Annotated in this window: 45 protein-coding genes and 3 tRNA genes (1 of these 48 only partly in view); 26 read left to right on the top strand and 22 right to left on the bottom strand. The window is 71.2% G+C overall.

What is annotated here, in order from left to right:
* Nucleotides 1–289 precede the first annotated feature (289 nt).
* The 4 genes from ABZ656_RS01735 (at nucleotide 290) to ABZ656_RS01720 (ending at nucleotide 3729) form a co-directional block, all read left to right on the top strand.
* On the top strand, nucleotides 290–865 hold the full coding sequence (locus ABZ656_RS01735) for a hypothetical protein (protein WP_360263466.1): 576 nt from the start codon (nucleotides 290–292) through the stop codon (nucleotides 863–865).
* A gap of 9 nt (nucleotides 866–874) precedes the next feature.
* Nucleotides 875–2164 carry a sensor histidine kinase gene (locus ABZ656_RS01730; protein ID WP_101405289.1) on the top strand — a complete coding sequence of 430 codons (1290 nt, stop codon included), beginning with the start codon at nucleotides 875–877 and terminating at the stop codon, nucleotides 2162–2164.
* Nucleotides 2165–2282: 118 nt separating this feature from the next.
* On the top strand, nucleotides 2283–2936 hold the full coding sequence (locus ABZ656_RS01725; RefSeq protein WP_101405290.1) for a response regulator transcription factor: 654 nt from the start codon (nucleotides 2283–2285) through the stop codon (nucleotides 2934–2936).
* Between the two features lie 10 nt (nucleotides 2937–2946).
* Nucleotides 2947–3729, top strand: coding sequence for a TSUP family transporter (locus ABZ656_RS01720; protein WP_360263462.1), 783 nt, complete (start codon nucleotides 2947–2949; stop codon nucleotides 3727–3729).
* Between the two features lie 16 nt (nucleotides 3730–3745).
* Here ABZ656_RS01720 and ABZ656_RS01715 read toward each other — a convergent pair whose 3' ends face one another.
* The 3 genes from ABZ656_RS01715 to ABZ656_RS01705 form a co-directional block, all read right to left on the bottom strand.
* A complete protein-coding gene (locus tag ABZ656_RS01715) occupies nucleotides 3746–4363 on the bottom strand; it encodes a class F sortase (RefSeq protein ID WP_360263459.1) in 618 nt (205 codons plus the stop codon).
* A gap of 168 nt (nucleotides 4364–4531) precedes the next feature.
* Complete coding sequence (locus ABZ656_RS01710; protein ID WP_360263456.1) at nucleotides 4532–5053, bottom strand: hypothetical protein; 522 nt, start codon at nucleotides 5051–5053, stop codon at nucleotides 4532–4534.
* Nucleotides 5054–5439: 386 nt separating this feature from the next.
* Nucleotides 5440–7110, bottom strand: coding sequence for a M4 family metallopeptidase (locus ABZ656_RS01705; RefSeq protein ID WP_360263453.1), 1671 nt, complete (start codon nucleotides 7108–7110; stop codon nucleotides 5440–5442).
* Between the two features lie 157 nt (nucleotides 7111–7267).
* On the opposite strand from ABZ656_RS01705, the gene cutA reads away from it, so the two are divergent.
* Together cutA and ABZ656_RS01695 are read left to right on the top strand one after the other, a co-directional pair.
* Nucleotides 7268–7684 (top strand): divalent-cation tolerance protein CutA, encoded by a 417-nt coding sequence (cutA, locus tag ABZ656_RS01700; RefSeq protein ID WP_101408155.1) that lies wholly within the window; start codon nucleotides 7268–7270, stop codon nucleotides 7682–7684.
* Nucleotides 7681–8091, top strand: a complete 411-nt coding sequence (locus ABZ656_RS01695) for a gamma-glutamylcyclotransferase family protein (RefSeq protein ID WP_101405295.1) — start codon at nucleotides 7681–7683, stop codon at nucleotides 8089–8091. Before cutA ends, ABZ656_RS01695 begins: the two co-directional genes overlap by 4 nt.
* A gap of 118 nt (nucleotides 8092–8209) precedes the next feature.
* On the opposite strand, the gene ABZ656_RS01690 is transcribed toward ABZ656_RS01695, so the two are convergent.
* From ABZ656_RS01690 to ABZ656_RS01675, 4 genes are all read right to left on the bottom strand, one after another.
* Nucleotides 8210–8410, bottom strand: coding sequence for a hypothetical protein (locus ABZ656_RS01690; RefSeq protein WP_360263450.1), 201 nt, complete (start codon nucleotides 8408–8410; stop codon nucleotides 8210–8212).
* A gap of 42 nt (nucleotides 8411–8452) precedes the next feature.
* Complete coding sequence (locus ABZ656_RS01685; RefSeq protein ID WP_360263447.1) at nucleotides 8453–10549, bottom strand: glycoside hydrolase family 36 protein; 2097 nt, start codon at nucleotides 10547–10549, stop codon at nucleotides 8453–8455.
* Nucleotides 10550–10799: 250 nt separating this feature from the next.
* Nucleotides 10800–12335, bottom strand: a complete 1536-nt coding sequence (locus ABZ656_RS01680; protein WP_360263492.1) for a membrane-associated oxidoreductase — start codon at nucleotides 12333–12335, stop codon at nucleotides 10800–10802.
* A gap of 8 nt (nucleotides 12336–12343) precedes the next feature.
* Nucleotides 12344–13051: an ElyC/SanA/YdcF family protein gene (locus tag ABZ656_RS01675; protein ID WP_101405298.1), complete on the bottom strand. Its 708-nt coding sequence runs from the start codon at nucleotides 13049–13051 to the stop codon at nucleotides 12344–12346.
* A 354-nt stretch (nucleotides 13052–13405) separates the two neighbouring features.
* Here ABZ656_RS01675 and ABZ656_RS01670 point away from each other — a divergent pair, with 354 nt between their 5' ends.
* The 5 genes from ABZ656_RS01670 (at nucleotide 13406) to ABZ656_RS01650 (ending at nucleotide 20508) form a co-directional block, all read left to right on the top strand.
* Nucleotides 13406–14230, top strand: coding sequence for a CbiX/SirB N-terminal domain-containing protein (locus tag ABZ656_RS01670; protein ID WP_360263444.1), 825 nt, complete (start codon nucleotides 13406–13408; stop codon nucleotides 14228–14230).
* 62 nt (nucleotides 14231–14292) lie between these two features.
* The gene (locus ABZ656_RS01665; protein WP_101405300.1) at nucleotides 14293–15606 is read left to right on the top strand and encodes a deoxyguanosinetriphosphate triphosphohydrolase; all 1314 of its coding nucleotides are present in this window, start codon (nucleotides 14293–14295) and stop codon (nucleotides 15604–15606) included.
* Between the two features lie 91 nt (nucleotides 15607–15697).
* On the top strand, nucleotides 15698–16963 hold the full coding sequence (locus ABZ656_RS01660) for an FAD-dependent oxidoreductase (RefSeq protein ID WP_101405301.1): 1266 nt from the start codon (nucleotides 15698–15700) through the stop codon (nucleotides 16961–16963).
* Between the two features lie 144 nt (nucleotides 16964–17107).
* Entirely contained in the window at nucleotides 17108–19012 is a 1905-nt protein-coding gene (dnaG, locus tag ABZ656_RS01655; protein ID WP_101405302.1) for a DNA primase, read from the top strand.
* Nucleotides 19013–19191: 179 nt separating this feature from the next.
* Complete coding sequence (locus ABZ656_RS01650) at nucleotides 19192–20508, top strand: RNA polymerase sigma factor (protein WP_101405303.1); 1317 nt, start codon at nucleotides 19192–19194, stop codon at nucleotides 20506–20508.
* 282 nt (nucleotides 20509–20790) lie between these two features.
* On the opposite strand, the gene ABZ656_RS01645 is transcribed toward ABZ656_RS01650, so the two are convergent.
* The 4 genes from ABZ656_RS01645 to ABZ656_RS01630 form a co-directional block, all read right to left on the bottom strand.
* Nucleotides 20791–22719: an ABC transporter ATP-binding protein gene (locus ABZ656_RS01645; protein ID WP_101405304.1), complete on the bottom strand. Its 1929-nt coding sequence runs from the start codon at nucleotides 22717–22719 to the stop codon at nucleotides 20791–20793.
* Nucleotides 22719–24452 (bottom strand): ABC transporter ATP-binding protein, encoded by a 1734-nt coding sequence (locus ABZ656_RS01640; RefSeq protein ID WP_101408157.1) that lies wholly within the window; start codon nucleotides 24450–24452, stop codon nucleotides 22719–22721. Before ABZ656_RS01640 ends, ABZ656_RS01645 begins: the two co-directional genes overlap by 1 nt.
* 226 nt (nucleotides 24453–24678) lie before the next feature.
* Nucleotides 24679–26133: an FGGY family carbohydrate kinase gene (locus ABZ656_RS01635; RefSeq protein WP_360263437.1), complete on the bottom strand. Its 1455-nt coding sequence runs from the start codon at nucleotides 26131–26133 to the stop codon at nucleotides 24679–24681.
* A 209-nt stretch (nucleotides 26134–26342) separates the two neighbouring features.
* A complete protein-coding gene (locus ABZ656_RS01630; RefSeq protein WP_054233549.1) occupies nucleotides 26343–26648 on the bottom strand; it encodes a hypothetical protein in 306 nt (101 codons plus the stop codon).
* Nucleotides 26649–26793: 145 nt separating this feature from the next.
* Between ABZ656_RS01630 and ABZ656_RS01625 the strand changes: the two genes are divergently transcribed.
* The 3 genes from ABZ656_RS01625 (at nucleotide 26794) to ABZ656_RS01615 (ending at nucleotide 27183) form a co-directional block, all read left to right on the top strand.
* Nucleotides 26794–26866 (top strand) — tRNA-Asn (locus ABZ656_RS01625).
* A gap of 5 nt (nucleotides 26867–26871) precedes the next feature.
* Nucleotides 26872–26944: transfer RNA gene (locus ABZ656_RS01620), tRNA-Asn, on the top strand.
* A gap of 165 nt (nucleotides 26945–27109) precedes the next feature.
* Nucleotides 27110–27183 (top strand) — tRNA-Ile (locus ABZ656_RS01615).
* A gap of 360 nt (nucleotides 27184–27543) precedes the next feature.
* Here the strand turns inward: ABZ656_RS01615 and ABZ656_RS01610 are convergent.
* The 3 genes from ABZ656_RS01610 to ABZ656_RS01600 form a co-directional block, all read right to left on the bottom strand.
* The gene (locus tag ABZ656_RS01610) at nucleotides 27544–28989 is read right to left on the bottom strand and encodes a PHB depolymerase family esterase (RefSeq protein ID WP_101405306.1); all 1446 of its coding nucleotides are present in this window, start codon (nucleotides 28987–28989) and stop codon (nucleotides 27544–27546) included.
* Between the two features lie 172 nt (nucleotides 28990–29161).
* Nucleotides 29162–30523, bottom strand: a complete 1362-nt coding sequence (locus tag ABZ656_RS01605; protein ID WP_360263432.1) for a tannase/feruloyl esterase family alpha/beta hydrolase — start codon at nucleotides 30521–30523, stop codon at nucleotides 29162–29164.
* A gap of 35 nt (nucleotides 30524–30558) precedes the next feature.
* Nucleotides 30559–32166, bottom strand: coding sequence for a long-chain fatty acid--CoA ligase (locus tag ABZ656_RS01600; protein ID WP_360263429.1), 1608 nt, complete (start codon nucleotides 32164–32166; stop codon nucleotides 30559–30561).
* Nucleotides 32167–32407: 241 nt separating this feature from the next.
* On the opposite strand from ABZ656_RS01600, the gene ABZ656_RS01595 reads away from it, so the two are divergent.
* From ABZ656_RS01595 to ABZ656_RS01570, 6 genes are all read left to right on the top strand, one after another.
* Entirely contained in the window at nucleotides 32408–33166 is a 759-nt protein-coding gene (locus ABZ656_RS01595) for an ABC transporter ATP-binding protein (protein ID WP_360263426.1), read from the top strand.
* Nucleotides 33159–33851, top strand: a complete 693-nt coding sequence (locus ABZ656_RS01590) for an ABC transporter ATP-binding protein (RefSeq protein WP_180362534.1) — start codon at nucleotides 33159–33161, stop codon at nucleotides 33849–33851. Before ABZ656_RS01595 ends, ABZ656_RS01590 begins: the two co-directional genes overlap by 8 nt.
* A gap of 48 nt (nucleotides 33852–33899) precedes the next feature.
* Nucleotides 33900–35147, top strand: a complete 1248-nt coding sequence (locus ABZ656_RS01585) for an ABC transporter substrate-binding protein (RefSeq protein WP_101405309.1) — start codon at nucleotides 33900–33902, stop codon at nucleotides 35145–35147.
* 60 nt (nucleotides 35148–35207) lie between these two features.
* A complete protein-coding gene (locus ABZ656_RS01580; RefSeq protein ID WP_101405310.1) occupies nucleotides 35208–36074 on the top strand; it encodes a branched-chain amino acid ABC transporter permease in 867 nt (288 codons plus the stop codon).
* Nucleotides 36071–37102, top strand: coding sequence for a branched-chain amino acid ABC transporter permease (locus ABZ656_RS01575; RefSeq protein ID WP_101405311.1), 1032 nt, complete (start codon nucleotides 36071–36073; stop codon nucleotides 37100–37102). Before ABZ656_RS01580 ends, ABZ656_RS01575 begins: the two co-directional genes overlap by 4 nt.
* Before the next feature lie 72 nt (nucleotides 37103–37174).
* Nucleotides 37175–39133: a GAF domain-containing protein gene (locus ABZ656_RS01570; RefSeq protein ID WP_101405312.1), complete on the top strand. Its 1959-nt coding sequence runs from the start codon at nucleotides 37175–37177 to the stop codon at nucleotides 39131–39133.
* Between the two features lie 228 nt (nucleotides 39134–39361).
* On the opposite strand, the gene ABZ656_RS01565 is transcribed toward ABZ656_RS01570, so the two are convergent.
* Nucleotides 39362–40441 (bottom strand): cellulase family glycosylhydrolase, encoded by a 1080-nt coding sequence (locus tag ABZ656_RS01565; RefSeq protein ID WP_101405313.1) that lies wholly within the window; start codon nucleotides 40439–40441, stop codon nucleotides 39362–39364.
* A gap of 590 nt (nucleotides 40442–41031) precedes the next feature.
* Nucleotides 41032–41880, bottom strand: coding sequence for a DUF1932 domain-containing protein (locus tag ABZ656_RS01560; protein WP_360263418.1), 849 nt, complete (start codon nucleotides 41878–41880; stop codon nucleotides 41032–41034).
* Between the two features lie 426 nt (nucleotides 41881–42306).
* On the opposite strand from ABZ656_RS01560, the gene ABZ656_RS01555 reads away from it, so the two are divergent.
* Both ABZ656_RS01555 and ABZ656_RS01550 read left to right on the top strand, forming a co-directional pair.
* A complete protein-coding gene (locus tag ABZ656_RS01555) occupies nucleotides 42307–43224 on the top strand; it encodes a class I SAM-dependent methyltransferase (protein ID WP_360263415.1) in 918 nt (305 codons plus the stop codon).
* Between the two features lie 90 nt (nucleotides 43225–43314).
* On the top strand, nucleotides 43315–44070 hold the full coding sequence (locus ABZ656_RS01550) for an SDR family oxidoreductase (RefSeq protein WP_360263412.1): 756 nt from the start codon (nucleotides 43315–43317) through the stop codon (nucleotides 44068–44070).
* Between the two features lie 15 nt (nucleotides 44071–44085).
* Here ABZ656_RS01550 and ABZ656_RS01545 read toward each other — a convergent pair whose 3' ends face one another.
* The 3 genes from ABZ656_RS01545 to ABZ656_RS01535 all read right to left on the bottom strand — a co-directional run bounded on the left by ABZ656_RS01545 (nucleotide 44086) and on the right by ABZ656_RS01535 (nucleotide 47574).
* Nucleotides 44086–44835, bottom strand: coding sequence for an SDR family oxidoreductase (locus ABZ656_RS01545; RefSeq protein ID WP_101408159.1), 750 nt, complete (start codon nucleotides 44833–44835; stop codon nucleotides 44086–44088).
* Between the two features lie 118 nt (nucleotides 44836–44953).
* Entirely contained in the window at nucleotides 44954–46510 is a 1557-nt protein-coding gene (locus ABZ656_RS01540) for a GAF domain-containing protein (RefSeq protein ID WP_360263408.1), read from the bottom strand.
* Nucleotides 46511–46536: 26 nt separating this feature from the next.
* Nucleotides 46537–47574 (bottom strand): rod shape-determining protein, encoded by a 1038-nt coding sequence (locus ABZ656_RS01535; protein WP_101405318.1) that lies wholly within the window; start codon nucleotides 47572–47574, stop codon nucleotides 46537–46539.
* 315 nt (nucleotides 47575–47889) lie between these two features.
* Here ABZ656_RS01535 and ABZ656_RS01530 point away from each other — a divergent pair, with 315 nt between their 5' ends.
* Nucleotides 47890–51513: a S8 family serine peptidase gene (locus ABZ656_RS01530; protein WP_360263404.1), complete on the top strand. Its 3624-nt coding sequence runs from the start codon at nucleotides 47890–47892 to the stop codon at nucleotides 51511–51513.
* A gap of 246 nt (nucleotides 51514–51759) precedes the next feature.
* Here ABZ656_RS01530 and ABZ656_RS01525 read toward each other — a convergent pair whose 3' ends face one another.
* Together ABZ656_RS01525 and ABZ656_RS01520 are read right to left on the bottom strand one after the other, a co-directional pair.
* Nucleotides 51760–53226, bottom strand: a complete 1467-nt coding sequence (locus ABZ656_RS01525; RefSeq protein WP_360263401.1) for a carboxyl transferase domain-containing protein — start codon at nucleotides 53224–53226, stop codon at nucleotides 51760–51762.
* On the bottom strand, nucleotides 53219–54754 hold the full coding sequence (locus ABZ656_RS01520; RefSeq protein WP_360263398.1) for an acyl-CoA synthetase: 1536 nt from the start codon (nucleotides 54752–54754) through the stop codon (nucleotides 53219–53221). Before ABZ656_RS01520 ends, ABZ656_RS01525 begins: the two co-directional genes overlap by 8 nt.
* Nucleotides 54755–55208: 454 nt before the next feature.
* Between ABZ656_RS01520 and ABZ656_RS01515 the strand changes: the two genes are divergently transcribed.
* Genes ABZ656_RS01515 through ABZ656_RS01505 form a run of 3 tightly spaced genes read left to right on the top strand, consistent with a single transcriptional unit; the run spans nucleotide 55209 to nucleotide 57661 of the window.
* Entirely contained in the window at nucleotides 55209–55823 is a 615-nt protein-coding gene (locus ABZ656_RS01515; RefSeq protein ID WP_360263395.1) for a transcriptional regulator, read from the top strand.
* Nucleotides 55820–56428 (top strand): toxin-antitoxin system, toxin component family protein, encoded by a 609-nt coding sequence (locus tag ABZ656_RS01510; RefSeq protein WP_360263392.1) that lies wholly within the window; start codon nucleotides 55820–55822, stop codon nucleotides 56426–56428. The genes ABZ656_RS01515 and ABZ656_RS01510 overlap by 4 nt, the downstream gene beginning before the upstream one ends.
* 6 nt (nucleotides 56429–56434) lie before the next feature.
* Nucleotides 56435–57661 (top strand): MAB_1171c family putative transporter, encoded by a 1227-nt coding sequence (locus ABZ656_RS01505; RefSeq protein ID WP_101405323.1) that lies wholly within the window; start codon nucleotides 56435–56437, stop codon nucleotides 57659–57661.
* On the opposite strand, the gene ABZ656_RS01500 is transcribed toward ABZ656_RS01505, so the two are convergent.
* Nucleotides 57653–57671, bottom strand: partial view of a MerR family transcriptional regulator gene (locus ABZ656_RS01500; RefSeq protein ID WP_360263388.1) — the final stretch only. Its footprint extends 1076 nt past the window's final position; 19 of the gene's 1095 nt are visible here — the last part of the coding sequence; the start codon falls outside the window, past its right edge — the gene reads right to left on this strand; the stop codon is at nucleotides 57653–57655. The genes ABZ656_RS01505 and ABZ656_RS01500 overlap by 9 nt on opposite strands.

Genomic DNA, 57671 nt, shown 5'->3' with positions numbered 1-57671 from the left:
GGGCCGAGGGCGAGGGCCGGCCGGGTCAGGGAGCGGGCGCATTCGAGGTCATGCACCGCAGCCTGCGACGCCGGTGTTACCCGGTCGCATCACGGCTGTTTCCCGGGAGGAACGCTGCCCTCAGCGGGAGCGGCACCCGGTTGTGAGGGTTTGGTGGGGTCAACCGAACCCCCGGTCCTCGTGCGGGCACGATCGATCGCGGCGCCCCGGCACGGAAGCCTTGAGGCATCGGGATCCACCCGCTCACGAACAGCGGGCTCCACGGGCTCACGAACAGGGGGACAGAAACATGGCCATCTCCGAGAAGCTCCGGCAGAAATCCCGGCAGAAGCCCCGGCAGCAGCCGCGGCAGAAGCCCCGGCAGAAGCAGAGGTCGCAGCCTCCGCCGCCCCGTGACGACTCCGCCGTACGGGCCTGGCTGCTCGTCCGCGAAGCGTTCACCGCGGGCACCTGGCGCCGGGTCGCGTACGCGCTGCTGGCGTTCCCCGTGGGAGTGCTCTGCGTCCCGCTGGCTCTGCTGGGCGCTCCGACGGGGCGGTGGCAGCGGGGGCTCGTCCGCCGTTTCCTGGGCCGGGAGCTGTCCGGGTCCTCGCGGGGACTGGCCCACGCCACGGCCGCCGTACCCCTCAATCTCCTGGTGCTGGCCGTCACCGTCTACGGCTGGTCCCTGGTGCCGATGAACCTGGGCTGGCCGTTGCGCGCAGCAGGCTCCGACTACGCCGACGCGTGGGGAGGGCCGACCTTCGAGGGAGCGTGGGCGTTCCACGCGATCGTCGGGGGGTTCGGCTTCCTGCTGCTCATGCCATGGCTCGGCCGGGCCCTGGCTGCCGCCCAGCTCCGCCTCGCCGCGGCGCTCCTCTCCTAGATTGACGCCATGCGCCGCCTCCGCAACCGCCTCCGTGCCCTCGCGGCCTTCCCCTTCGGACGGAAGGTCCTCGCGGCGTTCCTCTACGGGGTGATCGCCTTCCCCCTCGCCCTGGTCGGGTTCGTCCTCACCTTCGTGGGGCTGTTGGTCGGTGGCGTGCTGTCCGTGACCACGCTGGGACTGTGGCTGATCGCCGTCACCGTACGCGGGGCGCTGGCGCTCGGCAGGCTCCAACGTGCCCTCGCCCAGGGACTGTTGGGGCTGGAGATCGAGGAGCCGGAGCGCCGCGAGGGTGCCGGGATCCTGGGCTGGCGGCGGGCGCTGCTCGGTGAACGGAACGGGTGGCGCGCCGTCGCCTGCGCGCTGACCACCCCCTTCACCGCCGTCTTCGGGTACGCCGCCGTCGTCATCGGCTACGTCTACGGCGTCCTGCTCACCCTGCACCCCCTCCTCAAGCGGTGGAACTACGACACCCGGCGGGCGAGCGACGGCACGACGCACCGGGTGTCGCTGGAGTTCTTCGGATTCCAGGTCGACTCCTGGCCACGTTGGCTGATCCCGCTGGCCCTCGGGCTGCTCCTCCTCACCACCGCGTCCTGGCTGCTGCGTCAGGCCCTCGCCCCGCACCGGGCGCTGCTCACCGCGCTGCTCGGCCCCGACCCCGCCGACCGCCGCATCCGCACCCTGGAGGAGACCCGCGCCCAGGCCGTGGACGACGCCGCGGCGACCCTGCGCCGGATCGAACGCGACCTGCACGACGGAACGCAGGCCCGGCTCGTCGGCCTCGCGATGCACCTCACGATGATCAGGGAACTGATCGGCGCGGGGGCTTCCCCGGAGCGGCTCCTCGCCGTCGTCGACACCGCACGGGGCAACGCGACCCAGGCCATCGCCGACCTGCGCCATCTGGTGAAGGGCATCCACCCTCCCGTACTGGACCAGGGCCTGGACACCGCCCTGGCCACCCTCGCCGCCGACAGCGCACTGCCCGTCGAGGTCGCCGCCGACATCACGGACCGCCCGAGCCCGGCCGTCGAGTCGATCGCGTACTTCTGCGCCGCCGAACTCCTCGCCAACGCCACCAAACACAGCGGGGCGAGCGGCGCCGCGGTGACCGTGAGCGCCCGGGACGGACTGCTGCGGCTGAGCGTGCGCGACGACGGACGCGGGGGAGCGGTGATCGGCGCGGGCTCGGGCCTGACCGGGCTGCTGGCCCGCGCCCGGACCGTCGACGGCACACTCACCTGCGACAGCCCGCCGGGAGGCCCTACGGTGGTCACGGTCGAACTTCCCTGCTGACCGGGCTTTCCGCCTGGTCGAACTTCCCTGCTGACCGGGCTTTCCGCCTGGCCGAACTTCCCTGCTGACCGGGCTTTCCGCCTGGTCGAACTTCCCTACTGACGATCACGGGGATCACATGCGCGTAGTCATCGCCGAGGACTCCGCCCTCCTGCGTGACGGGCTGGTCCAACTGCTGCGGCTGCGGGACGTGGAGGTCGCGGCGGCCGTCGGGGACGCCGAGACGCTGATCGCCGCCGTGGCCGAGCACCGTCCGGACGTCGCCGTCGTCGACATCAGGCTGCCGCCCACGCAGACCGACGAGGGCGTACGGGCGGCCGTACGGCTGCGCAAGGAACACCCAGGCACCGGGGTGCTGATCCTCTCGCAGTACGTGGAGACGACGTACGCCCGGCAACTGCTCGCCGACCCGGCCGGGATCGGCTATCTGCTGAAGGAACGGGTCGTCGACATCGGCGAGTTCGTGGACGCCATGGAACGGGTCGCCGGGGGCGGCACCGCCCTCGACCCCGAGGTCGTCGCTCAGCTCTTCGGCGCGAGCCGGCGTGCCACCGCCCTCGACAGGCTCACACCGCGCGAGCGCGAGGTGCTCGCCCTGATGGCCGAGGGCCGGACCAACCAGGCGATCGCCGGCGCCTTCACCGTCTCGGAACGCGCGGTGGAGAAGCACATCGCCAACATCTTCACGAAGCTCGACCTGCCGCCGTCGGGCACCGGGCACCGAAGGGTGCTGGCGGTCCTGCGCTACCTGGACTCGGTGACCGTCACATAGGGTCGCGATCATGCCCGACATATCGCTGACCGTCGTCGTTGTGCTCTGCCTCGCCTCCCTCGCGGCGGGCTGGATCGACGCCGTGGTGGGCGGTGGCGGGCTGCTCCTGCTCCCCGCGATGCTGCTCGGACTGCCGGCCGGCACACCGGCGGCGTACGCACTCGGGACGAACAAGGCGGTCGCGATCGTCGGGACGACCGGCGCGGCGGTGACGTACGCGCGCAAGGCGCCGGTGGATGTGCGGCTGGCCGTGCGGATCGGGCTCGCGGCGCTGGCCGGCTCCACGGCCGGTGCCTTCGTGGCCGCCGGGATGAGTACGGACGTGCTGAAGCCGGTGGTCATGGTGGTGCTGCTCGGCGTCGGGACCTTCGTCATGCTGCGGCCCGCCTTCGGTACGTCGCCCTCGACCGAGCCCGTCTCCGCGCGGCGCGTGCTGGCCGCGATCGGGCTCGCGGGCCTCGGGATCGGCTTCTACGACGGGCTCATCGGGCCCGGCACGGGTACGTTCCTCGTCCTGGCGCTGACCGCGCTGCTCCACTTCGACCTGGTGACCGCCTCAGCCACCGCGAAGATCGTCAACTGCTGCACCAACGCGGGCGCCCTCGCGACCTTCGCCTGGAAGGGCACGGTGTACTGGCAACTGGCAGCGCTGATGGCCGTGTTCAACCTGGTGGGCGGCACGGTGGGGGCGCACACCGCGCTCAAGAGGGGCAGCGGGTTCGTCCGGGTGGTGCTGCTGACGGTGGTGTTCGCGCTGGTGGCGAATCTGGCGTACCAGCAGTGGATCGCGTAGGCGCCGCGGCTGCCGGTCAGCGGCTGCCGGTGAGGTGGGCGAAGACGACCACGTTCCCCTGGTACCCGGCGGCCTTCGAGTAGTCGCCGCCGCAGGTGATGACGCGCAGTTCGGGGCGGGACGCGGCGCCGTACACCTTCTCGTCCGGGAAGTCGCGCGCGGCGTACACCTCGACGGCGTCGACGGCGAAGAGCGCGGTGCCGCCGTCGCGGCGTGCCACCTCGATGGCGCTGCCCTTCTTGAGTGCGCCGAGGTTGTAGAAGACGGCGGGGCCGTTGGCGTTGTCGACGTGGCCCGCGACGATGGCGGTGCCCCGCTCGCCGGGGGTGGTGCCGGCCTGGTACCAGCCCGCGAGGTTCTTCTGCCCGGAGGGCGGGACGTCCAGGCTGCCCTGCGGGGTGAGGCCGAGGCCCATCAGCGGGGCGTTCACGCCGATGGAGGGGATGCGGATGCGCTCGGGCGGGGAGTGGCGGAGCGCGGGGGCGCCCTGCGGGAGGGCGTCGCCGGTGCCGGCCTGGGCGGCCGAGGGCTGGGGCGGTGGGTGGACCTGCGTGCCGTTGTACAGCAGCCAGGTCCCTGAGCAGAGGGCGACCACGGTGACGGAAGCTATGACGGTGTTGCTGACCCGGCGCATGTGAGCCTCCTCTCGGGGCCAGGGGTTGTGCGGTTGTGGTCGTGACGGTGGTCGTGGTCGGGGTCGTGGTCGAGGTGGGTCCCCTTCCCCCTCCGGGCCGCGAGGGGCGTCGGGCCACGGAGGGGGAGGGGACGGCGGTACCGGCGGACGGACAGCGGAGGGTGTCCGTCAGATCCCGTCGCCTCTCGCCCGGCGATGCAGGAGCCAGGTACCGCCCGCGGCGGCGACGGCCAGGGCCGCCACTCCCGCCGCGGTCTGCACGGGGTCGGTGCCGAGTGCGCCGCCGACCCCCGTGTTCACATGCCCACGCGGCAGATGGATCTGTTCGCGTGTGGCGGTCAGGTTCACGATCAGGTCGCCGGTGACCTGTCGGCCGTGGGAGCACTTCGCGACGATCTCGTACGTCCCCGGCTGGGCGCTCGGCGGCACCTTGAACTGGCCGATCGCGTCCTGTTCGTGGGCGCTGGCGGCGAGCATGAAGATGCCCGCGCCGACCGCGCTGGCGTCACCCGTGGCGGTGCCGTCCGCGCCGCACGCCGCCGTGTTGACGGTGACGTCGGTACCCGGGATGACGGTGGAGGGAAACACCTCCAGGCTCTCCGTGGACCCGCCGTACGCGGGCGCGGTGGCGAGGCCCACCGCGGCGACGGCGAGCGCGGTACCGGTCAGCAGACGGGCTGTGCGTCGCATGGCTGTGCTCCTCCGAGGGGGCGCGGCCGGCGGCACCCCCAAGTGCCGCTGTGTCGGTCGTGTCCCTGCCCTTCCGAGGTAAGTGGCAGTCGGCCCGGTCCGCTTCCTGACAGAGCGTCACAAATGCCGGAAAAGGGCGCGGGAGGGGAGTGCCCGAGGGCCCGGATCGATGGCGTTCCCGCAGGTCATCGGTGTACGGCTGGTGTGTCGCGGCAAAGAACCCGAAGAGCGCAGGGCAGGGGCGCGAACGGGTGACGGGGGCGGGTGGGAGATACCTTGACCTCAAGGATGGTTGAGCCTGTCCCCGACCGCTCCCGCTGCCCCGGCGCGAGCGTGTGCCGCACGCGCCGGGGCTGCCGGTCGAGGCCCTGCCGGGCGCCCGATGTTCAGCTCACGGACACCGCGGACCAGGCCGCCGCCACCGCGTTGTACTCCGTGCTCCCGGCCCCGTACAGGTCCTTCGCGGCGTTCAGCGTCGCCGTCCGCGCGCCCGCGTAGTTCGTCGAGGACGTCATGTAGACCGTCAGCGCGCGGTACCAGATCGCACCGAGCTTGTCCCGGCCGATGCCGGTGACCGTCGAGTTGTTGCAGGTGGGGGAGTTGTAGCTGACCCCGTTGATGGTCTTCGCGCCGCTGCCCTCGGCGAGCAGGTACGCGAAGTGGTTCGCGACACCGGACGAGTAGTGGACGTCGAGATTGCCGACCGAGGAGCTCCAGCAGTTCGCCGAGTTGCCGTCCTTGGAGGGCTGGTCCATGAACCGCAGGGCCGGCTTGCCGAAGCCGGAGCGGACGATCTTCTCGCCGATCAGATAGTCCCCGGGGTCGGTGGAGTTGTGCGCGTAGAACTCCACCAGCGTGCCGAAGATGTCGGAGGTCGCCTCGTTCAGACCGCCGGACTCTCCCGAGTACGTCAGCGCCGCCGTCTTCGACGTGACACCGTGGGACATCTCGTGACCGGCCACGTCGAGCGCGACCAGCGGCCCGAGCGTGGTCCCGTCACCGTCCCCGTATGTCATGCAGAAGCAACTGTCGTCCCAGAAAGCGTTGTTGTAGTTGCTGCCGTAGTGGACGCGGTTGAACGAGCCCTTGCCGTCGCCCGCGATGCCGGTACGGCCGTGGACGTATTTGTAGTAGTCCCAGGTCTCGTTCGTGCCGTACTGGGCGTCGACCGCGGCCGAGGACCGGTCCGAAGCCGCCCCGGTACCCCAGTGGTTGTCGGCGTCCGTGAAGAGGGTCGCCGGGGCGCGGCTGACGCAGATCCCGAAGATGCACAGGTCCGTCTTGTTCGCCGCGTCGCCCGTGTACGTGTTCCCGCGCGTCGGGTCCTTGAGCTGGTACGTCGCTCCGGACAGGGTCGTCTCGAGCGCGACCGTGCCGCTGTAGAGGGACTGGCCGTCACCCGTCGCCGTCTCGATGCTGTCCCACGCGTCGATCTGCCGCCCGGTGCGGGCGTCGGTCAGCACCGTGCGGGCGACCGGGTTGCCCAGCGAGTCCTGGCCCACCACGTTGGTGCGCCAGGCCAGCCGGGGCGCGCCGTGCAGGGCGTCCACGACGAGCTGGGGCTTGGCCGTCACCTTCTTCAGCGTCTCGCCGAGGTGCGCGGCGCGCAGCGCGGCGGTGGCCAGGTCGGCGGCCTCGGGGGCGGCGAGCGCGGGCCTGGTGGTGGGAACGGAGAGGTCGCGGGAGGTGGCCCGGTTCGCGCCGCGGTAGGAGCCGTCGGGGGCGAGGTGCACCACGAAGTCACCGCCCAGGACCGGCAGTTGCCGGTAGGTACGGTCGTAGCGCACATGCTGGCCGCCGTTCGCGTCGACGACCACGTCACGGACGCTGGTGCCCTCGGCGGAGGTCAGGCCCAGCCGGGCGGCCTCCTTCACCAGGGCCGCGGCGGCGTTGTCGATCGCGGTGGCGCGGCTGGGCCGGCCGGCGGCGCCCGCGGTGGGGGTAAGCGCGGCCGCCAGCAGGGCGGTGGCGGCCGCGGCCACACCGGCCGCGGCCAGGCGGGGGCCTCGGGTGTGCGGTCGGGTACCTCGGGTCTGCCGTATCCGGATCCGACTCATCGGTCTCCTCGGGGAGGGGCGCTCAGACGCGTGGGGGCGCTGATGTCGAATCAGAGTTAAAGGTCCATGACATGTCATGTCCATAGCGCGTGCGTGATGTGCGCGAGGTGCGGCGAGAATCGTTTCTGCACCCTCACGAAAGGAGACGATCATGGAGATGACCGCCGGGGCGGGCACCGGAACGGCCGCTGGGACGGCTGCCTGGCTGACCGTGCTGACCACGACCGACGCCTCCGAGAAGGCGGAGGCGCTCGCACGCGGCGCGGTCGAGGCGCGGGCCGCGGCATGCGCGCAGATCGCCGGGCCGGTGACGTCCGTCTACCGGTGGAAGGGCGCGGTGGAGACGGCGGGCGAGTGGCAGGTGCTGTTCAAGACGACGGGTGCGCGGTACGACGCGCTGGAGGCGTATCTCCTCGCGGCGCACGACTACGACACCCCCGAGATCATCGCGACGCCCGTCGTCCGGGGGAGCGCGGACTATCTGCGGTGGGTCGAGGGGGAGGCTGCGGCGGAGGAGAGCATGGAGGCGGAGAGCGTGACGGAGGAGACCGTGGCGGAAGAGACCGCCGAGTGACCGTCCCCTTCTTCGTCTACGGCACCCTGCGCCCCGGCGGGCACAACCACGACCTGTTCCTCCGCGGACGTACGGAGTCGGAGGAGCCCGGACGGATGCGGGGAGCCGTGCTGTACGAAGGGCCCGGATATCCCTACGCCGTAGAGGAGCCCGGGGGTGTCGTGCGCGGGGAGTTGGTCACCGCGCTCCCGGAGGCGTACGGGCAGTTGCTCGGCGCGCTCGACCGGCTGGAGGAGTACGTGCCGGGCGACCCCCGCAACCTGTACGAGCGGGTGGCGCGGGAGGTGACCCGCGCGGACGGCACGGCCGTACGGGCCTGGGTGTACGTGGCCGCCCCCGCCGTCGCCGCGCGGCTGCGGGCCGGCGGCACGCTCATCGAGGGCGGGGACTGGCACGTCCGCCCTTGAGGGCACGGGCGCACCGGTTCTTGAGGGCACCGGCGCACCTGTTCTTGAGGAGCCCACTCGTGCGGGTGGCGAGTCCGCGTGACTCCGCGCGCCCCCACGGTCGCGCCCCGGGTCGCCCCTAGGGTCCCGCCATGACCGACAGCGACATCACCCGGCGCCGTCTCCTCGCGCTGGGCGGCGCGGGTGCGGGGGCCGCTCTGGGGCTCGGGATCAACTCGTGCTCGTCGAGTCCCTCGAACCCCCCGTCCCCGACGAACCCCCCGTCCCAGGCCGACACCGACTCCTCGCCCCGGACGAACGCCTCTCGGTCCCGCCGCACGCGTCCCAGGTGACAGGAGGAGCGCCCTCGCCCAGGTGACCGCTATACGTCGAGCCGCGTCAGCAGCACCGCCGGAGCCTCCGGCAACATCACCCGCAGCGCAGACCCGTCCCACACCACCGGCCCCGCAGACCCGTGCAGTACGTCGACCCGCGCCTCCCGGCCCGCCAAGTGCGCCACGGGCAGGGCTACTTCGGGAACGTCGCCCGCCCTGCGCCACACCAGCACATACGTGGTGTCGAGGAACGGCACCCGCATCCCCAGCGACACCCACGCGTCCCGCCACCCCGGCAGCCCCAGCGGCCAGAACGGCACCGACTGGCACAGATCGCCCCGGACGGCCTTGTACGTCACCAACGCTTCCTGTACGAGGCCCAGTTGGTGCGATGTCATGCGGTCCAGACGCCCGGAGAGGTGAACCCGCCCCAACAGCGCCGAACCGAGGGTGAAGGCGATCTCCTCGTCCGTGAACTCCGGCTGCGGGTACGTCCACACGGCCCCCTGCTCGGGCGGCACCGCGGTCGGCGCGGCGGCCGCGATGGGCGGGTAGCGCAGCGGGTCCTGCTGGTCGGAGGTGGACTGGAGCTGGGCCACGGCCAGCGACGCGCCGTCCATGCGCAGGCCGCCCGAACCGCAGTTCTCGACGACCAGAGCCGGGTGGCGGTCCAGGACGGCCGACAGCCAGGACAGCCAGGCGCGCGTGTGGTCGAGGAGCCCGGGCGCGGAGGTGGTGATGTCGTAGGCGAGCGTGAGATAGCCCACGCCCCACTCGCCGACGAGCCGGTCGACCGTCCGGTCGAGGTGCGCGCGGGCGGCCGGATGCGTCAGGTCCAGCTGGTGACGGCCCTGTTCGGTGACGCGCACACCGCCTTCGTGGCGCAGGAAGGCCTCGCCCGGCAGCTCGGTGGCGAGCGGGCTGCGGACGCCGATCACCTCCGGTTCCAGCCACAGCCCCGGCACCATCCCGCGCTCCCGGATCCGGTCGAGCACGGCGTGCAGGCCGCCAGGACCGGGGAAGCGCCGCGCCGACGGCAGCCAGGCGCCGACACTGTCCCACCAGCCCCCGCCGCCGTCCCCGCCCGTGCCCCCGTCCCCGCCCTCGTCGTCGTACCACCCTGCGTCGACGCAGAAGTACTCCGCGCCCGCCACGGCCGCCGCGTCGATCAGCGGCAGCAGCCTCTCGGTGGTCGGGTCGCCCATGAGGGTGTTCATGTAGTCGTTGAAGACGACGGGGAGCCGGTCGTGGTCGGGGTGTGGGCGACGGATCCGGCGGCGGTAGTCGGTCAGCGCGCTGAGCGCTCCCTCGAAGCCGTCGCCGAGCGCGAGGGCCGCGCACTCGGAGACGAACTCCGCTCCGGGGGACAGGACGTGACGCCATTGGTGGTCGTCCGCGGTCGGACCGCTCAGGGAGAGGTACGTGTGGTGGTCCGCCTCACCCGCCTCCCACAGCCAGCTCGCGGCGGACTCGATCTGCCAGAGCCAGCAGCGCCCGTCGGTGCGGTCGGTGAGCGCGCCCATCGCCAGATGCCCGTCGGTGGGCCGGCTCCCGCGCCCGGCGAGCCGCAACCCGGCCCGCCCGTCGTGCCCGTGGAACGCCCGGCCGACGTCGGGCAAGGACTCCCGCAACTCCTCGGCGTACCAACGGCATTCGGCGAGCCAGTCGTTGCGCGCCCGGTGCACGTCGAGTACGTCGGGTGAAGGCAGCGCGCCCAGCAGCAGACTGCTCACGGAGCGCACGGTGACGGGCGTGTCGCCGTCGTTGCGGAGTCGGACGCGGGCACGCAGCACGGGCACCGCGTCCGGTGAGGAGTACTCGACGAAGACGGCCAGACCGCCCCGCCTGTCCTGGAGTCGGACGGTGAGGTGGTACCAGCCGTCGCCGTACGTCGCATGGTGGGCGCGGTGGGTCAGACGCTGCCCGAGCGCCGTACCGGTGAAGTGCGGCCCGGACCAGCCGGTGCCCTGTCCGAGGAGGGTCACGTCGACGAGCGGCAGCGCGGTCCCGGCGGCCTCGGCAGCGTTCTTGGGCTCCGGTTCACCGGGCACGGTCAGCCGGACCAGGCGGGGTGTGCGGCCGTCCAGATCGAAATCGGCGGTGAGTGCGGAATGGCCCCAGCGGTAGCTGAACTCCTGCGTCACGCGGCCATGCTAGTGCCGCAACGGGCAACGTTCGCCCCGTCGCGACGCCCGGCACGCACTCTCGCCGCACCGGCCGAAAGCCCAAGTACGTCCAGTACGAGGACTTCCGGCCGGCACGCCGGGAGCACGCACCGGACGCCGCTCCTTGACGGGCAAACGTTGCCTGCCGCGGCACTAGTGCCGGAGGCACCTGCCAACAGGCGTGTTCCCAGGAGCCGTCAACCGTTTCGAGTCATGGCGCGCCTGCTGGCTACTGGCGGTTCAGGGAGCGGGTGACGCCCGCCGCGATCGTCGTGGCCAGGATCCAGCCGACGGCGATCAGCAGATACGAGAGCCACTGGTACCAGCCGCGCGGCGCGAAGGCCGTCTCCTGACCGAAGTCGACGAGGGGCAGCAGAAGGTCGAGGGTGTAGAAGACCGGGTTGAAGCCAGGTGCCTCGGCGGGCTTCAGGGCGGGCGGATGGTGCAGCGTGAAGGCGACGGCACCGGTGCACAGCAGCAACAGCAGCCAGCCCGCCGCGCGCATCGGCCGGTAACCATAGCCGACGGCCACGTCCTGCAGCCGGCCCCAGAACCTGGCGTAGCGGGGGAGGGTACGGCGGTGCCGGCGGAGTTTGGCCAGCTGGACCGTGCGCGCGGCGGCGTCGTCGCCCGCCGTGCGGTACGCGGCGGCCAACTGCTCGTAGGCGTAGGGAAGATAGCCGCCCTCCTCGCGTTCCAGCAGCGGCAGCCGCTGCTCGGCGGGCAGATGCGGGGCGAGGGTGCGGTAGCCGAGGCCGTCGATCCGGACACGGTCGGGCCACACCCCCGGAGGTACGTGCAGAAGGTCCAGCTGGGAGCGGCGCAGGTTCACGGTGCCCACGATCGGCGCGGCCTCGCGCAGCCACAGCTCGCCGATGACACAGCTGCTGGCGCGCAGGGCCGGACCCCCGGGGTTGGACAGCCGGGCATAGGCCAGATTGAGCTGGTGGGGAATCCTCGCCCCGCTCAGGTTGACCCGGCCCCGCGCGCGCAGCCGCACGGCCCGCAGGTCGGTGCCGACCGACAGGGTCTCGGCGTGCAGGGCGGTCTCGCCCGCCGGTACGTGCAGGTCGGCGTCGTCGAGGTTCACCTGGCCGCCGACCGTGGCCCCGTTCAGCCGTACCTGGCCGTGCGCGACGAGTCCGACGGCCCACAGGTCGGTGCCGATGGCCGCGTGGTTGAGCTGGAGAACCGGTTCCTCGGCCCCTTCCGGGTCCGGGGCGTCCGGGGTGTCCGGTGCCGCCGGGCGGCCGAGTCGCGCCCCGTTGACGAACACGGCGCCGGAGATCTTCGCGCCCTGGAGCCGCACCGGGCCCCTGACCCGGCAGCAGCTGAGCCGCAGCATTCCGTCGACGCGCAGGTTCCCCGCGGTGAGCCCGGGGAGCACCGAGTCGCTCAGTACGAGGGCGCGCAGCCGGGCCCCGTACAGCTTCGGAGCCTGCTCGAAGTGGCACAACCGCAGCTGCACGGCCTGTGCGACCGTCCCGTACACGAGGTCGAGCTGTCCGGTGACGCGCGCGCCGGTGAGCTTCAGGCCGGCTATCTCGCCGTCGTGCGTCGGTCCGTCGATCAGCAGTGCCCGCAGCACCTCGGCGCGCACGGTCCGCTCGGGGCCCCAGGAAGCGCCGGCCGCGGGGTCGTCGGCGGGGTTCCCGCCGGAGTCGGCGGAAGAGGAAGTGGGTTCCTCGCGGAAGTCGACGCCTTCGCCGAGCGGAAAGGCCTCCCAGACACGGCGTTCCGCGGGCGTCAGACCGGCGGGATCGATGACCGTCCTCACTTCCGCGCCGCAGCGAGGGCCCGCGCCACCCCCGGCTCCTTCGGCCCCAGGAACTGCGGATCGGGCTTGAACACCGCGTCCAGCAGGGCCTTGCCCGCCGCGAACACCTCGCGGGTGCCCCCGTAGTACCAGGTGACGTCGTGGGTGGCGTCGACCCCGATGCCGTACGACCGCACGCCCGCCGCCCGGCACAGCGCGACGGCCCGTCGGATGTGGAAGGTCTGGCTGATCAGCACGGCCTCGTGGACGCCGAAGATCTTCCGGGCCCGCACGCAGGAGTCCCAGGTGTCGAACCCGGCGTAGTCGCTGACGATCCGCCGGTCCGGCACCCCACGCTTCGTCAGATAGGCCCGCATCGCGTCCGGTTCGTCGTAGTCCTTGCGGCTGTTGTCCCCGGTGACGAGCACGGCCTCGATCCGCCCGGCCCGGTACAGTTTCGCCGCCGCGTCCAGCCGGTGCGCGAGGTACGGGGACGGCTCGCCGTTCCACAGCCCGGCCCCGAACACCACCGCGACCTCGGTGCGCGGTGCGTCGGCCGTCGTGCGCAGCCCGTCGGCCGTGCTCACGTACAGCCAGGTCACCGGAAGCAGCGCCAGCACGCACGACAGCATGACCGTCTGCACGGCCCGCCGCTGCCCGGCGCGGGTGCGGGGCAGGCGGGGCAGCCGCGGTCTGAGGATCCTCGGGTGCGGCAGGCGCGGCATGGTTGTTCGTCCCCCCGGTGGCATCCGATCGCGTCGGTATTCGACAGATGGGGACGCAGCGTAAGCCCGTTCGGTTCGCCCGGTACCGTGACCGGTCTCACTCGGCGCCACGCAACCGCAGGTGGGAGGCGCTCACACCGCCGACGCACCGGGCCGTGAACCCCTGGAAAACACCTGACACGCCCGTGCAACCGCGCGGCAACCTCGTACCGTCACCATCGGTTCATGACGGCGTCGAAACCCTCTCACGACGAGTCCAGGACCCTCTCCCACTCTCGGCTCCGCCCGAGCGGGGGGACCCCCACCGGCGGGCGGCCGCTCGGTGGCGCCCACCTCGACAGTACGGCGCAACTCATGAACGCGATCACCAGCCAGCTCGGCAGTCAGCTCAGCCTCGTCTCGCTGAACGGGACCCGCCGTCCCGCGCCGCCGCCGCTCGTCCTCGTCGCGCACGGCAGCCGCGACCCGCGCGCGCTGAGCACCGTACGCACCCTGATCGAGCGCGTCCGCGAGCTGCGCCCGCACCTGTCCGTGCACCTCGGTCACATCGAGCTCAACGAACCGCTGCTGGCCGACACGCTCGCCTCCCTCGATGCCGAGGACGGCGCCGACGGTGCCGTCCTCGTGCCGCTGCTGCTCAGCCGCGGCTACCACGTCAAGCGGGACATTCCCGAGGCCGCGGCCGCCGTCCCGGGACTGCGGGCCCGTATCGCCGCCCCGCTCGGCCCGCACCCCCTGCTCGTCGAGACGCTGTACGCGCGGCTCGTCGAGGCCGGCTGGCGGACCGGGATGAGCGACGCGGCCCGGCGTGCCGGCGGGGTCGTGCTCGCCGCCGCGGGCTCGCGCGACCCGGAGTCGATCACCGACACCCGCCGCACCGCACACCTGCTGGCCGAACGCCTCGGCGTGCCCGTCGTCCCCGCGTACGCCTCCGCCGCCGCGCCCACCGTCGCCGCCGCCGTGCGCGCCCTGGCCGCGCGTGGCCGCCACCACATCGCCGTCGCCTCCTACTTCACCGCGCCCGGCCGCTTCGCCACCGAGTGCGCCGCGGCCGCCCCCTGGATCGCCGCCGCCCCGCTGGGCACCCACGCCGCGATGGCCCGCCTGATCCTGCACCGCTACGACCAGGTCGTGGCGACCCCCGAACCGGCCCCGGAACGCGAGCTGGCCTCGGCCTGATCCACGACTCCCGGCGGTAGGCCGCGCCCCGTTTGTCACTGCCTGCGTTTACTGTCGGGTACATGGACGGCACCGCACCCCTCTCCGACGAGTACGACCCGACGTCAGTCGAGCGCTGGGCCGTAGAACCCGACAAACGTCCCGGCCGCACCGCCTTCCAGCGCGACCGCGCACGCGTGCTGCACTCCTCCGCGCTGCGCCGCCTCGCGGGCAAGACCCAGGTCGTCACCCCGGGCACCCGCAGTCAGGCCTGGGACGCCAGCGCCCGCACCCGCCTCACCCACTCCCTGGAGTGCGCCCAGGTCGGCCGCGAGCTCGGCGCCGCCCTCGGCTGCGACCCCGACCTCGTCGAGGCGGCCTGCCTCTCCCACGACCTCGGCCACCCACCCTTCGGGCACAACGGCGAACAGGCGCTGAACGAGTTCGCGGAGGACTGCGGCGGCTTCGAGGGCAACGCGCAGTCGCTGCGCCTGCTGACCAGGATCGAGCCCAAGCGCTTCGTCCACTCGGAAGAGACGGGCGAACTCGTCAGCGTGGGACTGAACCTCACCCGCGCCGCCCTCGACGCCGCCACCAAGTACCCCTGGCCGCGCGGTGCCCACCCCACCGACCCCGCCTCGCCGAAGTTCGGGGCCTACGAGGACGACCGGCCGGTCTTCGACTGGATCCGCAAGGGCGCCCCCGGCACCCGTACGTGCTTCGAGGCCCAGGTCATGGACTGGTCCGACGACGTGGCGTACTCGGTGCACGACGTCGAGGACGGTCTGCACGCCGGCCACATCGACCCCAACTGCCTGTACGCCGAACCGGAGCGCGAGGAGATCTTCAAGGTCGCCATCGGCCGGTACGTGCCCGCCGACACCGACCCCGTCGAGCTCTCCGAGGCCCTCGACCGGCTCCTGGAGCAGGAGTGGTGGCCGCACGGGTACGACGGATCGGCCGTCGCGCAGGCCCGGTTGAAGGACGCCACCAGCCAGCTCATCGGCCGCTTCTGCCTGGCCGCCGAGGGAGCCACCCGCGCGCGGTACGGCGCCGGCCGCCTCACCCGGTACGCGGCGGAGCTGGTCGTCCCGCGCGCCGCCCGCCACGAGTGTGCCGTCCTCAAGGCCGTCGCCGACCGGTACGTCATGCAGCGTGCCGAGCAGGAGCGGCTGCGCGCCGATCAGCGGATCGTCGTCGCCGAGCTGGCCGAGGCGCTCACCGCCCGCGCCCCGGACGGTCTTGACCCGCAGTTCCGGGCGCTGTTCGACGAGGCCGGGGACGATCGCGCGCGCAAGCGGGTGATCGTCGACCAGATTGCCTCGCTCACCGACGCCTCGGCACGTTCACTGCATCTCAGGTTCACCACCCGCCCCACAGGCGGCGGCGGAGTGTGACCCTGCGTGGCCTGATCGGGCCACACCCTCTTCCCGCATCACGCTGCGTGCGGGACGCTCGCTTGGCGACAACGTTACGAGGAGGCATCAAGTGGTCGACGCGGATCAGACATTCGTCATCGTCGGAGGAGGCCTGGCCGGCGCCAAGGCAGCCGAGACGCTCCGAGCGGAGGGTTTCACCGGCCGCGTGATACTGATCTGCGACGAACGTGACCACCCCTACGAGCGCCCGCCGCTCTCCAAGGGCTATCTGCTCGGCAAGGAGGAGCGGGACAGCGTCTTCGTGCACGAACCCGCCTGGTACGCGCAGAACGACGTGGAGCTGCACCTCGGCCAGACCGTCGACGCCATCGACCGCACGGCGAAGACCGTCCGCTTCGGCGACGACGGCACCCTCGTCCACTACGACAAGCTGCTCCTCGCGACCGGCGCCGAGCCGCGCCGTCTCGACATCCCCGGGACGGACCTCGCGGGCGTCCACCACCTGCGCCGCCTCGCCCACGCCGAACGCCTCAAGGGCGTCCTGGCCGCGCTCGGCCGTGACAACGGCCACCTCGTGATCGCGGGCGGGGGCTGGATCGGCCTGGAGGTCGCGGCGGCGGCCCGCGAGTACGGCGCCGAGGTCACCGTCGTCGAACACGGGCCGACCCCGCTGCACAGGGTCCTCGGCCCCGAGCTCGGCCAGCTCTTCGCCGAGCTGCACCGCGAGCACGGCGTCCGCTTCCACTTCGGGGCCCGGCTCACCGAGATCGTCGGCCAGGACGGCATGGTGCTGGCCGCCCGCACGGACGACGGCGAGGAGCACCTCGCCCACGACGTCCTGGCGGCCATCGGAGCGGCGCCGCGCACGGGCCTCGCCGAGGCCGCGGGCCTGGAGATCGCCGACCGGGCGCACGGCGGCGGTATCGCGGTCGACGAGCGGCTGCGCACCTCCGACCCCGACATCTACGCCACCGGTGACGTCGCCGCCTTCCCGCACCCCCTCTTCGACACCCGGCTGCGCGTCGAGCACTGGGCCAACGCTCTCAACGGCGGACCGGCGGCGGCCCGCTCGATGCTGGACCGCGGGACGGTGTACGACCGCGTGCCCTATTTCTTCTCCGACCAGTACGACGTCGGGCTCGAGTACTCGGGCTGGGCGCCGGCGGGGACGTACGACGAAGTGGTGATCCGGGGCGACGCGGGCAAGCGCCAGTTCATCGCCTTCTGGGTGAAGGACCGGCGGGTGCTGGCCGGGATGAACGTGAATGTGTGGGACGTCACGGAACCCATCCAGCGACTGATCCGGTCCCGGGCCCAGGTGGACACCGAGGCTCTGGCGAACCCGCACGTACCGCTGGAGAGCCTTGTCCCCTGACCGATCAGAGGTCCCTGCGACGAACGGCGGCCGTCGACTGGCACACCACCCCCGGCTGTGATTCCGGGGAGGCGACCCCCGGACCCCCGGCCAGGGCGTTCGCCTCGCCCCAGGAGTGTCAGTCCGGCCCCGTAGAATCACCTCGTGGCTGGAAGGATCAACGACGAGGACGTGAAGGCGGTTCGGGACGCGGTCCCGATCGACGCCGTCGTGTCCGAGTACCTCCAGCTGCGCAACGCGGGGGGCGGAAACCTCAAGGGTCTGTGCCCCTTCCACGACGAGAAGTCCCCGTCCTTCCAGGTCAGCCCCAGCAAGGGTCTCTTCCACTGCTTCGGCTGCCAGGAGGGCGGCGACACCATCACGTTCGTGATGAAGGTCGACCACCTCACGTTCTCCGAGGCCGTCGAGCGGCTCGCCGGACAGGCCGGCATCACCCTGCGCTACGAGGAGGGCGGGTACAACCCCTCCCACCAGCGAGGCGAGCGGATCCGCCTGGTCGAGGCGCACAAGATCGCCGCTCAGTACTACGTGGAGCAGCTCGACATCAGCCCCGAGGCCGACGCGGGCCGCAAGTTCCTCGCCGAGCGCGGTTTCGACCAGGCCGCCGCCGCGCACTTCGGCGTCGGCTACAGCCCCCAGGGCTGGGACCACCTCACCCGCCATCTGCGCGGCAAGGGCTTCACCGACAAGGAGCTGCTCCTCTCCGGCCTCTCACAGGAGGGCCGCCGGGGCCCCATCGACCGCTTCCGCGGGCGCCTGATGTGGCCGATCCGCGACATCGGCGGCGAGGTCGTCGGCTTCGGCGCGCGCAAACTGTACGAGGCGGACAACGGCCCGAAGTACCTGAACACGCCCGACACCGCGATCTACCGGAAGTCCCAGGTCCTCTACGGCATCGACCTCGCCAAGAAGGACATCGCCAAGGCCAGCCGCGCGGTCGTCGTCGAGGGCTACACCGACGTCATGGCCTGCCACCTGGCCGGCATCACCACCGCGATCGCGACCTGCGGCACCGCGTTCGGCGGCGACCACATCAAGATCCTCAGACGCCTCCTGATGGACAACGGCTCGGCCCGCGTGATCTTCACCTTCGACGGCGACGCGGCGGGCCAGAAGGCCGCCCTGCGCGCCTTCGAGGACGACCAGAAGTTCGCCGCCGAGACGTACATCGCCATCGCGCCGGACGGCATGGACCCCTGCGACCTGCGCCTCGCCAAGGGCGACGAGGCGGTCGCCGACCTCGTCGAACCCCGCACGCCCCTCTTCGAGTTCGCCCTGCGCCAGATCATCCTGCGCTACGACCTGGAGACCCCGGCGGGGCGCGCGGCAGCCCTGGACGAGGCGGCGCCCATCGTCGCCCGCATCAAGAACAGCGGCGCCCAGCACGAGGTCGCCGTGCAGCTCGCGGGCATGCTCGGCATCCTCGACACCCAGTTCGTGGTCAAGCGGGTGGCCCAGCTGGCCCGTTGGGCCCGCGACCGCGGCGGCAAGGGTCCGGCCCCCGCCGACGGGCAGCGCCCCCAGCAGACGTACGCCGCGGTCCGGACGCCCGCGGGCGGTCCGGCGCTCAACCTCCGCAACCCCGTCTACGCCACCGAGCGCGAGCTGCTCAAGCTCGCCCTCCAGCGGCCAGAGCTGGTCTCCCCGGCCTTCGACGCCTACGGGATCGACGAGTTCACCGCCGCGCCCTACGCCGCCGTACGCCTGGCGATCATGGAGTCGGGCGGTGCCGAGTACGGCACGCAGGACCCCCAGGAGTATCTGGTCCGGGTCCGCGAGGCCGCCCCGGACGACGTGGTCCGCTCCATGGTCACCGAGCTGGCCGTCGAGGCGATCATGCGCAAGACCGTCGACGAGACCTACGCGGGCGACCAGCTCGTCATGGTCCGCCGCCGCGCCGTCGAGCGCCGCATCGTGGACGTCCAGGGTGCCCTGGCCCGCGCGAGCGCCCACGGCGACCCGGCCCAGCTGTCGGCCGTGCAGAACGAGTTGTGGGTGCTCCAGCAGTACGGACAGGCGCTGCGCGAGCGGGGCGCGGAGGCGCTCTGAGGCCGCCCTGCCCGGATGGGCCCGGCGCACATGCCAATCCCGTACGCCCTTCAATCGGTTTCGCGCGCGCTGAGCTGCGCACTCGGACGGCACGGTAACCACCGGGTCACGGACCGGAAGCAAAAAGTCACCGCACGCCCCTCGTGGCGGCGATGTGTCGTACTCCACACTGGGTTCCGGTGCCTGAGTCCTCGGAGCGCGGCCGACCCGCACGCGACGGGTTTCCGATTCCCGCGGTTCCGCCAAACGACTACGGGATGGACAGCGGCGAGGCCGTCGACCCCATCCCCGACGTACCGCTGCCGCACGCCTCAGCAGCGACATTCCTGGAGGTCGCCCCCGTGCAGACCCAGACCCTCACACAGACCGACAACCTCACGGACACGAATACGGACGCCGAGCCCGACGTCGTCACGGCGGTGCCCCCGCAGAGGGGTGCCGCGCACCACCCCGAGACGGAGCCGGACGGGCCGGCGGCGGGCGCCGTCGAGGCGGAGGCCGAGGCCGAGCCCGTGGAGGTCGAAACCGAGGCCGAGGTCCCCGAACCCGTCGAACTGCCCCGAGGACGCAGTACGGACACCGGAGGCCCCTCCTCGGACCTGTTCCGCCAGTACCTGCGCGAGATCGGGCGCATTCCGCTGCTCACCGCGGCGGAGGAGGTCGAACTCGCCCGTCGCGTCGAGGCCGGACTCTTCGCCGAGGAGAAGCTCCGCCTCGCCCCCGACCTGGACAGTCAGCTCGCCCTCGACCTCGACAAACTCGTCGTCATGGGCCGCATGGCCAAGCGCCGCCTCATCGAGGCGAACCTGCGCCTGGTCGTCTCGGTCGCGAAACGCTATGTGGGCCGCGGGCTCACCATGCTCGACCTGGTCCAGGAGGGGAACCTCGGTCTGATCAGGGCGGTGGAGAAGTTCGACTACGCGCGTGGGTACAAGTTCTCGACGTACGCGACCTGGTGGATCCGGCAGGCCATGTCGCGGGCGCTGGCCGATCAGGCCCGTACGATCCGGGTCCCCGTCCATGTGGTCGAGTTGATCAACCGGGTCGTGCGGGTCCAGCGGCGAATGCTGCAGGAGCGCGGCTACGAACCGACGCCGGACGAGGTCGCCGCGCACCTCGACCTTCCTGGGGAGCGGGTGAGTGAGGTGCTGCGTCTTGCCCAGGAGCCGGTGTCGTTGCACGCGCCGGTGGGGGAGGAGGACGACGTGGCGCTCGGCGACCTGATCGAGGACGGTGACGCGACGTCGCCGGTGGAGTCCGCCGCGTTCCTGCTCCTGCGGGAACACCTGGAAGCGGTGCTTTCCACGCTCGGCGAGCGTGAACGCAAGGTCGTCCAGCTCCGGTACGGGCTCGCCGACGGCCGTCCCCGCACGCTCGAGGAAATAGGCCGCATCTTCGGCGTCACCCGCGAACGCATCCGCCAGATCGAGTCCAAAACCCTCAACAAACTGAGGGACCACGCCTTCGCGGACCAACTCCGCGGCTACCTGGACTGACCCGACGTCTCTCGCCCCCGCCGCCCCTACCCGTCCCATCCCCGGGGCTCCGCCCCAGACCCCGGAGGGTGGTCTTTCGACTACGGGCCGGTGGGGGCTGGTCGCGCAGTTCCCCGCGCCCCTCAGAAGCGCTGGCGCGCATCTTTCAGCCCGTCCGGCGTTTGAGGACGAGGCCGTTCAGGCCGACAGGGGGTCTGGGGGCGCAGCCCACAGGGATGGGACGGGTAGGAGCGGCGGGGGCGAGGAAGCACCTCCCCGCACCCGCCTACCCACCCACACCCGCTAGTCGACCTCGGCCACCGCCTGGGCGAACTGGGCCTTGTAGAGGCGCGCGTACGCACCGTCGGCCGCCAACAGCTCCGCATGCGCACCCTGCTCGACGATCGACCCGTTCTCCATCACGAGGATGGTGTCCGCGTCCCGGATCGTGGAGAGCCGGTGGGCGATCACGAACGAGGTCCGCCCGTGCGCGAGCTTCGCCATCGCCTTCTGGATCAGAACCTCCGTACGGGTGTCGACGGAACTGGTCGCCTCGTCGAGGACGAGGATCACCGGGTCGGACAGGAACGCCCGCGCGATGGTGATCAGCTGCTTCTCGCCCGCGCTGACCCCCGTACCCTCGTCGTCGATGACGGTGTCGTAGCCATCCGGGAGCGTACGGATGAAACGGTCGGCGTGCGCGGCCCGCGCCGCCTCCTCGATCTCCCCGCGTGTGACCTCCCGCGAGGCCCCGTACGCGATGTTCTCCGCGATCGTGCCGCCGAACAGCCAGGTGTCCTGGAGCACCATCCCGATCCCGGCCCGGAGTTCGTCCCGGGACATGGACGCGATGTCGACCCCGTCGAGGGTGATCCGGCCGCCGGTGACGTCGTAGAACCGCATCAGGAGGTTCACCAGCGTGGTCTTGCCGGCGCCGGTCGGGCCGACGATCGCCACCGTGTGGCCCGGCTCGACCTTCAGCGACAGGTCCTCGATGAGCGGCTTCTCGGGGTCGTAGCGGAAGGACACGTTCTCCAGCGCCACCCGCCCGCGCAGCTCGTCGGGGCGCGCCGCCGGCACCGGGTCGGCCTCCTGCTCCTCCGCGTCGAGGAGTTCGAAGATACGCTCCGCCGACGCGACACCGGACTGCACGAGGTTCGCCATCGAGGCGACCTGCGTCAGCGGCATCGAGAACTGGCGGGAGTACTGGATGAAGGCCTGGACGTCGCCGATCGACAGCGAGCCGGACGCGACGCGCAGACCGCCGACGACCGCCACCAGCACATAGTTCAGGTTCGACACGAACATCATCAGCGGCTGCATGACCCCGCTGTTGAACTGCGCCTTGAACCCGGCCTCGTACAACTTCTCGTTCTGCTCGGCGAACTGCGCCGCCGACTCCTCCTGCCGCCCGAACACCTTCACCAGCGTGTGCCCGGTGTACATCTCCTCGATGTGGGCGTTGAGCTTGCCGGTGGTGCGCCACTGCTGCACGAAGTGCGGTTGCGAACGCTTGCCGATGCGCGTGGCGACGAAGAAGGAGAGCGGGACCGTGACGAGCGCGACCAGCGCGAGCAGCCACGACACCCAGAACATCATCGCGAGCACGCCGATGATGGTCAGCAGGGAGTTCACCAGCTGGCCCATCGACTGCTGCAGGGTCTGCTGGATGTTGTCGATGTCGTTCGTGGCGCGGCTGAGCACCTCACCGCGCTGGCGCTTGTCGAAGTACGACAGCGGCAGCCGCGAGAGCTTCGCCTGCAGGTCCTCGCGCATGTGGTAGACGGTCTTGTTGACGGCCCGGTTCACCAGGCGCGTCGCCACCGCCATCAGCAGGCCGGCCAGCAGGAACGTACAGAGCGCGAGCAGCAGTACGTTTCCGACGGCACTGAAGTCGATGCCCTTGCCGGGGGTGAAGTCCGTCCCGGCGAGCATGTCGGCCATGCCGCCCTCGCCGCGCTTACGCATCGAGGCGAGGACCTCGGCCTTGGTGGCGCCGGCCGGCATCTGCCGCCCGATGATCCCCGCGAAGACCAGGTCGGTGGCCTTGCCGAGGATCTTCGGTCCGACCACCGAGAGCCCCACGCTCAGGACGACGGCGACCAGCATCCCGTACATGGTGACGCGCTCGGGTTTGAACTGGGCCAGGAGCCTCCTCCCGGACACCTTGAAATCCATCGAGCGCTGATCGGGGCCGCCCCCGGCCATCATGCGTCCCATGGGCCCGGCCATCAGGCGGCCTCCGCTTCCGTCAGCTGGGAGAGCACGATCTCCCGATAGGTCTCGTTGTCGGCCATGAGCTCGTGGTGACGCCCCGTGCCCACCACCCGGCCCTCGTCGAGGACCACGATCCGGTCGGCGTCCCTGATGGTCGACACCCGCTGGGCGACGATCACCACGGTCGCCTCGGCGGTCTCCTGGGAGAGCGCCGCGCGCAGCGCCGCGTCGGTCGCGTAGTCGAGCGCGGAGAAGGAGTCGTCGAACAGATAGATCTCGGGGCGCTGGACGAGGGTGCGGGCGATGGCGAGGCGCTGCCGCTGGCCGCCGGAGACGTTGGTGCCGCCCTGTGCGATCGGCGAGTCCAGGCCGTTCTCCAGCCGCTCCACGAAGCCCTTGGCCTGCGCCACCTCCAGCGCGTGCCACAGCTCCTCGTCGGTCGCGTCCGGATTGCCGTACCGGAGGTTGGTGGCGACCGTCCCCGCGAAGAGGTACGGCTTCTGGGGGACGAGTCCGACCGTCCTGGCGAGCAGCTTCGGCTCGACGGTCGCCACGTCCACGCCGTCGACGAGGACTTCTCCGTCGGTGGCGTCGAAGAGCCGGGGCACGAGCCCGAGCAGCGTCGACTTGCCGCTGCCCGTCGACCCGATCACGGCGGTCGTCTCACCCGGCCGCGCCACCAAGTCGATGGACTTCAGGACGGGCTCCTCGGCACCCGGGTAGCGGAACCCCGCGCCGCGGATCTCCAGGTGGCCGTGGCGCCGCAGTTCCACGACGGGTGCGCTCGGCGGCACGACGCTCGACGAGGTGTCCAGGACCTCTTCGATGCGCTCGGCGCAGACCTCCGCGCGCGGCACCATCATGAACATGAAGGTGGCCATCATCACGGACATCACGATCTGCATGAGGTAGGCGAGGAACGCGGTCAGGTCGCCGATCTGCATGCCGCCGCTGGCGATGCGGTGGGCGCCGAACCAGACCACGGCGATCGACGAGAGGTTCACGACGGTCATGACCATCGGGAACATCAGGGCGAGCATCCGGCCGGTACCGAGGGACACCTCGGTCAGCTGGGCGTTGGCGGACTCGAAGCGGTCCTTCTCGTAGTCGTCCCGGACGAAGGCGCGGATGACGCGGTTGCCGGTGATCTGCTCGCGCAGCACCCGGTTCACGGTGTCCAGACGCACCTGCATGGTCCTGAACAGCGGGCGCAGCCGGCGCACGATCAGGGTCACTCCGATGCCGAGTACCGGCACCACGGCGACCAGGACCGCGGAGAGCGGCACGTCCAGGCCGAGGGCCAGCACGATGCCGCCCACACACATGATCGGCGCCGACACCAGCAAGGTGAACGTCATCAGGGTGAGCATCTGCACCTGCTGGACGTCATTGGTGGTGCGGGTGATCAGTGAGGGGGCCCCGAAGTGGCCCACCTCGCGTGCGGAGAAGGACTGCACCCGGTCGAAGACGGCGGCCCGGATGTCCCGGCCGACGGAGGACGCCGTACGGGCGCCGTAGTAGACGGCGCCGATGTTGCAGACGACCTGGACCAGCGAGATCCCGATCATCAGGGCACCGAAGGACAGGATGTAACCCGTGTCTCCCTTGACGACACCGTTGTCAATGATGTGTGCGTTCAGGGTCGGCAGGTACAGGGTTGCGCAGGTCTGCAGGAACTGCAGCAGCACGAGGAGAGCGATGGGTTTCTTGTACGGACTGAGGTAGGTCCGAAGGAGTCGTATGAGCACGCGGCTTCTCTCGGAGTCGTCGACGGCAGTGCGGTCGGTGTGCACCACCCCCTATCGTCGGACACTCCACCCGCGTTACCTCAACCGATTAATCCAAGAGCGGACCAAGAGCGGACCGGAACCGGACCTTGAGACGTACGTCATAGGGCCCATGCCGGCCACTACGCCCACCGGGACACCTCTCCACACACCTCTCCAAACACCTCTCCGCACACCTATACGCCCCCTATGCCCGGAACGCTCCCGGATGCGTCTGTTCCCGTACGGACACGTACTGCTGCCGTACGGCCTGACCCACGGCCAGTTCCTCGCCGGGCTCCAGGATCTGGGCGATCGCACCCTGCCAGACAGGTGGCAGCTGGGGGTCGAGGGTGCCCTGCGAGACGCCGAGGGCCCAGGCCGCCTGACGGGCCGCGCCCAGCGCCGCGTAGTCCGCCGGCTGAGGGACGACGACCTGCGCGCCGAACAGCGCGGGCGCCGCGGCCTGCACGGCCGGCAGCTCGGCGGCCGCCCCGAGCAGGAACACCCGCCGTACGTCCACGCCGCGCCCGCGCAGCACGTCGAGCGCGTCCGCGAGCCCGCACAGCATGCCCTCGAAGGAGGCCCGCGCCAGGTGTTCGGGCCGCATCGACTCGCGCCGCAGTCCCGCGAGCGTCCCGGCGGTGTGCGGCAGGTTCGGGGTCCGCTCGCCCTCCAGGTACGGCAGCAGGACCAGCCCGTGGGAGCCCGGCGTGGACTTCATCGCCAGCTCGGACAGGCTCTCCAGGTCGGGCAGGCCGAGCAGTTCGACGGCGCCGCGCAGGGTCCGTACGGCGTTGAGGGTGGTGACCACCGGCAGGTGCATGCCGGTCGCGTCCGCCAGTGAGGTGATCATGCCGGAGGAGTCGACCAGCGCCTCGGGGTGTACGGCCATCACGGACCCGGAGGCGCCGAGGGACACGACCGCGTCCCCGAGCCCGATGCCGAGCCCGAAGGCCGCCGCCATGGTCTCTCCGGTGCCCGCGGAGATCAGCAGCCCTTCGGGTGTCGTCCCCGCCGCCTCGGACGGGCCCAGTACGTCGGGCAGCGTGGCCTGGTGGCCGAGCGCGAGCTCGACGAGATCCGGCCGATAGCCGCCGGTCGCCGCCGACCAGTAGCCGGTCCCGGAGGCCCCGCCCCGGTCGGTGGTCCGCCGCAGCGGCCGCCCGAGCAACTGCCACACCAGCCAGTCGTGTGCCTGCAGCAGCACGGCGGTGCGCAGCGCGGCGTCGGGCTCGGTCTTGTTCAGCCAGCGCAGCTTGGTCACCGGCTGGGCGGCCTGCGGTACGTGGCCCACGGCCTGCGCCCATGCCTCGCGCCCGCCGAGCGCGTCGACGAGATCGGCGGCGGCGACCTGTGCGCGCTTGTCACCGCCGACCATGGCCGGCCGCACCGTGTTGCCCTGCGTGTCCAGCGGTACGAGCCCGTTCTGCTGCGCGGAGACGCCGATGGCCTGCACGCCTTCGAGCAGCCCACCGCCGGCCGCCTCGCCCAGGGACAGCAGCCAGGCCTGCGGATCGACATCGGAAGGACGGCCGCCGCCCTCGGTGGTTTCCACCGGATGCGGGGCATATCCCTGCCTGAGCACGGCTCCCGTGTCCGTGTCGCAGACGACGATACGAGTGAAATCGGGCGAACTGTCCAACCCGGCGACTATCCCCATGGCGGAAATTCTGCCGTACGGCGGGGGATCGGCGCGCCGGGCCGGGCGGTGGCGACCGACTCGCGGGGTGCCCGACGGGCCGGGGCGCAGGTCGGACGGGGTGGCGCGTTCGCCGACCCCGTCAGGGATCCCTCGCCCTGCCTGCCGGGAGTCGTTCGGCTTTCGGCCAGTGGGGGCTGATCGGGTGGTTTCCCGCGCCTCTCGGGGCCCTACGTGTTGCTGGTGCCCCAGTCGTCCTCGCGAGTGCCGTTGGTGTTGCGTTCGCGCAGCGAGCGGACGCGGGCGGTGACCGAGTCGGGGACGTGGTCGCCCACCTTCTCGCCGACCGTGTGGAACGCCTTGCCCGCGATCTCGCGCCCCTGCTGGGCGGCGGTCTCGGCGGTGTTGCGCACCGCGGGGTTCTGCGCGACCTGGCGCGCGGACTTCTTCAGCTGCTCGTAGCGCTCGCGCCCGGCGCGCGTGCCGAGCACGTAACCCAGAGCCAGTCCGGCGACGAATGTGAGCCGGTAGCGCATGGCGGCCACCCTTCCCTTGCGTCGGCATCGGTGCGGGGGGAACCGATTGGCGGAGCACCCCCCTGCTTGCGCTAATGTATGTGTCGCAGCGAGCGCACGCCCCCTGGCGAATACCCGGGTAGGTGCGTTCGATGCAACGAGGCAATCCTCCGTAGCTCAATTGGCAGAGCAGCCGGCTGTTAACCGGCAGGTTACTGGTTCGAGTCCAGTCGGGGGAGCTCGATCTCCTGTAGCTCAATTGGCAGAGCAGCCGGCTGTTAACCGGCAGGTTACTGGTTCGAGTCCAGTCGGGAGAGCAACGGAAGAGGACCCCTCAGGGGTCCTTTTTCATGTCCGGCGGAACCGCGCAGGCCACGCCGAAGTCCTCATGGTCATGCGTTGCCGACCATCCGAAGCAGGAGATCGTATGAGCGGCTATGCTGCGGCAGACGGCGCGCACAAATGTGCGCGACGCGCCGTAAGGGGCGGTAGCTCAGCCGGTTAGAGCAGCGGACTCATAATCCGTCGGCCGTGGGTTCGAGTCCCACCCGCCCCACTCCGCGCTACGCGTGAAGAAACGATGCCGCCTGCGCACTCGTGGTTTGCCAGCAACAAGGTTGCGGCCCCCGGAGCTGATCCGGGGGCCGCAGTCGTGCGTTTCGCGTTCTTTGCACTCGTCCGGGGGAACGACCGGGGAATCGCCGTTCCCTGGTGTGACATCAGTTCGAGTCCGGAGCGGCCCGATCGGGCCCGCGGGTGACTGACGGGCCGGGAAGTGTCCCCGAGGGGGCCGGTGCGGCCTGTGTCGCCTGCTGTGGGGCGCAAGGTCTTCCTGGCCCTTCGGCGGTGCCCTGCCACTGCTCACCGCCGACGCCACTGCTCACCGCCGACAGGGCGTGAGCAGTGGCAGGCCTGGTCAGGCGGGGCAGCCGGAGTCGGCGATCACGTAGTGACCGATGGCGGTCTCCTCGAGGGTGTGGGTGGTGAAGGTGTTGTACAGGCCCATGGACTGGTTGGAGCCGTTCGCGTAGGTGTAGCCGCCGCTCTGGTGGGCGCGGCCCGCGGCGACCTGGTTGTAGTTGTTCGAGGTGAAGCACTGCGGCTGAAAGCCGGTGGTGGTCGCCGTCACGGCCGTGCCGACGGCGCCGGCCTTGCCCGACGAGTCGACGGCGGCGACGGTGTAGCTGTATCCGGTGCCGGAGGCCAGTCCGTTGTCCGTGTATGAAGTGGAGGTCGTCGAGCCCGTCTTCGTACCGCCGCGGTAGATGTCGTACGAAGCGGCGCCGCTGACGGCGTTCCAGGAAAGTGACGCGCTGGTGTCCGTGGTGCCGGTCACCGCCAGGCCGGTGGGCGCGGGCAGGGCACCGGTGCCGCCCCCGGAGGTGCCGTCCAGGCCCCAGAACTTCGCCGTGTAGTAGCTGGAGCAGATATAGCTGAGGTAGTACGTGCCGGTCGTGCCGCACTGGTCGGCCCCGGAGCCGGGGCTCACGGCGAGGCCATGTGCCATGCCGGAGACGGTGAAGGTCTCGACGGCAGGATCGCCGTCGGCATCGTTGTAGATGTCCTGGGTGGTGCCGCCGGTGAGCGTGGTGGTCGATGACGGGGTCTGGCTGATGCCCCGGACGTTCGTCCACTGGTCGCGGGACTCGGTGGCGTTGGCGGGGTTGACGGTCGAGTCGCCGGAACCCTGCCAGACGGCCACCCGCGGCCAGGGTCCGCTCCAGCCGCCCGATGCGCCGCGGACCAGGTCGCCCCACTGCTGCGGGGTCTTGCTGACCGGGTTGTACTCGCAGGTGAGGCCGCTGCTGAGATCGGTGGCGCAGCCCGCAGGGATGCCGGAGTCGATGGAGCCGCCCGCGAAGACATCGGGGTAGTCGGCGAGCATCACGGAGGTCATGGCGCCGCCGGCGGACAGCCCCGTCACGTACACGCGGCTGGGATCGCTGCCGTACCGCGTCTTGGCGTAGTCGACCATCTGTTTGATGGACAGGGCTTCGCCCTGGCCCCGGGTGTAGTCCTCGGACTGGTACCAGTTGAAGCACGCGTTGGCGTTGTTGGCGCTGGAGGTCTGCGGGAAGACCAGCGCGAAGCCGTACAGATCGGCGTACTTGGGCCAGCCGGAGTGGCTGTAGTAGTCGCTCGCGCTCTGGGTGCAGCCGTGCAGGGCCACGACCACCGGGGCGCCGGAGGGCAGGTTGTCGGGGACGTACGTGTACATCGACAGGCTGCCGGGGTTGGAGCCGAAGCCGGTCACCTGGGTGAGCGAGGCAGCCGACGCGCTCTGCGGCACGGTGAACAGGGCAAGCAGCAGGGCCGGTAGCGCGGCCCAGCAGGCTTTACGGGTGCGGTCACGAACCGACATGCGGTCCTCCCGTGGTGAGGGGTGGGTGGGCGGACCGCCGCGCCGGTGTCCCTCCGGAGCGGGCGGTCCGCTGCACCGTAGAACCGCAGCGACCGCCCGCCCACGGAAGCGGACCACACTTCTCGATCACCTCGGGTGTCGGCCGTCTCCACTGCGTACGGCATCGGCAACCTCAGTGCAGTGCACAGGAGTTGACCAGGTCTCCCGAGGCGGGCCTGGGCACGGTGCCGCTCGCCGGCGGCGCGGCCCGGTACTCGACCCAGTCGGTCAGAGCGAGGAAGGCCGAGCGATAGCAGGGCAGGATCGGCCGGAGCCGGTCCGGATAGGTGTCGTACAGGCCGTCCACGTGGGTGCCGCCCGCGATCGTGTAGTAGCGGTGCAAACGGCCACGCCGGCTGTCGGAGACCATGCGCGCGTACACGTCCGAGTCAGTGGCGATCGGCAGCAGTGCGTCGAGCGAGCCGTGCAGTGTGATCAAGGGTTTTCCGATCCTGCCGGTGAGCGAGATCCGCTCGACCGCCCGGTGCACGGAGCCCGGCTGCGTCGCATAGTCGTACGAAGCATCCGACGGGCAGGGCGCGAGAATCTCCGAAAGCGTCGAACCGGCGGACGCACCCGGACACTTGGGGTCGTAGGAGGGGTCGACCTCGGAGCGGTACACCTTCTGCGTCAGGCCCCAATAGGCAGCCTCGTGGTACGGCCACAGGAACTCGGTGCCGGGAGAGAATCCGGCGGCGAGCATGTCGGCGTGGGTGGCCCGGCCCGCCTGGTACGCGACCGCGGTCGGCAGATAGGTGAACAGGTTCGGCCCGTCCTCGGTCCACAGCGCGCCCTCCCAGTCCACTCCGCCGTCGTACAGCTCGGGGTGGTTCTCGAGCTGCCAGCGGGTCAGGTAGCCGCCGTTGGAGATGCCGGTCATGTAGGTGCGGCGTGGGGCGTGCCCGTACACCTGTCGGACGACGGTCTTCGTGGCGAGGGTCAGCTCGGTGGTGCGCCGGTTCCATTCGGCGATCGCGTCGCCGGGCCGCTTGCCGTCGGTGTAGAAGTCGGGGCCGCTGTTGCCCTTGTCGATGGAGGCGAAGGCGTAGCCCTGGGCGATGACCCAGTCGGAGATCAGGGGGTCCAGCGAGTACTGCTTGCGCGTCCCGGGCGCACCGGTCACCACGAGGCCGCCGTTCCAGTGCTCGGGCAGCCGGATGACGAACTGGGAGTCGTGGTTCCAGCCGTGGGTCTTGTTGAGGTGCGAGGAGTCGGGGAAGTAGCCGTCGATCTGGATGCCGGGGACGCCGGTGGGGTTCTTGGTCCCTTCGGCGGTGAGTGAGGCCCAGTCCGCGGAGTCGGTGTAGGCGGTGCCGGCGGTCGCGGCCGTGGTCATGTCGGACAGACAGGCCGTGGTCTGGAACGCCGCGCCGGGTACGGCGATCCGGCCCTGGCCGGCGCAGTGGGGTGCCGATCGAGCCGTGGCGCTCGCCGACACTCCCGCCGTCGACAGGAGCACGGCGGACAGCAAGGTGACGGTGCGTCTCAGATGCATGGTTCGCCCTCCGGGCGGTGAAAGGGAGCGGTGAATCAGGAGTCGAAGCGGGCACGCAACGCCTTCTTGTCGAACTTGCCGACTCCGGTGCGCGGGATGGCCTCCACGACCTCGATACGGTCCGGGAGTTGCCAGCGCGCGAAGCCTCCGGCCTCGAGGTGCGCCCGTACGCGGTCAAGGGTCACGGTGGAGCCCGGGCGCGGGGCGACGCAGATCAGCGGACGCTCCTGCCACTTGTCGTCGGGGACGGCGATGACCGCGGCCTCGGCGACCTCCGGCAGCGCCATGACGGCCGACTCCATGTCCACCGAGGAGATCCACTCGCCGCCGGACTTGATGAGATCCTTCGCCCGGTCGGCGATCACGACATAGCCGTCCGGTGAGCCGATGGCGATGTCCCCGGTACGGAACCAGCCGTCCTCCGTGAACTGGGCGGCGCCCTCACCGCCGAGGTAGGAATCGGCGATCCATGGCCCGCGTACGAGCAGATCGCCCATCGACGTTCCGTCCCATGCAAGGGAATTGCCCGCCTCGTCGCGAATGTCCATCTGTACTCCGGGCAGCGGAAGGCCGGCCCGGGTGCGCACCGCGTCGGAGATCCGGTCCTCGTCCCAGTCGCGCATCCGCTCCTTCGGCCACGCCACACTGGCCAGCGGCGAGGTCTCGGTCATGCCCCACACCTGCACCAGAGGGATGCCGAAGTCGCGCCGGTAGCGCTCGATCAGGGCGCGCGGCGGACGGGCGCCGCCGCACAGCAGATGCCGTAGTGACGGCAACCCACCGCCAGCGGTGATCTCGTCGGCGACCGCCATCCAGATGGTCGGCACGCCCGCGGCGACCGTGACCCGCTCGGCGGCCATCAGCTCGACCAGGGCCACGGGATCCAGCGAGCCACTGAGGAACACCTGCTTGGCGCCGTACGGAGTGGCGGTGTAGGGGACGCCCCAGGCGTTGGCGTGAAACATGGGCACGACCGGCAGTACGCAGTCACCGGGGCCGATGGCCATGGCGGACTGCGAGGACGCGGCGATGGCGTGCAGCACGGTCGAACGGTGTGTGTAGAGCACGCCCTTGGGGCGGCCGGTGGTGCCGGAGGTGTAACACAGGCCGAGCGGCGACCGTTCGTCGATGTCGCGGGGGGCGTACGCATCCGGCAGGCCGGCGATCAGCTGTTCGTACGCCACCACCCCCGGCAGCGCGGTGTCGGGCACCTCGTCGCCGAGCACGATGACATGCCGCACGCCGGCGAGGCCGCCCCGCGCGTGCACCTTCTCCAGAAGCGGCAGCAGATCGGGATCGGCCAGGATGGCGCGGTCGTCCGCGTGGCCGATGACGTATGCCAGGTCCTCGGGGGAGAGCCTCAGGTTCAGGGTGTGCAGGACGCGCCCGGTGCAGGGCACGGCCCAGTAGGCCTCCAGGTGCCGGTATCCGTTCCAGGCAAGGGTGGCCACCCGGTCGTCCGGCGCCAGGCCGAGGGCGTCCAGGGCGTGCATCAACTGCTGTGCGCGGCGGGCGAATTCGGCGTACGTGTAACGGTGCACACGCCCGTCGGGAAGTCGCGTGACCACCTCGGTGTCGGGAAAGTAGCGCGGGGCGTGTCCGAACAGCAGCCACGTGTTGAGCGGGGTCTCCATCATCGCCATGGCGCACATCGTCACCGCGGTGCGGGAGCCGGGCGACGGAGGAAGACTCCAGAACGTCCCTCACCTCAGTGGAGCAAGTACCCACACCGGTGAGGGGTGGAGCGACGCGGGGAGGGAGAAGACCCACACCCGCGCGGGGGCGTCTTGTGGAGATTCTCTCCGTAGCCGCTGCTCATGGCCGAACTTAACGTCTGCCCCACATCGGCATCCGCCGCTGCATCCCCTGCGCATCCGAGGCGTCATGAGACAACCGCGCGCCATCCTGGTCACGCAAGGCCTGTCCAAGGAGTTCCAGGGCTTCCGCGCTGTCAGCGCGGTGGACCTGAGGGTCACCGAGGGCACGGTCCACGCGCTCGTAGGCCCCAACGGGGCAGGAAAGACAACCCTGTTCAACCTGCTGACTGGATTTCTCAGGCCGTCCGGCGGGCGCATCACCTTCGCCGGACACGACATCACCGGACAGCCCCCGGAGCGCATCGCCGGCCTCGGTGTCGCCCGTTCCTTCCAGGTCACCAGCCTCTTTCCGCAGATGACAGCCCGCGAGCACGTCGAGCTCGCCCTCCAGTCGGGCACCGGTCTCGGCCGCCGGTTCTGGCGCACGGACAAACTGATGCGCCGCTTCTCCGGCCGGGCCCTCGAACTCCTCGGCGACGTCGGACTCGAGCACCTCGCCGACCGGCCCGCCGGAAACCTTCCGTACGGGCAGAAGCGCGCGCTGGAACTGGCACTCGCCCTCGCCCTGGACCCGGCGCTGCTGCTGCTCGACGAGCCGACGGCCGGCATGGGCCTGGAGGACGTCGACCGCACCGTGGCCCTCGTCGACAGGATCCGCGAGGGACGCACCGTGGTGATGGTCGAGCACAACATGAGCGTCGTCGGCTCGCTCGCCGACACCGTCACGGTCCTGCAGTGCGGCGAAGTGCTCGTGGAGGGCCCTTACGACCGGGTCAGGACCGATCCACGGGTCGTCGAGGCGTACCTGGGGGCCGACGTTGCTTGAGATCAAGGGCATCAGCGCCCGGTACGGCGAGGCCACGGCTCTGGACGAGGTGTCCCTGCAGGTCGGCGAAGGCGAGGTCGTCACCCTCGTCGGCCGCAACGGCGCGGGAAAGACCACCCTGCTGCGCTGCGCCATGGGGCTGCACCGCGAGATGACCGGCCGGGTTGCGCTGGCGGGCAGGGACATCACCGCAGCACCGCCGCATCGCAGGGCCCGGCTCGGCCTCGGGTACGTTCCCGACGACCGCGGCATCTACGCGGGCCTGTCCGTCGAGGAGAACCTGACCCTGCCGCCGGCCTCACCGGGCTCTGCGTGGCCACTGCCCCGGATCTACGAGGCCTTCCCGGTGCTCGCCGCGCGCCGCCGCTTCCCCGGCGGCAAGCTCTCCGGCGGTGAACAGCAGATGCTCGCCCTCGCCCGGGTCCTGCGCGCCGGCGCGCGTGTGCTGCTGTGCGACGAGCCGACCGAGGGCCTTGCCCCGGTCATCGTGCAGCAGATCGGCGAGATTCTGCGCGGGGCCAAGGAGTACGGGGTGTCGGTGCTGCTCGTGGAGCAGAATCTGCGCTTCGCCGCGACCATCGCCGACCGCCACTACCTCCTCGCGCAGGGCCGGATCGTCGAGGCGCTGAACAACGCCGACGTACGGCAACGCGAGGGCGAACTCCTCGCCTATCTCGGACTGTGACACCCCGTCACCTCCGCTCATTCGGGACGTACGCATCAGGAGGAAGCAATGAAGCACAGGCTGTCGACGGTCGTGGCCGCGGCCGCGGTGGGGGCACTGCTTGCGGGCTGCGGGGGCGGCGGACCGAGCTCGGGCGGCGGGAAGGTCAGCGACGACAAGATCGTGCTCGGTGTGCTCACCGACCTGTCCGGCGTCTACGCGGACATCGCGGGACCGAACTCGGTGCAGGCCGTGCAGATGGCCGTCGACGACTTCAAGAAGAAGTACGGCGACAAGGCGATCACCCAGAACATCGAGGTCATCAAGGCCGACCACCAGAACAAGCCGGAGATCGCCAACACCCAGGCTCGGGAGATGTACGACCGCAAGAAGGCCGACGCGATCTTCGACGTGCCGACCTCGTCGGCGGCCCTTGCGGTGCAGACCGTCGCCGGCCAGGCCAAGAAGCTGTACTTCAACACCGGCGCCGCCACCACGGAACTAGCGGGCAAGACCTGCAATCCGTACACCTATGAATGGGCCTACGACACCTACATGCTGGCGCACGGCACCGGCGCCGCGGTCACCGAAGCGGGAGGCAAGAACTGGTACACGATCTACCCGGACTACGCCTTCGGGCAGGACATGCAGCAGAAGTTCGAGACGGCCATCAAGGGCGCGGGCGGCAAGGTCGTCGCCAAGGACCCCACGCCGTTCCCCAGCGACAACTACTCCACCTTCCTGCTCAAGGCGCCGGGCCTGAAGCCGAAGCCGCAGGTGCTCGGGGCTCTGCAGGCGGGGGGTGACCTGGCCAACGTCGTCAAGCAGTACCAGCAGTTCAAACTGAAGGACAAGGGCATCGAGCTGGCCATCGGCCTGCTCTTCGACACCGATATCAAGGCCATCGGCGCGGACAAGCTTGCCGGAACAATGTTCACCACGGCCTGGTTCTGGAACGTCGACGCCAAGGCACAGGCCTGGGCCGACCGGTTCAAGGAGCGCACAGGACAGCGGCCCACCTTCGACCAGGCGGCCGACTACTCGGCGGCGACGCACTATCTGGAGGCCGCGCAGAAGGCGGGCAGCGACAAGGCGGCCGACGTCTCGAAGGAGCTGGACGGCACCAAGTTCAGCGACTTCTTCGCCCACAACGCCACCATCCGCGCCGAGGACCACCGGGTCGTCCACGACGCGTACCTGGCCAAGGTCAAGGACCCGGCCAAGGCGAGCGAGGCCGGTGACTACACCGAGCCGGTCAAGACCATCCCGGCCGCCGAGGCATTCGACCAGCCTTCGCCCGACTGCCATCTCAGCTGACCACCGGGGTCCGGCGGCCCGCACGACGGGCAGGCCGCCGGCCGAAGACGGGACCCACTCATGACCTCGTTTCTCCAACAGGCCTTCAACGGGCTGGTCAGCGGAAGCTTCTACGCCCTGCTCGCCCTCGGCCTCGCCGTCATCTTCGGCATGCTGCGCGTGGTGAACTTCGCCCACGGCGCGCTCTACATGCTCGGCGCGTTCGGCGCGGTCGCCCTCGCCGACAGCGCGGGGCTCGGCTTCTGGTGGGCGCTGCTGCTCGTGCCCCTCGCACTCGCCGTCGCCGGCACCCTCCTCGAACGGTTGCTGATCCGCCGTCTGACGGCCCTCGACCCGCTCTACAACTTCCTGCTCACCTTCGGCATCGCGCTGGTCTGCCAGGACCTGCTGCGCATGAAGTACGGCGCGCAGTCCCAGCCCTACGAGCGCGGTCCCTTCCCCGGCTCCATGGATCTGGGCCTGTTCGACTTCCCGCGCTACCAGGTGTTCGTACTCGTCGTCTCGGTCGCCCTCTGCCTGGCCGTGTGGCTGCTGCTCACCCGCACCCGGATCGGGACCATCGTGCGCGCGGCCACCGAACGCCCCGAACTCACCAGGGCGTTCGGCATCGACACGGGGCGCTGGGTCACGCCGGTCTTCGGCTTCGGCGTCGGGCTCGCGGCCCTGGCCGGCGTGCTCGCCGCACCCATGCGGGCGGTCAACTCCGGTATGGGCGGCGACCTGATCATCACGGTGTTCGCGGTCGTCGTCATCGGCGGCCTCGGCTCCGTCTTCGGCTCCGTGCTCGCCGGGTTCACCATCGGCATGCTCCAGGCCCTCGGCAACCTCTACGTCCCCGTCCTGTCGCAGACCTCGGTCTACCTGCTGATGGCCGTCGTGCTGCTGGTCCGGCCCGCCGGACTGTTCGGCAAGGAGGAACACGCATGATCCTCGGCCTCCTCGAGAAGCTGCACGGCCGCCCCGCCCTGATCCGGTGGGGTTTGCTCACCGCCGGGCTGCTCGTGGCCATCGGCCTGCCCTGGGGCCTGTATCCGCCGGTCGCCACGGACATCCTCTGCTGGGGCCTGTTCGCCGTCGCCTTCGATCTGCTGCTCGGTCACGCCGGGCTGCTGTCCTTCGGACACGCTGCGTTCTGGGGCAGCTCGGCGTACGTCAGCGGGCTGATCGCCATCCACAGCGGACTGCCGTTCTACGTCGCCGTGCTGGGCGGGGCGGCGGCCGCCGCGCTGCTCGCCCTGCCCATCGGGTTCTTCGCGGTCCGGCGCAGCGGCATCTACTTCGCCATGGTCACCCTGGCCTTCGCGCAGATGGTGTACTTCATCGCCAACCAGTGGGGCGATGTCACGGGCGGCGAGAACGGTCTGCAGGGAATTCCCCGCGACCTGCCGGGCGTCGACCTGTCGGACTCGTTCGTCTTCTACTACGCGGCCCTGCCGGTGGTGCTGCTCGGCCTCGCCGCGGCCTGGCGGATCGTGCACTCCCCGTTCGGCCGGGTGATCGCCGCCGTGCGCGACAACTCCGCCCGTGCCCGTGCCCTGGGCTATGCCGCCGACCGCTACAAGCTCGTCGTCTTCACCGTCTCCGCGTTCCTGTCCGGCCTCGCGGGCGGGCTGTACGCGGTCAACCACGGTTTCGCCTCACTGCAGGAGGTGTACTGGACGACGTCGGGCAAGGTCGTCGTCATGACAGTCCTCGGCGGCATCGGCACCCTGTGGGGAAGCCTGCTGGGGGCGGGCGCCATCGTCCGCCTGGAGGACTGGCTGTCCACGTCCGGATTCGAGGAGACCGGCCTGGTCACCGGCGGCGTCTTCATCGTCGTCGTCCTGCTCTTCCGCCGAGGAGTGTGGGGCACACTCACGCACACGCTGCGCTCCCGTAGGCAGTCCCCGGCCCTCGACCGGGAACCACACCTGGAGCACGACCACGACGACTCGTCGCAACCGGTGTCGTCGTAGATCTGTGCAGACGGAGCCGGGGCGGCGAGCATCGCAGGCGGGAACGCGTACCGGAACACTCAGGAGGCATCCGTGGACTCGACGACCACACACAGTCGGGCCGATGCGGAGCCTGCGGCGCGTCTGCTGCGCCTGCTGCGCGAAGACGCCGCGCAGAGTGAGTACGACGCACTCCTCGACCGATGCCCTTCCGAGGACCGGCCCCGGCTCGCCCTGCTCGTCGACGACGCCCTGCAGGTACGGGCGCGCTTGGAGGAGCGTCGCCGCCGGGAGGCCGAGCTTGCCGCGCTCTACGAGACAGCGGGGGACTTGTCCTCACTGCGTGACCTGGAGGCCGTGCTCCAGGCCATCGTCCGCCGGGCTCGCAGCCTGCTCGGCACCGACGTGGCCTACCTGATGCTCAACGACGCTCAACGCGGCGACACCTATATGCGGGTGACCGACGGGATACGCACCGACGCGTTCAAGCAGGCACGGCTGGCCATGGGCGCAGGCCTCGGCGGTCTTGTGGCCAAGACGGCGGTTCCGTACAACACCTCCGACTACTTCGCCGACCTGCGCTTCGAGCACTGCATCGACGACGTCGTGGGCGGCGAGGGGCTGATCTCCATCGAGGGAGTGCCTCTCAAACTCGGTGAGAACGTCATTGGCGTCCTGTTCGCCGCCAACCGCCGGGTCCGCCCCTTCTCCGAGCACGAAGTGGCCCTGCTCGTCTCGCTCGCCAACCACGCCGCCATCGCCATCGAGAACGCGACCCTCTTCCAAGACGTACGCAGAGCAGTCGACGAACTCACCGAAGCCAACGGCGTCATCCGCGCCCACAGCGAATCCATCGAACGCGCCGCCGCCCTGCACGAGCGGCTCACCACCATCGTTCTCGACGGCGGTGGGATGGCCGACGTGGCGCAGACCCTCGCCGAAGTCCTCGGCGGGAGCATCCTCGTCCTGGACCCTCGCGGTCGCACCATGGCCGCCGCCGGTGACGACCCTCTCGTCGAACAGGCCCGCACCGAAGGAGCGCTCCCGGATCCGTGCCCCGCCGCCCATGCGGTCCGAGACGCCCGGGTGCTGAGCACGGACGCCCGCCGCACCCGCCGTATCCCGGCAGGAGCCGACGGATCCGCTGCCTGCGCCACTCCCATCGTGGCCGGCAGCGAACTCCTGGGCGTTCTGCTGCTCGTCCGCGACCACCTGGACGCCTCAGGAGTACGTTCTCTCGAGCGTGCCGCGCTCGTCACCGCGCTGATGCTGCTCAGCGAACGCACCGTCGCCGAGGCCGAGCACCGGCTGCGCGGCGAGATCCTTGAGGACCTGCTCGGCTCCCCGCACCGGGACCCGGAAGGCCTGCGGCGCCGGGCCACCCTGGTGGGCCTCGACCTCCATCGCCCGCACACGGTGTTCGCCGCGCGCTGCCGTGACAGCGCCCATCGGCGACGCATCGCCGATGCCGCGGCTTCGTACGCCGCCCATGCCCGGGGTCTCGCGGGCGAATACCGGGGCGACACCGTCGTCCTCCTGCCACAGGATCCGGACCCCGACGAGGCCGCCCGCACCCTGGCCGACCACTTGTCGCGGGTCGTGGACAACCTGGTCACTGTCGGCGCCGCGACGGCCGCGCCCGGCATCGACGCCATCGTCGAGGCACACCACGACGCGGCCCGCTGCCTGGACGTCCTGCTCGCGCTCGACCGCGACGGAGAAGGAGCGTCCCCCGGCGAACTGGGCGTCTACGGGCTGCTGTTCCATCAGGCGGGCCGTGAGGAGCTGCACCGCTTCGTGCGCCGTACCATCGGTCCCGTCCTCGACTACGACACCCAGCGCGGCGGCGAGCTCACCCGCACCCTGCTCGCCTTCTTCGCCTGCGACACCGGGCTGGGCCGCACCGCCGCCGAGCTCTACATCCACGTCAACACGCTCTACCAGCGCATCGACCGCATCACCTCGCTGCTCGGCCCGCAGTGGCGCCACGGTGACCAGGTGCTGCAGGTGCATCTCGCCCTCAAGGTCCACATGGTCCTGTCCGCCGCGTGATCACCGGCCGGCGCGCAGAAGAAACGATGCCGCCCGCGCACTCGTGGTTTGCCGGCAACAAGGTTGCGGCCCCCCGGAGCTGATCCGAGGGGCCGCAGTCGTGCGTTTCGTGTTCTTTGCACTCGTCCGGGGAACGGACGGGGAATCGCCTTCCCTGGTGTGACGTCAGTTCGAGCAGGGAGCGTCCCGATCGGGCCCGCGGGTGACGGGCGGGCCGGGCAGCAGGGGTCAGGGCTGGACGGGCTTTCCGCGGCCCCAGGCCCAGGCGAGGCGGTCGGCGCCGGACTGGTTGGTGGTGGCGAGCCACGGGCGGGCGGGGTCGCCGGTGAGGGTCTGCAGGGAGTACGTGTCGTCGGTGCGCAGGCCGGGCCAGTAGACGGAGCCCATCTTCAGCCGGCGGAAGGTGTCGGTGACGGCCTGGACGTAGTTGACGTAGTTGTTGGAGGCGTCCGGCTTGTTGTAGTCGAGGCCGGTGGTCATCGGGGCGCCGAACTCGTCGGCGACGGTACGGCCCGCGCAGTCACCGATGCGCTCCTTGAGGTCGGACACCCACTGGTCGTAGGTGGCGTAGTCCTTCCAGAACCCGTAGTGGTGCAGGGAGAGGTAGGTGCCCTTCAGGCGCGGGTCGGCGCAGACGGAGGTGACGTGGTCGTTGTAGCCGGCGCCGCTGACGAACACCCGGTCGCGCGGGACGGAGGGGTAGGTGGCCAGCCACTTCGCGGCGATGTCGGCCCACTCGGTGTCGGTGTAGCCGTGGGGCTCGTTCATCGGCTCGAAGTAGACCTGCTTGTCGTTCCTGTAGGTCTTGACCACGGTGTTCCACATGGGCCAGAAGGTGGCGGGGTCGTCGATGAAGCCGTCCTTGCGGGCGCCCGTGCCCTCCCAGTAGGAGACGATGACCTTGAAGCCCTTGTCCGACGCGGCGTCGATGACCCCGCGGTAGGACTTCCAGTAAGAGCCGTTGACCGTGTACGGGTTGATGGGCAGCCGGACGGTGTTGGCGCCGAGGTTCGCGCGGAACGCCGAGATGATCCGGCTCGCCTTGGCGTAGGTCCGGGCGTAGCTGTCGGAGGTCGACAGGCCGGACAGTACGACGGGGTCGTCGGCGAAGTTGTCACGCGGGTCGGCCCAGTTCACGCCCTTGAACTGGGTCGTGTCCTTGCTCGGTGCGGCGTGGACGGGGCCTCCGGCGACGGCCGTGCCGCTGGTCGCGGCGATGGCCGTGCCACTGGTGCCGGCGATCAGGAGCGCCACGAAGGCGGCTCGCAGGCGGGGCGTGAGGCGGGTTCTGGCGGGGGTGTTGCGCATCGACTTGCCCTTTCAGGTGACTGCGGCTCAGCGCCCGGCGGAGCCTGCGCGGGGCTGGGCGGCCGTCGGAAGGTTCGCCGGGCCGGACGGGACGCGGGGGCGTCGGCTCGCCGTCGTGGGCCCGGTGACGACCGGTGCTGTAGCGGTGGTGCGGTGGTGCTTCGCCGGTGGTGCTTCACCGGTGTGGGGAAGGGTGTGGGGGGAGCGCGGGGCGGTCCTGTCGCCCGCGCGGGTGGGCCTCGGCGTACTCAAGGCAGGTGCGGGGCGCGGTTCTTGCGCCGTCTCGACCTCGACGGTCTCCAGACGCCGTGAAACCTCGCCTGCGGCGCTGAACCCATCCGTCCGCTCCTCCCTGATCCACCGACCGGAACGCTGTGTTTACGTAAACATCGGCCGGCACGGCGAGGCCTGATCTCATGGCCGGGGCTGGGTCGGTGGCGATGTTTACGTAAACATGGCGGCGCCGGAATCGTGGCACCCGGGACAGTGATCGTCAAGGTTTCCCGCACGTAACGTCGTTGGGCTCCTGTGGTGGATTCCCGGCACCGGGGCGAGAGGAGTGAGTGGTGGTGAAGTGACGGAACCGGGCGTCAGTCCAGGTCGTCGGGCGTGTGGAGGTGGGCGAGTACCTCCTCCGGGGGGAGGTCGAAGCGGTCCTTGTCGGCGGTCCAGTGGCGCAGAACCGTGGCGCTGGCCTCGGCCAGGGCGGGCGGGAGGCCCGTGGAGCGTAGGGCGGCGGCGATCTCCTCCATCTCGGGGGCCCAGCGCCAGGCGCGGGCCGCGATGCTGGGCAGATAGTCCACCTCGGCGAGAATCCTGGAGGTGATCGACTCGGCCTCCAGAGTCAGTTCGGCATCCACTCCGTGACGCGTGGCGAGCGCGTGGGAGACGGCTGCCAGTACGCGGGCGGACTTCTGGAAGGAGGCGAAGGCCATCTTCAGTGCCGACGCGGCACCGACCCCGGCGTCGAGCGGTCGGGCGAGTACGGCGGTGCCCTCGAACACCGTGGCCACCCGGCCGACAGCCTTCGGGTCGCCGCTCAGGTAGAGCCGCGGGGCGCTGTCCGCTCCGGGAGGAGCGCCGATGATCGAGCCGTCGACCATGACGATGCCGCGGTCGCGGCAGGCTCCGTCGATACGGAGGGCGCGTTCGGGGCTGATGGCGTTCGCCTCCACGTAGATGCCGCGGAAGGCGTGCCCGAGGATCTCGTGCGCGACGTCCTCCGCCGCGTGCGGTGGACAGATCGACAGGACCAAGTCGCTGACGGCCAAGGCGGACCCGAGCGACTCGGCCGACTCCAGGCCGGCCTTCCGGGCCCGCTCGACGCTGGCGGAGCCGCGGCCGGTGGGGACGTGGAGCACTCGGGCCCCGGCGCGGCGTGCCTGGGCGCCGACCTCCGCGCCCATGGCGCCTGGGTGCAGGAGTGTCACGGTCGTCATGAACGGTCCTCGTGGAGTCGGGAGGGACGGATGAGGGGGAGGCGGGTGAGGCGGGCGAGGGGGAGACGGATGAGGGGGAGGCGGGCGACGGGAGAGAGAGTTTCACGTTACGAGGAAGATCCGCCGGGCGCGGGGTGTCGCGGCGCGACCCCGCTCCGTGGCCGTCGCTCCCTCCTGACCCGTCATTCAGCTGATGGCGCGGCACATCACGACATACGTAACCCTCTCGTGGCCCAAGCATCATTCACGCGTTCCCCTTTGGGGGGCCGGCGTTCGCTGTGTTTTAGCTGTGGGACGTTTACGCTTTACCGTCCTTTGGGCGTTGGATCCCCACTGCGCAGCCGGTCGTCATCAGGGTGTGCGCACCTTCTGTCCCCCCCCCCGCGTACGCAGCACTTCTCCTATACCTGCGAGGGTCAAAGAGCCATGCGAGCGTTACTCACCACCAAGACCGCCAGGCGCGCACTGCGTCCGATTGCCGACCTCATCGATCAGCGCATCGAACGCCAGATCCGCCGCTCCATCGGGGACGGATCCGAAGGCGGACTCCAGCGTGAGCTGGCGACACTGCGCAATCGTCAGCGCCCCCTCGAACTGCTGATCGACGGGACGGGGCGCGGCGTGTCGCGCATGCCGGCCCAGGTCCATCTCGACCGCGCCATCGAGGAGTTGGCGCAGGTGAGCGGGGACAGGGGCGGTGCCGAGCGGAACATCGCCCAGGCGTTCCGGCTGCTCATCGCTCTGGAGGCGCTCGGGGTCGGCCGGATCGCCGGCGGCACCATGAACATCTGCGGCAAGCTCTCCGCCGTCCCGCTGCTCGACCCGCCGAACGACGAGATCCTCGAAATCGGCACCCTGTACGGGATGTTCGGCGCGGCCCTGATCCGGATGATGGAGCGCGCGGGCCGCGACCCGCGTCTGACGATCGTCGACCCGCTCGCGGGCCTCCAGTTGCAGCCCGGTACCACCGAGGGGGCCGACCCGACGGGCACTCCCGTGCGCGGCGCCGCGGTGCGCGCCAATCTGGCCCTGGTCGGCGCGGCCGGTGCGGCGGCCCGCGTCCAGCAGGGCTTCTCCGAGGACCCCGAGGTGCGCGCCCTGGTCTCCGACCGTTCCTACGGGGTGATCATCGTCGACGGTGACCACTCCGCCTCCGGTGTCGCCTCGGACCTGGAGTGGGCCGAGCGGATCGTCGCACCCGGCGGGATCGTCGTACTCGACGACTTCGGACACCCCAAGTGGCCCGGTATCAAGGAAGCCTTCGACAAGCACGTGGCGACCGACACGCGGCTGACGTTCCTCGGCCAGGTGGCGAACTCGGGGTATCTGCGCGCGAGTGCGTAGAGAGGCGTTGCAGGGGGTCTGCCCATCGGCTCCGACTCGTGATAGAAGCGGCGGAAGGGGATTGTCGGATACTGAGAATGGGGTTCTGGAATGAAGGCTGTGGTGGTCGGGGCGTCGAGTGGACTGGGCCGGTGCATAGGGGTCGACCTGGGGCGCCGCGGCGACCAGGTCGCCCTGCTGGCACGCCGGCGCGACCGGCTGGTCGACGCGGCGAAGGAGGCGGGCCCGGACGCGCTCGCCGTCGCCTGTGACGTGACCGACGAGTCGTCCTGCCGGGCGGCGATCGAGGAGGCCGCCGCCGGGCTGGGCGGCATCGACGCCCTCGTCTACGCCACCGGCATCGGCCCTCTCGCCCCGGTCGAGAAACTCGACGCCGACGCCTGGCGCCGCGCCATGGACACCAATGTGATCGGCGCGGCGCTGGTCACGAGCGCCGCGCTCCCGCATCTGACGAAGTCGGGCGGGGTCGCCGCCTATCTGTCCTCCGTCGGCGGCTCGCTCACGCCGTCCTGGCCCGGGTTCGCCGCCTATCACGTGAGCAAGGCGGCCCTGGAGAAGCTCGTCGAGGCCTTCCGCGTCGAGCACCCGAGCGTGGGCTTCACCCGGTTCGTGGTCGGGGACTGCGCGGGCGGGGAAGGGGACTCCAGGACCGGGTTCAACGACGGCTGGGACAGGGAGTACGCGGCGCAGGTCTACCCGGTCTGGCGGCAGCGCGGCTATCTGACGGGTTCCCTGCTCGACGTGGACGAGTTCCTCCGTGTCCTCGACGTCGTACTGCGCTGCGGCGGCACCATCCCCGAGGTGACCGTGACACCGCGCCCGCCCTTCCAGGCGTCCCAGGCCTGATCCAATGGACAGGCCCTAACGGCCCAGCGCCGCGCCCCCGTTGATGTGCAGCAGCTGCCCCGTCAGGCAGGCCGCCTCCGGTGACGCCACGTACCGGACGGCGGCGGCGATCTCGGAGGGGTGACCCGGCCGCCCGGTCAGGGTCTGGCCGACCCGGGAGGCGACGAACTCCGGCGTCGCGCGGGCGCCGAAGAACTCCGTGTCGGCGACGAAACCGGGGGCGACCGCGTTCACGGTGATGCCCTCGGGGCCGACGCGCTGCGCGAGGGCGTAGGTGTACGTGTTGACCCAGGCCTTGGAGCCGCCGTACGAGCCGGGCCCGCGCAGCGAGGCGATGGAGGAGAGCTGCACGATACGGCCGCCGGGGCGGCGCATGTGGGGGAGCAGGGCCTCGGTGAGCAGGACCGCGGTCAGTACGTTGGCGTCGAAGTTGTCGCGGTAGCTGTCCGCGATGGAGGCGAGCGTGCCGTCGGGTTCGCGGGCCGCGTTGCCGCCCGCGTTGGCCACCAGCACGTCCACCGGGGTCTCGTCCGCCGTGATGAACTCCCTCACCCGGCCCACCTGTTCGGGGTCGGCGAGGTCCGCCGCGCACCAGCTCGCCGTCGACTCGCCGTACTGGCGGTCAAGGGTGTCGGCCGCCTTGCGCAGGACGTCCTCTCGGCGGCCCAGGAGCACCACCCGGTCCCCGTCCGCGGCGAACGCCTCCGCCGTCGCCAGGCCGATCCCGGTACCGCCGCCGGACACCACCACACGTCGCTGAGTCATGGCCATCCCGTCCTCGGATGTGAATATCGGTCATGTGGGCGTACGGGCTGCGACGCTACGGAGGCCCTGGGGGGACGTCAAGTGAGTTGTGGGCGCGGCTCACAGGGGCTCTCAGGGCTCACAGGGGCGACCGCCAGGTGACCGTCGTACCCGAGCCGCCGCCTTCCGAGCCGCCGCCCTCCGCACGGCCGTTGCCCGTGTCGCCGTCGTCGAAGACCGTCAGGCGGACCCCGGGGCGTCCGTCGGGGAGGGGCGCCGTCGCGTCGACCGCGATCTCGACGCGGGAGACACCGGCGCGGCGGGAGGCGGCGGCCAGGGCTCGGCGCAGCGCGGTGAGCAGCCGGCCGGCGACGGGCTCCACGAGAAGGTTCTCCACCGCGCCGGTGAACCGGGTGGACGGCTGGAGACCCAGCACCGCGGCCGCGCCCGCCGCCTCGCGCAGGACCTTGCCGCGGAAGGTGGTGGGGGCGTCGGCCGGCGGCTGCTGGAGCGCGAAGATCGCCGTGCGGACGTCCTGGACGGTGGACTGGAGTTCGTCGACGGCACGGCCGAGGATCGCGTGAGCGTCGTCGTCCGCGCCGGCGCTCCTGCGTTGCGTGGATTCCAGCATCATGCCGGTCGCGAACAGCCGTTGGACGACGAGGTCGTGCAGGTCGCGGGCGATCCGGTCGCGGTCCTCGTAGACCGCGAGCCGCTCCCTGCTGTGCTGGGCCTCGGCGTGGACCAGCGCCAGCGCGGCCTGTGAGGCGAACTGGGTGGCGAGCAGCCGCTCCACCGCGGTGTACGGACGGCCGCCGCGCCGGCGGGGGAGGGCGAGCGTGCCGATGAGACGGCCGCCCGCCTGGAGCGGCAGCATCATGCTCGGCCCGAACCGGTGCCGTACATCCGTGGTCATCCGCGGGTCGGTCGCCGAGTCGTCGATGAACACCGGTTCGCCGCCGAGGAGTTGTTCGAGGACGGGGCTGCCCGGCTCGATCACGGCGCCGACGATGTCGGAGGGGCCGTCGGGCGTGGACGCGGTCACGGCCTCCATGCCGCCGTCCTCGGTGGGCCGCAGGATGACGCCGGCCTCGGCCTTGGCGAGACGCCGGGCCCGTTCGGCGACCGTCATCAGCGCGTCGGCGGCGCTCTCGCCGCTGAGCAGCGCGGTGGTGACGGCCGCCGCGCCCTCGATCCAGCGCTCGCGCTGTCGCGCCGTCTCGTACAGCCGGGCGTTGCCGATCGCGATGCCGGCCTGGGTCGCCAGGACCCGTACGAGTTGCTCGTCCTCGTCCGTGAACGGGGCGTCGCGCTTCCCGGTCAGGCGCAGGTCGCCGAACACCTCGTCGTCGACGTGGATGGGCACGACCAGCTCCGACGGCACGACCAGCTCCGACGGCTCCGACGGCTCGGGCGGCTCCGACGGCTCGGGCGGCTCGGGCGGCTCCGACGGCTCCGACGGCTCGGGCGGCTCGGGCGGCCGGGGAGGACCGGCGAGATCGGGGCGTTCCGCCGTACGGATCTCCTTGAGCCCGTCCCGTGCCGGATCGGTCATGTCCAGCGCCGCGTACGGGGCGTCCGTGAGCTCGGCGGCGGCGTCCACGATGTGCTGGAGCGTGGCCCGCAGTTCGAGGTCGGTGCCGACGCTGAGGACGGCTTCCAGGAGCGACGGCAGGCGGGGGACCGGATCGTGCATACCGGGGACCTTCCGGGGCCCGGCCGTCAGAGCGCCAGCGGGTCCAGGGTCAGCGGCTCGATCTTGCCCTCCAGCATGTAGCCCAGGCCCTGCACCGCGCACACGTCCGGACGCTCGGCGATGTGCACCGGCATGCCCGTCGCCTGCCGCAGCATCTGGTCCAGGCCCGGCAGCAGCGCGCTGCCGCCGACCATCATGATGCCGCGGTCGGCGAGGTCGGCCACCAGGTCGGGCGGGCAGGCCCGCAGCACCTTCCCGATCCCGTCCAGTACGGCGGTCAGCAGGGTCTGGATGGCGTCGCGTACGGCGGCGGTGTCGACCTGTACGGAACGGGCGAGGCCGGTCGCCACGTCCCGCCCGTGGATCTCCGTGGACGTCGGGCCGTGCGGGGTGAGGCCGTTGCCGGAGAGGGCGAGCTGCAGAGGCCGTACCGACTGCGAAGGAAGCATCAGCTCGTGCTGGTGGCGCAGGTGCTGCACGATCGCGCGGTCGACGGCCTCGCCGCCCACCGGAATGCGCTCGGCGGTCACGATGGACCCCAGGGACAGCACGGCGACCTGGGTGGCGGCCGCCCCGCACACCATGATCATGGTGGCTTCCGGCCGTTCGACGGGCAGCCCGCACCCGACGGCGGCGGCGATCAGCGTGTCGACCAGTTCGACCCGCCGCGCCCCCAGCCCGACCAGCGTCTCGATCGCGGCGCGCTGCGCCAGCGGGTCCGCGTCGTGCGGGGTGCAGGCCGCGGCGCGCAGCCGGGGCTTGCGGCGCAGGGCGCGGCGCACCTTGTCGCCGAGCAGCTGGCGCAGCATGCGCTGGGCCATCTCGATGTCGACGACCGTGCCGCCGGACACCGGCCGCATGACGCGGATGTAGTCGGGGGTACGGCCCGTCATCCTCTCCGCGAACTCGCCGACCGCGATCAGGGCACCGTTCCTGGTGTTGATCGCGGCGACACTCGGCTGATCGACGACCAGCCCCGCGCCCTTCACGTACACCCGGGTCCGGGCCGCGCCCAGGTCGACGGCGAAGTGGCAGCGGCGCAACCGCTCGAGGCTGGCGGTCATGGCAGGTCCTCCCGAGAGCAGACCGTGGGGGCTCCGCCGGATGGCGGTCCTTAATCGCATCGTGGACGGGCGCCGGACCAGGCGCCTTTTGTGGGGGGCCGGGCGGGGTGCCGCTGGATGGGTGGTCCTGTCCGGATGCCGTACGAGTGGTCCTGTCCGGATGGGTGGTCCAGCCCGGATGGGTGATCCCGACGCCCTGGCGGAAACCCGCCAGGGCAGTTTCTCGCCAGGTTCCGTCAACTCCCGCGCACCACCGGCCCCCCGAAACTCTTCGCAGCACCGGAGCCACCATGTGCCGACGAGGAGAGGTCATCGATGACCAGAGGACCAGTCAGACGGGGGGCGGCTCTGCTGTCCGCCGGGCTCGTGCTCGCCGTACTGCCCACGGGGCGGGCGGGCGCGGCCGAGGCAGCCGCCCCGGCCCCGACGCGAACCGCCTCCGTCACCCACACCGTCACTCTCGTCACCGGCGACAAGGTGACCGTCACCGACCTCGGCGCCGGAAAGAAGACGGTCACGGTCGAGCGGCCACGGGAGGCCACGGGGGCGGTCCGCACCCAGGTGACGAACGGCGCCGTGACCGTCGTACCGGACGAGGCGCTGCCCTATCTGCGGGCGGGCACCCTCGACCGGCGGCTGTTCGACGTGAGCGAGCTGATACGGCAGGGGCTCTCCGACGGGAAGACGGCCGAGCTGCCGCTGATCGTGACGTACGGGAAGGGGGCGCGCGCGGCCGCTTTGCGCGGGGCCGAGCAGAAGCGCGCGCTGCCCAGTATCCGGGGCGCCGCCGTCTCCGCCGACAAGGGGCGCACCTTCTGGCAGTCCCTCACCCGGCAGGGCGGGACGGTCGACAAGGTCTGGCTCGACGGGCGCGTGCACGCCGACCTGGCCGAGAGCAACGCCCAGATCGGCACGCCGCAGGCCTGGGAGGCCGGGCTCACCGGGAAGGGCGTCACGGTCGCCGTGCTCGACACGGGGGTGGACGCCGACCATCCCGACCTGGCCGGACGGGTCTCCGTCAGCAAGAGCTTCATCGACGGGCAGGAAGTCGCCGACCGCAACGGGCACGGTACGCACACGACGTCCACGGTCGGCGGCAGCGGCGCCGCCTCCGACGGCAAGGAACGGGGTGTCGCGCCCGACGCGACGCTCGCCGTCGGCAAGGTCCTCAGCGACGAGGGCTCGGGCAGCGACTCGGAGATCATCGCGGGCATGGAGTGGGCCGCGCGGGACGTGCACGCCAAGGTGATCTCCATGAGCCTCGGCTCGACCGAGGCGAGTGACGGTACGGATCCCATGGCGCAGGCGGTGAACACGCTGTCCAAGGAGACCGGCGCCCTCTTCGTCGTCGCCGCGGGCAACACCGGCGCCCCCTCCTCCATCGGCTCGCCCGGCGCCGCCGACGCCGCGCTGACCGTCGGCGCGGTGGACTCCGCCGACCAGGCCGCCTACTTCACCAGCGCAGGACCGCGCTACGGCGACAACGCCCTCAAGCCCGACCTGTCCGCACCCGGCGTCGACATCCTCGCCGCCCGCTCCCAGCTCGTCGCCGGCAGTGGCTACTACACCTCCATGAGCGGTACGTCGATGGCGACGCCGCATGTCGCCGGTGTGGCCGCCCTGCTCGCCCAGGAGCACCCCGACTGGACCGGCGCCCAGCTCAAGGACGCCCTGATGTCGACGTCGAAGCAACTCGACGCGTCCGCCTATGTGCTGGGCTCGGGCCGGGTGAGCGTGCCGGACGCGGTCGACGCGAAGGTCACCGCCACCGGGAGCGCCGATCTCGGCTTCTACAGCTGGCCGTACGAGGCGAACCAGCCCGTCACGAAGACCGTCACCTACACCAACTCCTCCGACGCGGCGGTCGAGTTGAACCTCGGCGTACGGGGTGCCCCCGACGGGGTGGCCACCCTCGCCGACTCCACGCTCACCGTGCCCGCGCACGGCAGCACGTCGACGACCGTGACGGGCGACGGCTCGAAGGCGCCCGTGGGCGACACCTCCGGGCAGATCGTCGCCTCCGTCGGCGGCACGCCCGTCGCGCACACCGTGTTCGGGCTGGTCAAGGAGGAGGAGCGGTACACGCTCACCGTCCACGTCAAGGACCGCGCGGGCGAGCCGACCGCCGCCTATCTCGCGGTGCAGCAGCTCGCGGCGGGCGTGGACCCGTTCCCGGCCTCGGTCGACGACTCCGGCACCCTGAAACTCCGGCTCAGGCCGGGGACGTACAGCCTCACCTCCTTCCTCGACGTGCACGGCGGTCACGGCGCCGACTCGCTCGGGCTCGGCTTCCTCGCCGCGCCCGAGATCACCCTCGACCGGGACCGCGGGGTCACCCTCGACGGACGGCAGCTCCGGGAGATCCGGGCCGAGGTGGAGCGGCGGACCGAGACCCGGCAGCTGCTCATGGAGTACGACCGGAACGCGGGCGGCTCCGACCAGTTCGGCGCCGTCCAGGTGCCCGTGAAGTACGACAGCATCTTCGCCGCGCCGACCGCGAAGGTCACCCAGGGCACCTTCGAGTACCGGACCGTGTGGCGGCTGGGGAAGCCGTCGCTGGAGGTGAAGGGCGTCGGCGAGGCGGTCGCGCAGCCGGGCGCGACTCTGATCGAGGGGCGCCGCAAGCTGCCGCTGGTGGACGTCGGGGCCGGACCGTTCACCGGGGTGAGCGGCAAGGCCGTGCTCGCGACACTCGCCGACGGTGTGGAGCCCGCCGCCCTCGCTCAGGCGGCCCAGGACGCGGGCGCCGAGGCGCTGTTCGTCACCGACGGCGCGGCCGGGCGCCTCAACGCCTGGTTCGGCACGGACGACTACACCGACCGGCCGCTGCAGATCGCCACGGTGAACGCGGCGGACGCGGCACGGCTGCGGGCCGCCGGGCGTGTGGACATGACCGGGACGCGCAACACGCCGTACGTCTACGACCTCTCGGAAGGGCACGAGGGGGCCATTCCGCGCGGCGACCTGACGTACGAACCGGGCCCGCGTGAACTCGCCGTGCTGGGCACCAGGTTCCACGCGGTCAAGCCCGTCTCCGGCAGCGAGTTCCGCTACTCGGTCACCGACGCCTTCCCCGTCGGGATCGGCTTCCAGGAGCGGATCGACTACCCCGCCGAGCGGACCGACTACGTGTCCACGGGCACCGGACAGACGTGGATGGAGTCCGTGAACCTCGGGGCGGGCACGCTGGAGGAGCGCAGTGGGCTCGTCCACTACCGCGGGGGCTCGCACGCGACGCTGAACTGGTTCAAGCCGGTCTGGCACGCGTGGCTCGGCACCGGGCTCGGCTGGGGACAGGAGCGCGCGGGCAACCAGATCCAGTTCAACACACCCGGCTGGGGCGATTCCGGGCCCGACCACACGGGCTTCGGCGACGTGTGGAGCGACGACACCGGAATGACCCAGTTCACGTCCGTGTACCAGGACGGCACCCTGGTCGACCGGCGCAAGAGCTCCGGCGCGTACGTGTGGGACGCGCCCGCCGACGAGCACACCTACAAGGTCGTCACGGACACCACCCTCGACCCCGGCCGCTGGACCCTGTCCACCAAGGGCCACTCCGAGTGGACCCTCCGCTCGGCGGCCACGCCCGCGGACCGCTGGACGTTCCTGCCGCTCATCAACCTCGGCTACGACATCGACACCGACCTCGCGGGCGCGGTGCGCGGCGGCGGCCGGGTGCCGGTGGGGATCCACGCCGAGTACGTCAAGGGCGCGCCCGGCACCGGGACCATCGGGGGCGGGAAGCTGGAGGTGTCCTACGACGACGGGAAGTCGTGGCAGACGGTCCCGCTGTCGGGCGATGGCGGCGCGGCGTCCTGGAAGGGGACGTTGAGCGTGCCGCGCGGCGCGGAGTTCATCTCCCTGCGGGCCTCGGCACGGGACGACCGGGGCGGCTCGGTGAGCCAGGAGGTCATCCGGGCGGTGGCGGTACGGTAGCCCGCCTCCGTCCCCTGTGAACGGGCGGCGCCGGTTCCCCTTGGGAGGGGGGAGCCGGCGCCGCCGCTTGACTTCGGTTCAGTGCGCCGGGTGGCACGCTCAGCGCCCCGCGAACTCCACGATGGGCACGTTCAGCGCCCCGCTATCGCGCCGGGCGTGCGTCGACAAGCATGCGGCGCATTCCTGCACGGTTCATTTCGATCCGTGTACGCCGGTACGCGCCCCCGGGTCAGCGCCTCGGCAGGGTCAGCTCGAACCACACGGTTGCTCCACGATGCCCCGGACCACGCCCAGCTCGACCAAGTCCTGTGGCCGGATGTGGAGTTGGTCCGCCGTGGCGTGCACCTCGCTCGTCGGGCGCTTGAGGATCGCGGCCGCGAGCTCCGGCGCGATGACGGAGAAGTAACTGTCCGGCGTGGCCCAGGTGTTGCCGGGCGCGGCCAGCGCGAGCGCGCCGCCCGAGCCGCCCTCGCCGATCACCAGGGTGGTGACGGGCGTACGGGCGGTGGCCACCGCGGCGAACAGGTCAGCGATCGCCGAGCCCGCGCCCTGCCGCTCGGCCTGAGCGTCGTTGGCGGCGCCCGGGGTGTCCACCAGCGTCAGGACGGGGACGCCGAGCCGGCCGGCGAGCCGGATCAGCCGGGCGGCGGTGCGGTATCCGGCGGGGCGGGTCGCGGTCCCGCACTGGGCGGCGTACGCCACGGTCCGCCCCGCGGGTCCCGAACCGAACCCGCACAGCATGCCGTCGTCGCTGCCGCCGCAACGGTCGCCGCTGATCGCGGCGCGGCGCGAGAAGTAGGCGTCCAGGTAGGCGGCGGCCCGGGGGCGTTCGGGGGAGCGGGCGTGCCGGACGGCGTCCCAGCCGGTGGCGGGGAGGCCGGGGGCGCCGAGGGCGGGCGGCGGAGGGACGGGCTCGACCTCGACCTCGGACTTGGACTTGGACTTGGACGTGGACTTGGAGTCGGACTTGGACTTCGAGTCGGGCCCGGACTCTGCGTCGGGCTCGGACTTTGGCTCGGCCTCGCCCCCGGCTTCGGCCGCGGGTGCGCTCAGCAGGGCCAGCCACAGCGCCAGTGTCTCCCGCAGCTCCTCCTCCCGTACGACGGCGTCCACCGCGCCCGCCGCCACCTGGGCCTCGGCCGTGTACGCCGCCGGGTCCGCGCCGGGCGGGCGGACCCGGGAGCCGGCGAAGCCGACCTGGGAGCCGGGCAGCGCCAGGGTCACGTCGGCGCCCGCACCCAGCGTCGCCCAACCACCGCCCGTCGTCGGATCCCGCAGCACGGCGATCTGCGGCAGCCCCGCCTCCCTGGCGAGCGCCGACTGCCGTGCCACGCGCTGGAGCTGGGTGAGCGCGAGCATGCCCTCCTGCATCCGGCTGCCCCCCGTCGCGACGAGCGAGACGACCGGCAGGCGGTGCTCACGGGCGTGGGTGTAGGCCGCCTCGACGCGGTCGCCGGTGCGTTCGCCGAGCGAGCCGCCGAGGTAGCCGAACTCGAAGGCGATCAGTACGGCGCGGGTGCCACCGATGACCGCGGTGCCGCAGACGACGGACTCGTCCTCGCCGGTACGGGTGACGGCGCGGCGGCGCGAGTCGTCGTACCCCTGCCAGGACAACGGACCATCCGGCTTGAACACCCGCATGGGTACGGGCAGTTCACGAAAGTCGTCGCCGGCCAGGGCGATGGCCTCGCGGGCGGAGAAACGCTCAGTCATGCTTCGGGGCCTTTGTGACGGCGTCGGGGAGGGCTCGCTTGAGAATCTTGCCCATGTCGTTGCGCGGCAGCGACGTGAGGAAGCGCACGGTCCGCGGGCGTTTGTGCGGGGCGAGGCGGCGGGCCACATGGTCGGCCAACTCCTCGGCGGCGGGCGGGGCTTCGGGATCGGCGGGGACGATCCAGGCCACGATCCGCTCGCCCAGGTCCTCGTCGGGCTCACCGGTGACGGCGGCCTCGTGCACGGACGGATGCTCGAGCAGCGCGTTCTCGATCTCTCCGGCGCCGATCTTGTAGCCGCCGCTCTTGATCAGGTCGGTGGCCTTGCGGCCCACGATGCGTACCGAGCCGTCGGGGTCGACGACCGCCATGTCGCCGGTGCGGAACCAGCCGTCCTCGGTGAACGCGGCGGCGGTCGCGTCGGGCCGGTTCAGGTACTCGGTGAAGAGGTTCGGCCCCCGGACCTGGATCTCGCCGACGGTCTCGCCGTCATACGTGCCGGTGGGAGTGCCGTCGGCGTCGTACGAGGCGATCGTCGTCCCGTCCTCCTCGACGAGCCGCACGCCGACGCCGGGCAGCGGCACTCCGACGGTGCCGGGCCGGGGTTCCCCGTCCGCCCGCACGCTGGTGTTCATGAGGGTCTCGGTCATGCCGTACCGCTCGAGGACCCGGCGTCCGGTCGCGGCCGTGATCCGCTCGTGGTCGTGCACCGGCAGCGCGGCGGAACCGGACACGAGCAGCCGTGCCCCGCCGAGTGCCTCGGCCAGTTCGGTGTCCTCGACCAGCGCCTCGGCGAGCCGGTGGTACATGGTCGGCACCCCGAACAGCATCGTCGCGCCCGTGCCCAGCTCCCGCGCCACGCCCTCCGCGCTGAACCTGCCCAGATGCCGCACCGCCGCGCCGCGCCGCAGCGGGCCGAGGATGCCCAGGATCAGCCCGTGCACATGGAAGAGCGGCAGCCCGTGCACGAGCACGTCGTCGCCGGTCCACTGCCAGGCGTCGGCCAGCGCGTCCAGGGTCGAGGCGATGGCGCGTCGCGGGATGACGGCACCCTTGGGCGGGCCGGTGGTGCCGGAGGTGTAGACGATGAGGGCGGGGGCGGCGGGGTCGTCCGGTTCGGTGTCGGGGCGTGCGGGGATGCCGGGGCTTGGGCGGGTGTCCTGACCGGCGACTCCCACCTGGACGTCGACGCGCTCCAAGTCGCTCACAGGAGCGGGAAGCTCGACGCCCGGCTCGACCAGTACCAGCGACGGCGCGCTGTCGCCCAGAATGTGCCCCAGTTCGCCCTCCCCCGACTTGGGGTTGAGCGGCACGGCGGGCACCCCGGCGAGCAGCGCGGCGACGACCCCGACGGCGGTCTCCAGGGACGGCGTCGCCCACACGGCGACCCTCTCCCGGCCGTCGAGCCGCGCGGCCAGCTCACCCGCCGAGGCGGCGAGCTCCGCGTACGTCAGTGACCGGTCGCCGAAACGCAGGGCGGGCCGCCGTGCGGTCGAACCGCTGACCAGGGCGGGAAAGAGGGAGGACACGCGGGGTACTCCTTGCCGTAGGGACCTGCTGGCGGACGTACTGCCGATGACAGTCACCACCCTGTCTTTCGTGCAGGGTGCCCGGTCCTTCAGGGCCGGGGTGAATGCGGGCTCCCGCAGAGCGGGGCAGGGATGGACGAGTCGCCGTCAGGGTGATTCGTAGTCTCCATCCACGGACTTGAGGGCGATGTTAGTTGGTGGTGACGGCGAGTTGAGGGCCCCGTGGTCGGGGGTTGCCCTGGAAGGCAGGGCATGTCGGTCACTCGCACGGGTGATGTTGATCGATGACGTGCGCGGGAGGGGAACTGGGTGGCTAGGTTCGTGGCATGTAGCGGGAGCGATCGTTCTTGAATCGGGAACGATCGTTCGGAAAGCATGGCGCGGGCCCCGCAGGGGACCGTAGTCTCGGCCCACAGCGTGACAATTTGACGGATCAACTGCCGGGAGTGCATGGGTGAGTGCGTCGCTGCCTCCTCTTCGCGAGACACTCGCGCGTCTCGACGCGCACATCGCCGAGAAGGGCCTCGATCGCGGGGAGTTCCTCGACGTACGGGAGTTGTCGAGAAGAACGGCCCTGACCGAGGGAGAGGTCCGGGCGCTCCTCGACGGCGCGGGGGTGCTCGACGACAAGGTCGACGACCGCATCCGCGGACGCGTCCGCGTGCTGTACGAGGCGTATCTCGACGAGAGCGGGAAGCGGCCCGCCGATGTGTGCCGGGACGTCGCCGGGCGGCTCGGGATCAGTGACAAATGGGCCCGCAGTCTGCTCAACGGCGACAAGATGCCGAACGTGCCCGACCTCACCCGGCTCGCGGAGTTCTTCCGGATCGAGGAGGGCACGAAGTTCTTCACCGATCCGGCCCCCGTCGTCCTGAACGGCGCACTTCAGCGTGTCGTCGGTGAGCTGGCGGGCGGCGTCGAGGACGGGCCGCTGCTCAGGTTCACGCTCAAGCACGGAGTCGTCACCCTCGCCCTGCGGGGCCGGCGGCTGACGCCCCGCAAGCAGGAGGCGCTCGCGCTCATGCTCGAGGGTCTGCTGAGCGGCGAGAGCGAGGAGGTGGATCGATGAGGCCTTTCCACACCGTGTGGAAGCGCGCCGCCGCTCTCCTCTCCCGCCGGGCCGACTCCGAGATGCGCGGCCTCGCCGTCGAACTCACCCGCGCGCTGAAGAAGCGACTCGACGCGCCCGTGGACGTACGGGAGTTGGCCGAAGCCCTCTGCCAGGAGATGAGCCGGCGCCGCGACGACCGCCCCATCCAGCTCCGCTTCGAGCGCTTCCCCGACGAGATCGAAGTCACGGGTCTGTGGATGGAGTTCCACGAATTCGACCTCGTCATCGTCGAGGAACGGGCGGAGACGGTGCAGCAACTCGTCATCCTTGGACATGAGTTGTGGCACATGATGGCGGGGCACTCCCACTCCCACCACCACTACGCGGGTGCGGCGGCCGCCGCCGGCGCGCTGTCGGACGACCCCGGCTGGCAGGAGATCGCGCTCACCGTCGCCGCCCGCAACGGCTCGCACGAGGCCGACGAGGCCGAGGCGGAGGACTTCGGCCTGCACCTCGCCAGCGTCTTCCGCTCCTGGGTGACCGGCCCGCGGACGAAGAGCCCCGTCGACCCGGTCGGACAGGCCATCCAGGCCTCCCTGGGCTACCGCGGACCCCAGGACTGACCGGCGATGAATCCTTCCCGCTTCTTCGCCGGGCTCTACATCTCCTTCTGGATCCCGACGGCCGTCCTCACCGCCGCGCTGGCGATCAAACTGCCCAGCATCGTCAAGCTGTGGAAGGACCCGCTGCTGCGTGCCGTCGGCGGCCTGCTCGTCCTCGCCTGCGGCGTCTTCGTCTTCGCGGCACCGGCGACCATCGCCTGGACCAATGGCGTCACCGGCGTACCGAACATCGCGGCCCCGCTGGTCTACAGCCTCATCACCGCGTTCTGCGGCGCCTGCCTGCTCATGATCACCGCCTGGCGCAACGGCATCTCCGACCGCTCCGGCGCCACCCGCCGCGCCACCCGCTGGGTGGTCACCGTCTACGCGAGCGTGATCGTCGCGCTGTGGGTGCTGTTCGCGCTCGCCGACGTTCCCGTCGAGCGGATACGGGACCTCGACACGTACTACGCCAACACCCCTTTCATGCGCGAAGAGATCGTGCTCTACCTGCTCGCGCACACCGCGGCCGCCCTGATCACGTCCAAGCTGATCTGGAACTGGATCCGCACCGGCGGACTCGACGTCTGGCTGCGCGGCGGTCTGAAGTTCCTCGGCGTCGGCTACGCGATGAACCTGCTCTACGACGGTTCCAAGTTCTCCGCCGTCGTCGCCCGCTGGACCGGCCACGATCTCGACTGGCTCAGCACCGGGCTCGCCCCGCCGGTCGCCTCCCTCTCCGCCATCCTCATCGCGGTCGGCTTCATCCTTCCGCACACCGGCCAGTATCTGCACCGCCGGGTCCGCACCCGGCTCGGCCACTGGCACCTGCGCCCCCTGTACCGCCTGATGGGGACCGTCACGGGCGGCGGACGCGTCCCCTTCAGGCTCCGTGCCAGCCCCGAACTGCGCCTGACGCGCCGTGAGACGTTCATCCGGGACGCGCTGCTGCACCTGTCCCGGTTCATCGACGAGGACCTCCGGCGGAAGGCGTACGACGCCGCCCTCGGCCTCGGCTTCGAGGACGGCCGGGCGGGGGCCCTCGCCCACGCCGTGACCATCCAGGACGCCATCGCGACCAGGCAGCGCACCCGCCAGGACGACGACGCCGCCGCGTCCCTCGACACGCCGGACACGGAGAACCTGCTGGCGGAGATCGATGCCGTGTCCCGGGCGCTGCGCCACCCCGCCGACATCAGGGCGGTACGCGAGGCCGCGGCCGTCGCGGCGCAGAGCGTGCCCGCCTCACCCTGAGTCAGCCGAG

The sequence above is a fragment of the Streptomyces sp. NPDC007095 genome (assembly GCF_040634475.1).
Taxonomy (GTDB): domain Bacteria; phylum Actinomycetota; class Actinomycetes; order Streptomycetales; family Streptomycetaceae; genus Streptomyces.
This window is presented reverse-complemented; position numbering and strand designations above follow the sequence as displayed.

What these genes read in the sequence shown, in the direction of transcription:
- ABZ656_RS01610 (WP_101405306.1), bottom strand. Translation starts at nt 28,989, where the DNA reads ATGTCGGTTCGTGACCGCACCCGTAAAGCCTGCTGGGCCGCGCTACCG.
- ABZ656_RS01595 (WP_360263426.1), top strand. Translation starts at nt 32,408, where the DNA reads ATGAGACAACCGCGCGCCATCCTGGTCACGCAAGGCCTGTCCAAGGAG.
- ABZ656_RS01575 (WP_101405311.1), top strand. Translation starts at nt 36,071, where the DNA reads ATGATCCTCGGCCTCCTCGAGAAGCTGCACGGCCGCCCCGCCCTGATC.
- ABZ656_RS01540 (WP_360263408.1), bottom strand. Translation starts at nt 46,510, where the DNA reads ATGCACGATCCGGTCCCCCGCCTGCCGTCGCTCCTGGAAGCCGTCCTC.
- ABZ656_RS01550 (WP_360263412.1), top strand. Translation starts at nt 43,315, where the DNA reads ATGAAGGCTGTGGTGGTCGGGGCGTCGAGTGGACTGGGCCGGTGCATA.
- ABZ656_RS01645 (WP_101405304.1), bottom strand. Translation starts at nt 22,719, where the DNA reads ATGGCCGGGCCCATGGGACGCATGATGGCCGGGGGCGGCCCCGATCAG.
- ABZ656_RS01510 (WP_360263392.1), top strand. Translation starts at nt 55,820, where the DNA reads ATGAGGCCTTTCCACACCGTGTGGAAGCGCGCCGCCGCTCTCCTCTCC.
- ABZ656_RS01545 (WP_101408159.1), bottom strand. Translation starts at nt 44,835, where the DNA reads ATGACTCAGCGACGTGTGGTGGTGTCCGGCGGCGGTACCGGGATCGGC.
- ABZ656_RS01720 (WP_360263462.1), top strand. Translation starts at nt 2,947, where the DNA reads ATGCCCGACATATCGCTGACCGTCGTCGTTGTGCTCTGCCTCGCCTCC.
- ABZ656_RS01710 (WP_360263456.1), bottom strand. Translation starts at nt 5,053, where the DNA reads ATGCGACGCACAGCCCGTCTGCTGACCGGTACCGCGCTCGCCGTCGCC.
- ABZ656_RS01630 (WP_054233549.1), bottom strand. Translation starts at nt 26,648, where the DNA reads ATGCGCTACCGGCTCACATTCGTCGCCGGACTGGCTCTGGGTTACGTG.
- ABZ656_RS01715 (WP_360263459.1), bottom strand. Translation starts at nt 4,363, where the DNA reads ATGCGCCGGGTCAGCAACACCGTCATAGCTTCCGTCACCGTGGTCGCC.
- ABZ656_RS01535 (WP_101405318.1), bottom strand. Translation starts at nt 47,574, where the DNA reads ATGACCGCCAGCCTCGAGCGGTTGCGCCGCTGCCACTTCGCCGTCGAC.
- ABZ656_RS01565 (WP_101405313.1), bottom strand. Translation starts at nt 40,441, where the DNA reads ATGCGCAACACCCCCGCCAGAACCCGCCTCACGCCCCGCCTGCGAGCC.
- ABZ656_RS01735 (WP_360263466.1), top strand. Translation starts at nt 290, where the DNA reads ATGGCCATCTCCGAGAAGCTCCGGCAGAAATCCCGGCAGAAGCCCCGG.
- ABZ656_RS01705 (WP_360263453.1), bottom strand. Translation starts at nt 7,110, where the DNA reads ATGAGTCGGATCCGGATACGGCAGACCCGAGGTACCCGACCGCACACC.
- ABZ656_RS01525 (WP_360263401.1), bottom strand. Translation starts at nt 53,226, where the DNA reads ATGACTGAGCGTTTCTCCGCCCGCGAGGCCATCGCCCTGGCCGGCGAC.
- ABZ656_RS01600 (WP_360263429.1), bottom strand. Translation starts at nt 32,166, where the DNA reads ATGGCGATGATGGAGACCCCGCTCAACACGTGGCTGCTGTTCGGACAC.
- ABZ656_RS01505 (WP_101405323.1), top strand. Translation starts at nt 56,435, where the DNA reads ATGAATCCTTCCCGCTTCTTCGCCGGGCTCTACATCTCCTTCTGGATC.
- ABZ656_RS01530 (WP_360263404.1), top strand. Translation starts at nt 47,890, where the DNA reads ATGACCAGAGGACCAGTCAGACGGGGGGCGGCTCTGCTGTCCGCCGGG.
- ABZ656_RS01670 (WP_360263444.1), top strand. Translation starts at nt 13,406, where the DNA reads ATGAACGCGATCACCAGCCAGCTCGGCAGTCAGCTCAGCCTCGTCTCG.
- ABZ656_RS01675 (WP_101405298.1), bottom strand. Translation starts at nt 13,051, where the DNA reads ATGCCGCGCCTGCCGCACCCGAGGATCCTCAGACCGCGGCTGCCCCGC.
- ABZ656_RS01635 (WP_360263437.1), bottom strand. Translation starts at nt 26,133, where the DNA reads ATGGGGATAGTCGCCGGGTTGGACAGTTCGCCCGATTTCACTCGTATC.
- ABZ656_RS01560 (WP_360263418.1), bottom strand. Translation starts at nt 41,880, where the DNA reads ATGACGACCGTGACACTCCTGCACCCAGGCGCCATGGGCGCGGAGGTC.
- ABZ656_RS01730 (WP_101405289.1), top strand. Translation starts at nt 875, where the DNA reads ATGCGCCGCCTCCGCAACCGCCTCCGTGCCCTCGCGGCCTTCCCCTTC.
- ABZ656_RS01580 (WP_101405310.1), top strand. Translation starts at nt 35,208, where the DNA reads ATGACCTCGTTTCTCCAACAGGCCTTCAACGGGCTGGTCAGCGGAAGC.
- cutA (WP_101408155.1), top strand. Translation starts at nt 7,268, where the DNA reads ATGACCGCCGGGGCGGGCACCGGAACGGCCGCTGGGACGGCTGCCTGG.
- ABZ656_RS01725 (WP_101405290.1), top strand. Translation starts at nt 2,283, where the DNA reads ATGCGCGTAGTCATCGCCGAGGACTCCGCCCTCCTGCGTGACGGGCTG.
- ABZ656_RS01585 (WP_101405309.1), top strand. Translation starts at nt 33,900, where the DNA reads ATGAAGCACAGGCTGTCGACGGTCGTGGCCGCGGCCGCGGTGGGGGCA.
- ABZ656_RS01665 (WP_101405300.1), top strand. Translation starts at nt 14,293, where the DNA reads ATGGACGGCACCGCACCCCTCTCCGACGAGTACGACCCGACGTCAGTC.
- ABZ656_RS01605 (WP_360263432.1), bottom strand. Translation starts at nt 30,523, where the DNA reads ATGCATCTGAGACGCACCGTCACCTTGCTGTCCGCCGTGCTCCTGTCG.
- ABZ656_RS01555 (WP_360263415.1), top strand. Translation starts at nt 42,307, where the DNA reads ATGCGAGCGTTACTCACCACCAAGACCGCCAGGCGCGCACTGCGTCCG.